The organism is Lutimaribacter marinistellae, from assembly GCF_042648365.1.
GTDB classification, from domain to species: domain Bacteria; phylum Pseudomonadota; class Alphaproteobacteria; order Rhodobacterales; family Rhodobacteraceae; genus Lutimaribacter_A; species Lutimaribacter_A marinistellae.
The window spans coordinates 226,641-284,311 of sequence record NZ_JBHRXI010000016.1 but is presented as its reverse complement, the minus strand read 5'-3'; the positions used below and the strand labels follow the sequence as shown (position 1 = coordinate 284,311).

At 57.7% G+C, this 57,671-nt stretch carries 44 protein-coding genes, 1 tRNA gene and 1 pseudogene (1 of these 46 only partly in view); 26 read left to right on the top strand and 20 right to left on the bottom strand.

Annotated features, from left to right (window positions below; translation table 11 throughout):
• On the bottom strand, positions 1-998 hold the 5' portion of the coding sequence (locus ACFORG_RS15425; RefSeq protein WP_386736419.1) for an acyl-CoA carboxylase subunit beta. 535 nt of this gene lie to the left of the window's left edge; 998 of the gene's 1,533 nt are visible here — the first part of the coding sequence; its start codon is at positions 996-998; its stop codon lies off the left edge, out of view.
• A 182-nt stretch (positions 999-1,180) separates the two neighbouring features.
• On the opposite strand from ACFORG_RS15425, the gene ACFORG_RS15420 reads away from it, so the two are divergent.
• The 6 genes from ACFORG_RS15420 to ACFORG_RS15395 all read left to right on the top strand — a co-directional run bounded on the left by ACFORG_RS15420 (position 1,181) and on the right by ACFORG_RS15395 (position 11,740).
• Positions 1,181-2,395 carry a multidrug effflux MFS transporter gene (locus ACFORG_RS15420; protein WP_386736418.1) on the top strand — a complete coding sequence of 405 codons (1,215 nt, stop codon included), beginning with the start codon at positions 1,181-1,183 and terminating at the stop codon, positions 2,393-2,395.
• 59 nt (positions 2,396-2,454) lie between these two features.
• Positions 2,455-3,855 carry a helix-turn-helix domain-containing protein gene (locus ACFORG_RS15415; RefSeq protein WP_386736417.1) on the top strand — a complete coding sequence of 467 codons (1,401 nt, stop codon included), beginning with the start codon at positions 2,455-2,457 and terminating at the stop codon, positions 3,853-3,855.
• Positions 3,856-3,968: 113 nt separating this feature from the next.
• Positions 3,969-6,242 carry an NADP-dependent malic enzyme gene (locus ACFORG_RS15410; protein WP_386736416.1) on the top strand — a complete coding sequence of 758 codons (2,274 nt, stop codon included), beginning with the start codon at positions 3,969-3,971 and terminating at the stop codon, positions 6,240-6,242.
• A gap of 518 nt (positions 6,243-6,760) precedes the next feature.
• Positions 6,761-8,653 carry a propionate-CoA ligase PrpE gene (prpE, locus tag ACFORG_RS15405; RefSeq protein WP_386736415.1) on the top strand — a complete coding sequence of 631 codons (1,893 nt, stop codon included), beginning with the start codon at positions 6,761-6,763 and terminating at the stop codon, positions 8,651-8,653.
• Between the two features lie 74 nt (positions 8,654-8,727).
• Positions 8,728-10,158: an amidase family protein gene (locus ACFORG_RS15400; RefSeq protein ID WP_386736414.1), complete on the top strand. Its 1,431-nt coding sequence runs from the start codon at positions 8,728-8,730 to the stop codon at positions 10,156-10,158.
• 22 nt (positions 10,159-10,180) lie between these two features.
• On the top strand, positions 10,181-11,740 hold the full coding sequence (locus ACFORG_RS15395; RefSeq protein WP_386736413.1) for an acyl-CoA synthetase: 1,560 nt from the start codon (positions 10,181-10,183) through the stop codon (positions 11,738-11,740).
• Positions 11,741-12,017: 277 nt separating this feature from the next.
• Here the strand turns inward: ACFORG_RS15395 and ACFORG_RS15390 are convergent, their stop codons facing one another.
• Entirely contained in the window at positions 12,018-12,779 is a 762-nt protein-coding gene (locus ACFORG_RS15390; protein ID WP_386736412.1) for an NAD kinase, read from the bottom strand.
• Positions 12,780-12,953: 174 nt separating this feature from the next.
• Here ACFORG_RS15390 and glyA point away from each other — a divergent pair, with 174 nt between their 5' ends.
• Entirely contained in the window at positions 12,954-14,249 is a 1,296-nt protein-coding gene (glyA, locus tag ACFORG_RS15385) for a serine hydroxymethyltransferase (RefSeq protein WP_386736411.1), read from the top strand.
• A 92-nt stretch (positions 14,250-14,341) separates the two neighbouring features.
• Here glyA and ACFORG_RS15380 read toward each other — a convergent pair whose 3' ends face one another.
• Positions 14,342-14,716, bottom strand: coding sequence for a hypothetical protein (locus tag ACFORG_RS15380; RefSeq protein ID WP_386736410.1), 375 nt, complete (start codon positions 14,714-14,716; stop codon positions 14,342-14,344).
• Between the two features lie 91 nt (positions 14,717-14,807).
• Between ACFORG_RS15380 and ACFORG_RS15375 the strand changes: the two genes are divergently transcribed.
• Positions 14,808-15,584, top strand: a complete 777-nt coding sequence (locus tag ACFORG_RS15375; protein WP_386736624.1) for an alpha/beta fold hydrolase — start codon at positions 14,808-14,810, stop codon at positions 15,582-15,584.
• On the opposite strand, the gene ACFORG_RS15370 is transcribed toward ACFORG_RS15375, so the two are convergent.
• The 4 genes from ACFORG_RS15370 to ACFORG_RS15355 all read right to left on the bottom strand — a co-directional run bounded on the left by ACFORG_RS15370 (position 15,572) and on the right by ACFORG_RS15355 (position 17,441).
• On the bottom strand, positions 15,572-15,754 hold the full coding sequence (locus ACFORG_RS15370; RefSeq protein WP_386736409.1) for a hypothetical protein: 183 nt from the start codon (positions 15,752-15,754) through the stop codon (positions 15,572-15,574). The genes ACFORG_RS15375 and ACFORG_RS15370 overlap by 13 nt on opposite strands.
• 514 nt (positions 15,755-16,268) lie before the next feature.
• Positions 16,269-16,490: a hypothetical protein gene (locus tag ACFORG_RS15365; protein WP_386736408.1), complete on the bottom strand. Its 222-nt coding sequence runs from the start codon at positions 16,488-16,490 to the stop codon at positions 16,269-16,271.
• On the bottom strand, positions 16,483-16,683 hold the full coding sequence (locus ACFORG_RS15360) for a hypothetical protein (protein ID WP_386736407.1): 201 nt from the start codon (positions 16,681-16,683) through the stop codon (positions 16,483-16,485). The genes ACFORG_RS15365 and ACFORG_RS15360 overlap by 8 nt, the downstream gene beginning before the upstream one ends.
• A gap of 443 nt (positions 16,684-17,126) precedes the next feature.
• Complete coding sequence (locus ACFORG_RS15355) at positions 17,127-17,441, bottom strand: helix-turn-helix transcriptional regulator (protein WP_386736406.1); 315 nt, start codon at positions 17,439-17,441, stop codon at positions 17,127-17,129.
• Positions 17,442-18,066: 625 nt separating this feature from the next.
• On the opposite strand from ACFORG_RS15355, the gene ACFORG_RS15350 reads away from it, so the two are divergent.
• Together ACFORG_RS15350 and ACFORG_RS15345 are read left to right on the top strand one after the other, a co-directional pair.
• Positions 18,067-18,930, top strand: a complete 864-nt coding sequence (locus ACFORG_RS15350) for a terminase small subunit (protein ID WP_386736405.1) — start codon at positions 18,067-18,069, stop codon at positions 18,928-18,930.
• A 2-nt stretch (positions 18,931-18,932) separates the two neighbouring features.
• Positions 18,933-19,169: a hypothetical protein gene (locus tag ACFORG_RS15345; protein ID WP_386736404.1), complete on the top strand. Its 237-nt coding sequence runs from the start codon at positions 18,933-18,935 to the stop codon at positions 19,167-19,169.
• A gap of 210 nt (positions 19,170-19,379) precedes the next feature.
• Here ACFORG_RS15345 and ACFORG_RS15340 read toward each other — a convergent pair.
• Positions 19,380-20,464 (bottom strand): IS3 family transposase gene (locus ACFORG_RS15340; protein WP_386736403.1). Its coding sequence is split into 2 segments (ribosomal slippage): positions 19,380-20,203 and positions 20,203-20,464, totalling 1,086 coding nucleotides; the frame shifts between segments, so codons are not numbered across the junction.
• A gap of 781 nt (positions 20,465-21,245) precedes the next feature.
• On the opposite strand from ACFORG_RS15340, the gene ACFORG_RS15335 reads away from it, so the two are divergent.
• From ACFORG_RS15335 to ACFORG_RS15320, 4 genes are all read left to right on the top strand, one after another.
• Positions 21,246-22,541, top strand: a complete 1,296-nt coding sequence (locus tag ACFORG_RS15335; RefSeq protein WP_386736402.1) for an efflux RND transporter periplasmic adaptor subunit — start codon at positions 21,246-21,248, stop codon at positions 22,539-22,541.
• Positions 22,542-22,544: 3 nt separating this feature from the next.
• Positions 22,545-25,607, top strand: coding sequence for an efflux RND transporter permease subunit (locus tag ACFORG_RS15330; protein WP_386736401.1), 3,063 nt, complete (start codon positions 22,545-22,547; stop codon positions 25,605-25,607).
• Positions 25,608-25,687: 80 nt separating this feature from the next.
• On the top strand, positions 25,688-26,980 hold the full coding sequence (locus tag ACFORG_RS15325; protein ID WP_386736400.1) for an MFS transporter: 1,293 nt from the start codon (positions 25,688-25,690) through the stop codon (positions 26,978-26,980).
• A gap of 161 nt (positions 26,981-27,141) precedes the next feature.
• Positions 27,142-28,311, top strand: a complete 1,170-nt coding sequence (locus ACFORG_RS15320) for a patatin-like phospholipase family protein (protein ID WP_386736399.1) — start codon at positions 27,142-27,144, stop codon at positions 28,309-28,311.
• A gap of 35 nt (positions 28,312-28,346) precedes the next feature.
• On the opposite strand, the gene gltS is transcribed toward ACFORG_RS15320, so the two are convergent.
• The 3 genes from gltS to ACFORG_RS15305 all read right to left on the bottom strand — a co-directional run bounded on the left by gltS (position 28,347) and on the right by ACFORG_RS15305 (position 33,722).
• Positions 28,347-29,591 (bottom strand): sodium/glutamate symporter, encoded by a 1,245-nt coding sequence (gltS, locus tag ACFORG_RS15315; protein WP_386736398.1) that lies wholly within the window; start codon positions 29,589-29,591, stop codon positions 28,347-28,349.
• A 316-nt stretch (positions 29,592-29,907) separates the two neighbouring features.
• Positions 29,908-30,585: a TorF family putative porin gene (locus ACFORG_RS15310; RefSeq protein WP_386736623.1), complete on the bottom strand. Its 678-nt coding sequence runs from the start codon at positions 30,583-30,585 to the stop codon at positions 29,908-29,910.
• Positions 30,586-30,713: 128 nt separating this feature from the next.
• Positions 30,714-33,722, bottom strand: coding sequence for a cation-translocating P-type ATPase (locus ACFORG_RS15305; protein WP_386736397.1), 3,009 nt, complete (start codon positions 33,720-33,722; stop codon positions 30,714-30,716).
• Between ACFORG_RS15305 and ACFORG_RS15300 the strand changes: the two genes are divergently transcribed.
• The 6 genes from ACFORG_RS15300 to ACFORG_RS15275 all read left to right on the top strand — a co-directional run bounded on the left by ACFORG_RS15300 (position 33,622) and on the right by ACFORG_RS15275 (position 40,315).
• A complete protein-coding gene (locus ACFORG_RS15300; protein WP_386736396.1) occupies positions 33,622-35,112 on the top strand; it encodes a YfcC family protein in 1,491 nt (496 codons plus the stop codon). The genes ACFORG_RS15305 and ACFORG_RS15300 overlap by 101 nt on opposite strands.
• A 9-nt stretch (positions 35,113-35,121) precedes the next feature.
• The gene (locus ACFORG_RS15295) at positions 35,122-36,513 is read left to right on the top strand and encodes an amino acid permease (protein WP_386736395.1); all 1,392 of its coding nucleotides are present in this window, start codon (positions 35,122-35,124) and stop codon (positions 36,511-36,513) included.
• Positions 36,510-37,733: an arginine deiminase gene (locus tag ACFORG_RS15290; RefSeq protein WP_386736394.1), complete on the top strand. Its 1,224-nt coding sequence runs from the start codon at positions 36,510-36,512 to the stop codon at positions 37,731-37,733. The genes ACFORG_RS15295 and ACFORG_RS15290 overlap by 4 nt, the downstream gene beginning before the upstream one ends.
• Positions 37,734-37,788: 55 nt before the next feature.
• Positions 37,789-38,787, top strand: a complete 999-nt coding sequence (gene argF / locus ACFORG_RS15285) for an ornithine carbamoyltransferase (RefSeq protein WP_386736393.1) — start codon at positions 37,789-37,791, stop codon at positions 38,785-38,787.
• Between the two features lie 3 nt (positions 38,788-38,790).
• Positions 38,791-39,729, top strand: a complete 939-nt coding sequence (gene arcC / locus ACFORG_RS15280) for a carbamate kinase (protein WP_386736392.1) — start codon at positions 38,791-38,793, stop codon at positions 39,727-39,729.
• Positions 39,730-39,874: 145 nt separating this feature from the next.
• A complete protein-coding gene (locus ACFORG_RS15275; RefSeq protein WP_386736391.1) occupies positions 39,875-40,315 on the top strand; it encodes a hypothetical protein in 441 nt (146 codons plus the stop codon).
• A 225-nt stretch (positions 40,316-40,540) separates the two neighbouring features.
• On the opposite strand, the pseudogene ACFORG_RS15270 reads toward ACFORG_RS15275, so the two are convergent.
• Positions 40,541-40,845: pseudogene (locus tag ACFORG_RS15270) on the bottom strand (ATP-binding protein); the annotation flags it as partial.
• A 189-nt stretch (positions 40,846-41,034) separates the two neighbouring features.
• Positions 41,035-42,669: a hypothetical protein gene (locus ACFORG_RS15265; protein ID WP_386736390.1), complete on the bottom strand. Its 1,635-nt coding sequence runs from the start codon at positions 42,667-42,669 to the stop codon at positions 41,035-41,037.
• A gap of 600 nt (positions 42,670-43,269) precedes the next feature.
• On the opposite strand from ACFORG_RS15265, the gene ACFORG_RS15260 reads away from it, so the two are divergent.
• The gene (locus tag ACFORG_RS15260) at positions 43,270-44,550 is read left to right on the top strand and encodes an adenylate/guanylate cyclase domain-containing protein (RefSeq protein ID WP_386736389.1); all 1,281 of its coding nucleotides are present in this window, start codon (positions 43,270-43,272) and stop codon (positions 44,548-44,550) included.
• Positions 44,551-45,064: 514 nt separating this feature from the next.
• On the top strand, positions 45,065-45,268 hold the full coding sequence (locus ACFORG_RS15255) for a hypothetical protein (protein WP_386736388.1): 204 nt from the start codon (positions 45,065-45,067) through the stop codon (positions 45,266-45,268).
• Here the strand turns inward: ACFORG_RS15255 and ACFORG_RS15250 are convergent.
• The 4 genes from ACFORG_RS15250 to ACFORG_RS15235 form a co-directional block, all read right to left on the bottom strand.
• On the bottom strand, positions 45,249-46,457 hold the full coding sequence (locus ACFORG_RS15250) for a tyrosine-type recombinase/integrase (RefSeq protein ID WP_386736387.1): 1,209 nt from the start codon (positions 46,455-46,457) through the stop codon (positions 45,249-45,251). The two genes, ACFORG_RS15255 and ACFORG_RS15250, sit on opposite strands and share 20 nt — an antisense overlap.
• 206 nt (positions 46,458-46,663) lie before the next feature.
• Positions 46,664-48,373, bottom strand: a complete 1,710-nt coding sequence (locus tag ACFORG_RS15245; RefSeq protein ID WP_386736386.1) for a calcium-binding protein — start codon at positions 48,371-48,373, stop codon at positions 46,664-46,666.
• A gap of 90 nt (positions 48,374-48,463) precedes the next feature.
• Positions 48,464-49,396 (bottom strand): calcium-binding protein, encoded by a 933-nt coding sequence (locus ACFORG_RS15240; protein ID WP_386736385.1) that lies wholly within the window; start codon positions 49,394-49,396, stop codon positions 48,464-48,466.
• 221 nt (positions 49,397-49,617) lie between these two features.
• Positions 49,618-49,704 (bottom strand) — tRNA-Leu (locus ACFORG_RS15235).
• A gap of 142 nt (positions 49,705-49,846) precedes the next feature.
• On the opposite strand from ACFORG_RS15235, the gene ACFORG_RS15230 reads away from it, so the two are divergent.
• Both ACFORG_RS15230 and lipB read left to right on the top strand, forming a co-directional pair.
• Positions 49,847-50,515, top strand: coding sequence for a DsbA family oxidoreductase (locus tag ACFORG_RS15230; protein WP_386736384.1), 669 nt, complete (start codon positions 49,847-49,849; stop codon positions 50,513-50,515).
• A gap of 38 nt (positions 50,516-50,553) precedes the next feature.
• Positions 50,554-51,207 (top strand): lipoyl(octanoyl) transferase LipB, encoded by a 654-nt coding sequence (gene lipB, locus ACFORG_RS15225; protein ID WP_386736383.1) that lies wholly within the window; start codon positions 50,554-50,556, stop codon positions 51,205-51,207.
• Between the two features lie 14 nt (positions 51,208-51,221).
• Here lipB and ACFORG_RS15220 read toward each other — a convergent pair whose 3' ends face one another.
• The 3 genes from ACFORG_RS15220 to ACFORG_RS15210 form a co-directional block, all read right to left on the bottom strand.
• Complete coding sequence (locus tag ACFORG_RS15220) at positions 51,222-53,054, bottom strand: alpha/beta fold hydrolase (protein WP_386736382.1); 1,833 nt, start codon at positions 53,052-53,054, stop codon at positions 51,222-51,224.
• 202 nt (positions 53,055-53,256) lie between these two features.
• Positions 53,257-53,676: an HIT family protein gene (locus ACFORG_RS15215; RefSeq protein WP_386736381.1), complete on the bottom strand. Its 420-nt coding sequence runs from the start codon at positions 53,674-53,676 to the stop codon at positions 53,257-53,259.
• A gap of 196 nt (positions 53,677-53,872) precedes the next feature.
• A complete protein-coding gene (locus ACFORG_RS15210) occupies positions 53,873-55,078 on the bottom strand; it encodes a TsoY family (seleno)protein (RefSeq protein WP_386736622.1) in 1,206 nt (401 codons plus the stop codon).
• 132 nt (positions 55,079-55,210) lie between these two features.
• Between ACFORG_RS15210 and ACFORG_RS15205 the strand changes: the two genes are divergently transcribed.
• Both ACFORG_RS15205 and ctaD read left to right on the top strand, forming a co-directional pair.
• Positions 55,211-55,870, top strand: coding sequence for a DUF2306 domain-containing protein (locus tag ACFORG_RS15205; protein WP_386736380.1), 660 nt, complete (start codon positions 55,211-55,213; stop codon positions 55,868-55,870).
• Positions 55,871-56,021: 151 nt separating this feature from the next.
• Positions 56,022-57,671, top strand: a 1,650-nt coding sequence (gene ctaD / locus ACFORG_RS15200; RefSeq protein ID WP_386736379.1) for a cytochrome c oxidase subunit I, incomplete at its 3' end; no start/stop codon positions are given.

Here is a 57,671-nt window from a genome sequence, read left to right as displayed (position 1 = left end):
AGAACGCCAGCGAGAACCATCGGCTGGTTTGCAACCACACCCACCGTCTGCCCCTCGAGCCGGATGAAGCCGGTGATGATGTTCTTGGCGAAATCGGCTTGAATCTCGTAGAAATCGCCCTCGTCAGCCACCTTGGTGATGAGCTCTTTCATGTCGTAAGGGGTGTTCGGGTTTTCCGGCACCAGCGTGTTCAGCGAATCCTCGATCCGGTCGGGCTCATCGAAGAAGGGGCGCACCGGCGGTTTTTCGCGGTTGTTCAGCGGCAGGAAATCGACGAGACGCCGCACCTCAGCCAGCGTTTCGACGTCGTTGTCAAAGGCCGCATCGGCGACCGAACTTTTCCGGGTGTGCGTCGAGGCACCACCAAGCTCCTCGGCGGTCACCTGCTCGTTGGTGACGGTTTTGACCACGTCAGGGCCAGTCACGAACATGTAGGACGTGTCCTTGACCATGAAGATAAAGTCCGTCATCGCCGGTGAGTAGACCGCGCCACCAGCACAGGGACCCATTATGACGCTGATCTGCGGCACAACGCCCGACGCCATGATGTTTCGCTGGAACACCTCGCCATAGCCGGCAAGGGAATCGACCCCCTCCTGGATACGCGCACCACCCGAATCGTTGATCCCGATCACCGGCGCGCCATTGGCAACCGCCATGTCCATGATCTTGCAGATCTTTCGGGCATGGGTTTCCGAAACCGACCCGCCCAGAACCGTGAAGTCCTGGCTGAAAACATAGACCATGCGCCCATTGATGGTGCCCCACCCGGTCACGACACCGTCGCTGTAGGGCCGGTTCTTCTCCATTCCGAAATCGATGCAGCGGTGCGCGACGAACATGTCGAACTCCTCGAAGCTGCCATCGTCGAGCAGCAACTCGATCCGCTCGCGGGCGGTCAGCTTGCCGCGTGCATGCTGGGCCTCGACACGTTTCGCGCCGCCGCCCTGCCGCGCTTCGGCGCGGCGGTTCTCGAGCTCGGAAAGGATGTCTTTCATCGCGGTAATCCCCTTGGAAATTTTGCCGGACCCTATATGCCGTCGCGGGGATTCCAAAGGTGATTTCGGCAAATTTGCAAACTATTGGCAAGGCGCACTTTGCTAAACGAAAAATTGCTAATTAACGCCTTAACCTCCAGATTCGATGGACAGCGTTTCAAGCTGATCCTAAATCAGAACACATGAGCGCAGACATCAACCCCGCGCCGTCGCGGCGCACCCCTCCAAGCATTGCGACGCTGATCCTGTTATCGGGCCTGTCGGCCCTCGGGATGAATGTGTTCCTGCCCAGTCTGCCGAACATGTCGGCGTATTTCGATGCCGATTACCGGCTCATGCAACTGTCGGTATCTCTTTATCTGCTGATGAATGCGATCTTGCAGATCATGATCGGGCCGATTGCGGACAAGGCCGGGCGTCGGCCCGTGATCCTTTGGGGGATCGCGCTTTTCCTTGTTGCCACGCTGGGATGCATATTTGCCCCAACGGCAGAGATCTTTCTGGCCTTTCGGATGTTCCAGGCCGTCATCGCTGTCGCGATCGTTCTCAGCCGCGCTGCCGTTCGAGACATGTACGATCAGGACAAGGCCGCCTCGATGATCGGGTATGTCACAATGGGGATGGCCGTCGTTCCGATGGTTGGCCCGGCAATCGGCGGCGCGCTGGACGAGCTTTTCGGCTGGCAGGCGAACTTCTGGCTTTTGCTCGGCCTTGGTGTCGCGACCCTTGCCCTGACGTGGCACGATTTCGGCGAAACCGCAATGAAGAGCGGCAAGACACTCCTTCAGCAATTCCGGGAGTATCCCGAGCTTCTGACCTCCCCGCGCTTTTGGGGATATTCGCTCTCCTGCGGGTTCAGTTCGGGCGCTTTCTTCGCCTATCTCGGCGGCGCACCGTTCGTGGGCTCAGAGGTGTTCGGCCTGACCCCGGCACAATTGGGCCTCTATTTCGGCGCACCGGCCATCGGCTATTTCCTCGGCAACTTCCTGTCCGGCCGGTTTTCCGTGCGGTTCGGCATCAACCGGATGGTCATGTGGGGATGCTGGCTCAACGCGATCGGCGTCGCGATCTCCATCGTTTTCATGGCAAGCGGGCTTGGCTCCGCCCTGAGCTTCTTTGGCTTCATGACCTTTGTGGGCGTCGGCAATGGCATGTCGATCCCAAATGCCACATCTGGCGCGCTTTCAGTGCGCCCCCACCTTGCGGGCACCGCATCGGGGCTGAGCGGGGCAATCATGCTTGGCGGTGGCGCTGGCCTCAGTGCACTTGCTGGCGCATTGCTGACCCCGGAAACAGGCGCCATGCCCCTGTTGTGGCTGATGTTCGTGACGGGCATTCTAGGCGTCGCTTCGATCATGGTGGTGATCCGGCGCGAGGTGCAACTGGGCCTTCGATGACTTGCCGACGCGGCTTTGCAATTATACCGTGACGCCAAACCGGTTTGCAAAGGCACCACATGCCGACTCAGAAGCTCTATGCAGGCGCGAAATTGCGGGAAATCCGTACGCGCCTTGCCCTTACGCAGAAGGACTTTGCCGCCAAGCTCGGCGTCTCCCTGCCCTATCTGAACCAGATGGAGAACAACAATCGCCCGGTCTCCACGACCGTCGTACTGGCTCTTGCACAGGAATTCGGTCTGGATGTCACCGAACTCAGCACCGGGGACAGCGAACGGCTCGTCTCGGACATGCGCGAGGCGCTGGCCGACCCGATCTTTGCCGAAACGGTCCCGCCACTTGCCGATCTGCGCCTAACCGCCTCGAACGCGCCGGGGCTGGCCCGCGCCTTTATCGAGTTGCACCGCGCTTATCGACAAACGCATGAGCGTCTCGCCTCGCTCGACGAGGCCCTGGGGCGAGAAGATGCCCGCATCCAGGCCAGCCCGTGGGAAGAGGTGCGCGACTTCTTCCACTATTGCGACAATTACATTGATGCCATGGACCGGGCGGCCGAGCACTTCGCGCAACGGGCCGAAGGACCCGAAGGCGTGCGCGAACGCGCGCTGGCTGCTTTCACCGGACAAGGAATCGTCGTCCGATACGCCGATCAACACGCATTGCGCCTGTTCGACCCGGGCGAAAGCACTCTGACCCTTTCAACACGCTCTTCGCCGCAAACGCAATTGTTCCAGATGCTCTTGCAACTCGCCCTCACGACGCAGAACAAATTGCTGGAGGCGACGCTCGATTTCGCTCGTTTTCAGAGCGACGAGGCGCGCGCCATCGCCAAGATCGGTCTTGCGAATTACTTCGCCGGGGCCGCGCTGATGCCATACGGCACCTTCCTCGCTGCGGCGCAAGAAACCAGGCACGACCTTGAACTTCTCGGCGCCCGCTTCGGGGCATCTATCGAACAGGTCGCGCATCGCCTGTCGACGCTCCAGCGCCCCGGAGCAAAGGGTATCCCGTTCTTCTTCGTTCGCGTGGACCAGGCCGGTACGATCACCAAGAGGCATTCTGCGACCCGACTTCAATTCGCCCGCTTCGGCGGTGCCTGCCCCCTTTGGAACGTACATCGTGCGTTCGAGACACCAGGGCACTTCCTGCGGCAACTGGCCGAAACACCTGATGGCGTTCGCTATATCTCCCTTGCGCGGGACGTGTCCAAGATGGGCGGTTCTTTCGGCGCGCCAGTACGGCGCTATGCCATTGCCCTAGGATGCGAAACGCGCCACGCCGATGCGCTGGTGTATGCCGACGGGCTGGATATCGACAATGCCGCCGCTTATGAACCGATCGGCATCTCCTGCCGGATCTGCGAGCGCACGAACTGCCACCAACGGTCGGTCCCCCCGTTAGAACGACGCCTTACGATCGATACGAATCTGCGCGGAACACTGCCTTACGAGGTAAGGTAGGCCTGACATGGAAATCCCCCTCCCCACGCCAGCAGGCTTGAACGAGGTCATGGTTTCCCGCACAATGTAAATTAGTTTAACGCTAAACTACAATTTCGAAAGAACAGCCCATCATGTCCGAAAACGAAACGCTCCGGCAGGCGGCCCTTTACTACCACGAGTTTCCCAAGCCCGGAAAACTCGAGGTCCGCGCGACCAAACCGATGGCGAACGGGCGCGATCTGGCCCGTGCCTACTCTCCCGGCGTTGCCGAGGCTTGCATTGAGATCAAGGACAATCCGGAGGATGCGGCACGCTACACCGCCCGCGGCAACCTTGTTGCGGTTGTCTCGAACGGAACGGCGGTTCTTGGTCTTGGTAACATCGGGGCGCTTGCCTCGAAGCCGGTGATGGAGGGCAAGGCAGTCCTGTTCAAGAAGTTCGCTGGCATCGACTGCTTCGACATCGAGGTGGACGAGCCCGACCCCGAGAAACTGGCCGAGATCGTCTGCGCGCTCGAACCGACCTTTGGCGCGGTCAATCTCGAAGACATCAAGGCGCCGGACTGCTTCATTGTCGAACGAATCTGCCGCGAGCGGATGAATATACCGGTGTTCCACGACGACCAGCACGGCACGGCAATCGTGGTTGGCGCCGCGGCCAAGAACGCCCTGCATGTCGCGAACAAGAGCTTTGACGAGATCAAGATCGTTTCGACCGGCGGTGGTGCGGCGGGCATCGCTTGCCTGAACATGCTCGTAAAACTGGGCGTCAAACGCGAGAACATCTGGCTTTGCGATATCCATGGCCTCGTTCATGACGGGCGCAAGGTCGACATGAACCCGGAAAAGGCCGCTTTTGCCCAGAAAAGCGAGTTGAGGACACTTGATGAAGTGATTGAAGGCGCAGACCTGTTTCTGGGTCTATCCGGGCCAAATGTGCTGAAACCCGAAATGGTGGAAAAGATGGCGCAGCGTCCGATCATATTCGCGCTGGCCAATCCGACACCCGAGATCTTGCCGGACGCCGCGCGGGCCGTGGCCCCTGATGCGATCATCGCGACCGGGCGCAGCGACTTTCCCAACCAGGTCAACAACGTCCTGTGTTTTCCCTTTATATTCCGCGGCGCTCTGGATGTCGGCGCGACCGAGATAAACGACGCAATGCAGATCGCCTGCGTCGACGGAATTGCCGAACTGGCCCGCGCCACCACGAGCGCCGAAGCCGCCGCAGCTTACAAGGGCGAGCAACTGACATTCGGTGCGGACTATCTCATTCCGAAACCGTTCGACCCGCGACTTGTCGGCGTTGTCTCCTCCTCGGTTGCGCGCGCCGCGATGGAAAGCGGCGTCGCTCGCCGCCCGATCGAGGATATCGAGGGATACAAGCAGCGCCTGAACCAGACGGTCTTCAAATCAGCGCTCTTGATGCGTCCGGTGTTCGAGGCCGCCGGCAAGGCGGCGCGCCGGATCGTGTTTGCAGAAGGCGAAGAGGAACGGGTGTTGCGCGCGGCGCAGGCCATTCTAGAGGAGACGACCGAAACGCCTATCCTGATCGGACGCCCCGAAGTCATCGAAATGCGCTGCGAACGGATCGGCCTCAACATCCGACCGAACCGCGAGTTCGAGATCGTGAACCCGGAAAACGATCCGCGCTATTTCGACTACTGGAATTCATACCATCAGTTGATGATGCGGCGCGGGGTGACCCCGGACCTCGCCAAGGCCATCATGCGAACCAATTCCACCGCGATCGGGGCAATCATGGTGCATCGCGGAGAAGCCGACAGCCTGATCTGCGGAACGTTCGGGGAATACAGCTGGCACCTGAATTACGTGACACAGGTTCTGGGCACCGGCGATCTGTCTCCGCACGGGGCCTTGTCCATGATGATCCTCGAAAGCGGCCCGCTGTTCATCGCGGACACGCAGGTGCATCAGCGTCCCAGTCCCGAACAGATCGCAGAGATCGTCGAAGGTGCTGCCCGCCATGTACGCCGTTTCGGGCTGGAGCCGAATATCGCGCTGTGCTCGCAGTCCCAGTTCGGCAATCAGTCCAGCGGATCGGGAGAGCGCATTCGCGCCGCGCTTGAGATCCTCGATTCGAGACCCTGCGATTTCATCTACGAAGGTGAAATGAACGTGGACACCGCCCTGGACCCGGAATTGCGACAGCGGATATTCCCCCACTCCCGCATGGAGGGCGAGGCGAATGTCCTCGTGTTTGCGCATGCCGATGCTGCAAGCGCGACCCGCAACATTCTAAAGGCACGCGCATCTGGACTCGAAGTTGGTCCGATCCTGATGGGAATGGGTAACCGGGCCCATATCGTGTCGCCTTCAATCACGGCGCGCGGGCTTTTGAACATGGCAGCCATCGCGGGCACGCCGGTTACGCATTACGGATGAACGTATCGCCACCGGGCGGTTTCGCGTCCGGTGGCCTTTTAGAAAACAGCGTGTTGGGACTGGCTGTGGGACGTCGGCGCCAGCAGCGCGAGGGATTACTTCTTGGTCGGTTTTGTACCGGCCGCAGCCGGTTTTTTCTTCGTCATGGCCATCGTGGCGTTTTCCCTGTGAGGGCGGCGGGATGCCGACCCGTAGCATCCTTTTGCCAGTTTGCTCAGACGAATTCCCGCCCGAATTCGACGCGACCCAGGTCGAATTCGGACCGTCCGGCACGACCTCGCGCCGCGCTCCCGAATCTCCTCGCCCGTCGATTTGCTGGATTTGCTTTACAAGTTTGCAAATTCTCGCCCAAGCAAATCCAAACAACCAGCAGCTCAAGTGTTTGCAAAAATATGCAGCCCAATTCCGGATCGATCTGCAAAATTTTTGCGATAATGTGACGCGGCGTCGGTTTACAGACTTGTTCCGACTGGCATCGCTTCACTAACACCTTCCCAATGACTTCGGAGGAGGACGTCATGACCTACAAGGATGTGTATGACAGCTGGAAAGCCGACCCCGAGGCCTTCTGGATGGAGGCTGCCAAGGGGATCGACTGGGTCGAGGCGCCCACCCGCGCGTTGGATGACAGCAACGCCCCGCTGTACGAATGGTTTAGCGACGCCAGGGTAAACACCTGCTGGAACGCGGTCGACCGACATGTCGAAGCCGGGCGCGGCGAGCAGGTCGCGATCATTCATGACAGTCCGATCACCCACGCAAAGCGTGAGATCACCTTTGTAGAGCTACGCAATCGTGTTGCCACGCTGGCCGGTGCCCTACGGGCAAAAGGTGTCGCAAAGGGCGACCGGGTCATCATCTACATGCCCATGATCCCCGAAGCGCTCGAAGCCATGCTTGCCTGTGCGCGCTTGGGGGCCATCCATTCTGTCGTCTTCGGAGGCTTCGCCTCGAATGAACTGGCGGTCCGGATCGATGACGCCAAGCCAAAAGCCATCATCGCTGCGTCCTGCGGATTGGAGCCGGGCCGGGTTGTGCATTACAAGCCGCTGCTCGACGGCGCCATCGAACAAGCCACCCACAAGCCCGAATTCTGCGTCATTTTCCAGCGGGAGCAGGAAGTTGCGAACCTTGAAGAAGGACGGGATTTCAACTGGCATGGCTTTCAGTACGGCGTTCAGCCCGCCGAGTGTGTGCCGGTAGAGGGTAACCACCCGGCCTATATCCTTTATACCTCCGGCACGACCGGCGCACCCAAGGGCGTCGTCCGCCCCACCGCCGGACATCTTGTAGCGCTCAACTGGTCGATGAAGAATATCTACAACGTCGACCCCGGCGACGTGTTCTGGGCCGCCTCGGACGTGGGCTGGGTCGTCGGACACAGTTACATCTGCTACGGCCCGCTAATCCACGGCAACACGACCATCGTCTTCGAGGGAAAACCTGTTGGTACGCCTGACGCGGGCACGTTCTGGCGGGTGATCTCGGAACACAAGGTCAAAAGCTTCTTCACCGCCCCCACTGCATTCCGGGCAGTGAAACGCGAAGATCCCAAAGGGGAACTGATCGGAAAATACGATCTCTCCTGCCTGCAGGCGATATTCCTCGCCGGGGAACGCGCCGACCCCGACACGATCGAATGGACGCAGGCCAAGACCGGCAAACCCGTCTACGATCACTGGTGGCAGACGGAAACAGGCTGGACGATTGCAGGAAACCCTGTCGGGGTCGAGCCGTTGCCGGTCAAACTGGGCAGTCCTACCGTGCCGATGCCCGGCTATGATATCCGCATTCTAGACGAGGGTGGGCATGAACTGCCCAGAGGCGAACTGGGCGCGATCGCGGTCAAACTGCCCCTTCCCCCCGGAACGCTGCCGACGCTCTGGAACGCCGAGGCGCGCTTCAAGAAGAGCTACCTCGAACACTTTCCCGGCTACTACGAAACGGGAGATGCGGGAATGGTGGACGAGGACGGATATGTCTACATCATGGCCCGTACCGATGACGTCATCAACGTAGCGGGTCACCGGCTTTCGACCGGCGGGATGGAAGAGGTTCTGGCCGCTCATCCCGATGTCGCGGAATGTGCCGTGATAGGCGTGAGCGACGATCTGAAGGGTCAGATGCCACTTGGCTTTCTGTGTCTGAATTCCGGATGTAACCGCCCCCATGAAGAGATTGCACGGGAGGTCGTGCAAATGGTGCGGGATCGGATCGGCCCCGTGGCGGCCTTCAAACTGGCGGTGGTGGTGGATCGTCTGCCCAAGACGCGCTCCGGCAAGATCCTGCGTGCCACGATGGTCGCGATCGCCGACGGCAAGGACTACAAGATGCCAGCCACGATCGACGACCCCGTGATCCTTGACGAGATCCGGGAAGCGCTGCGGGAAGTGGGTTTCGCTGCCGCTTAGGCTGGAAACAGATTCCCTAGCGTCACTCTTGTCATATCTCCCGCTGCAGATACGCTCTGCGCGGGAGATTTTTTATGACTGACAAAGATATCTGGCGCCTTGACGCGCATGAAATTGCCGCCCGCACCCGCACCGGCGACGTTACCGTCGAAGAGGTCATCGGCGATGCGGTTCAGCGCATGAACGCGGTGAACCCCGATCTGAATGCCGTGGTTCAAAGCTGCGCGGATACAGCGATCGAACGGGCCCGCGCCCTCGACAAGGCGCGCGCAGGCGGGGCGGAACCCGGGCCGTTGCACGGCGTACCCGTCACCATCAAGGTCAACGTCGATCAGACGGGATTTGCCACCACGAACGGTGTTCCCGCCTTCAAGGATTTGATCGCACCCGACGATGCGCCGGTTGTCGCCAACCTGCTTAAGGCTGGCGCGGTGGTAATCGGACGGACCAACACGCCCGAGTTCTCGTTTCGCGCGGATACCGACAACCCCTTGCACGGGCGCACGCACAATCCTTGGGGAAGACATGTTTCCCCCGGCGGCTCTTCCGGCGGCGCGGGTGCGGCTGTCATGGCGGGCATCGGCGCGCTTGCTCACGGCAATGACATTGGCGGCTCGCTGCGCTTTCCGGCTGCGGCCAACGGCGCGGTGACTGTCAAACCCGGACTTGGCCGTGTCCCGGCCTGGAATCCCAGCCAGAAGGCAGAGCGCGGAATGCTGGCTCAATCCATGTCGGTTCAAGGGCTGATCACCCGCTCCGCTGCCGACTTGCACCTTGCGATGCCGAGCCTGATCGCGCCCGATCCACGCGATCCGTTCCACGTTCCCCTGCCGTGGCAGGGCGAAGCGCTGGACGGTCCGATCAAGGTGGCCTTTTCCCGTGAGATGTATGGCTACGATCTGCACCCCGAGGTCGATGCCGCGCTGACGGCCGCGCACGACGCGCTGCGCGATGCCGGTTACGACGTGCAGGAGGTCGAGCTGCCCGACGTATTCGACGCAGGGCGAACCGGCTACCGCGCGCTGATGGGCGAAGTCCATACCCTCATGAAAACCGATATCGACACCTATGGCTCGAACACGATACGCGAGATCTTTGGCACCTATTTCTCCGAGTTTCCGCCATTCGAGGGCGACGAGCTGCTGGCGATGATGGCAAAGCGTAGCCACTATGCCCGGCAGTGGTCCCTGTTCCTCGAAGAGTATCCGTTGGTGCTGACGCCCTTCCAGCCACGACCGTTCTTCGGACCCGACCGCGACACCCAAGGGCCTGAAGGCGTCGACGAGGTACTGGGTTGCGCGGTTTATTCCTATGCGTTCAACTTCATGGGCCTGCCCGCCGCATGCGTGCCCGCCCGACTGGCAAATCTGGACGCCGGGCCTCAACCGATCCCGGTTCAGATCGTGGCCAGACGCTGGCGCGAGGATCTGGCAGTCGATGCAGCCGCAGCCGTGGAGGCGCGGGCAGGACGAATGTGCGAGGAGCTCTGGCAAAGAATGGACTAAACCGCGAAGGGAGGAGACCGACATGCAGATTGCATCCGTCTTGCGACGCGCCGTGCAGACGAACCCGAATGGTCTGGCGACCATCTATGGCGAACGCAGGCAAACCTGGCTTCAATTGCAGGACCGTGTCGCGCGGCTCGCTTCGGGTTTGCGGTCTCTGGGTATGGAAACGGGCGACCGTGTCGCCTTGCTGTCTTTGAACTCCGACAGGTTCATCGAGTATTTCTTTGGCTCCGTCTGGGCGGGCGGTGCGATGATGCCGATGAACATCCGATGGGCAGCGGCTGAATGCGCCTATGCGCTCAATGACGCGGGCGCGCATATCCTTATCGTGGATGACACTTTCATGGACGCGGTACCAGCCATCTCGGCCGAGGTGCCCGACCTTCGCACCGTAGTCTATTGCGGTGACGGAGAGGTGCCCGCCGGCATGATCGGCTATGAGGACCTGATCGCCCGAGCGGACCCGATGGAAGCCGTGGAACGCGGCGGTAACGATCTGGCCGGCATCTTCTATACCGGCGGCACCACGGGTTTTCCCAAAGGCGTGATGCTGTCGCATCAAAACTTCTATGTCGGCGCCTTGTCGAACGCGCAGGAACTCAAGGTCGAAGACGGAACCATTTACCTGCATGCGGCGCCGATGTTTCATATCGCCGATCTGCTGTGGTTCATGGCGATCACGGTGGTATCGGGCACGCATGTGGTCATTCCCGCCTTCACGCCCGAAGCAACGCTTGACGCGATCGAAACGCATCGGCCCAGCCATGTATTGCTGGTTCCGGTGATGATCCAGATGGTTCTCGCCTCGCCCAAGCTGGGGAACACGGACATCTCTTCGCTCGAACTGATCGCCTACGGGGCCTCGCCCATCACCGAGGCGACACTCAAGCTCGCCTTCGAAAAGTTTCCCGGGGTCAGGTTCCTTCAAGCGTACGGACAGACCGAGTTGAGCCCTGTCGCGACCGTTCTCGATACCAGGTATCACACGATTGACGGGCCCTATGCCGGCAAACTGCGTTCGGCCGGGCGGGCAACAAGAGCGTGCGAATTGAGGATCGTGGACGAGGACCTGCGCGATGTCCCGCAGGGCGATATCGGGGAAATTGCGGTCAAGGGTCCGATCACGATGCTGGGCTACTGGAACAAGCCCGATGTCACCGCCAAGACCATGCGCGACGGCTGGGTTCTGACAGGCGATGCGGGGTACATGGATGACCAGGGTTTCGTCTACCTGATGGACCGGGTGAAAGACATGATCATTTCGGGCGGCGAGAATGTGTATTCGGCCGAAGTAGAGAATGCATTGGCCCAACACCCGGCCGTCGCAACCTGCGCAGTGATCGGCATACCCTCCGAGAAGTGGGGCGAAAGCGTTCATGCAATCGTGATTCTCAAGGACGGATCGCACGCGTCGCCCGAGGAACTGATGGCGCATTGCCGTGACCTGATCGCCGGCTACAAATGCCCGCGCAGCGTGGAATTCAGGACCGAGCCATTCCCCCTGTCCGGTGCCAACAAGGTATTGAAGACGGAACTGCGCAAACCATTTTGGGAAGGCCACGACCGACAGATCATCTGAGGATGCTGAGACGAAATAGACCCCGGAGGCGATGGGGAACAACGCCGCCCGGGGCCGAGACTTCTAAAATGCTCCCGGTTGATCCGTGCGGCGGGCGCAGGGTTGCCACACCCGCCGCTGCGAACCATGCATACTCGTCCCGAACACATCGCGTCTGGCCACTCACATCCAGGATCGGACATCTTCGGCCGGGATAATCCAAGGCTAGCCAGAGCGGATCGACGCTGCTGTGACCTTTGTCACAGATCCGCGTAAAATGTGTTAACCGGCTCGGAAATCAGGTGAATTGTTCCGAAATCAAGCGTTCTTCCAAACCGTGGCCGGGATCGAACAGGATGCGGTGCCTGATGTTGGTGGCTGATCGGATTTCGACCCAATCGATATCCGGAAATGAAACGGAGTCGGCATCCGCCATCACCGGCCGCTTGTCAGCTTCCAATACGTCGATGCGGACCTTTGCCGTTTTCGGCAGCAGTGCGCCGCGCCACCGACGCGGGCGAAAGGCCGCGATGGCCGTCAGCGCCAGAACGTCCGATCCGATTGGAAGGATCGGGCCGTGAGCCGAGTAATTGTAAGCTGTCGATCCCGCAGGCGTCGAAACCAGCGCGCCGTCGCAAACCAGCTCCGCAAGACGCAGGCGGCCGTCCACCGTAATGCGTAGCTTGGCGGCCTGTGGCCCCGCGCGCAGCATGGACACCTCGTTGATCGCCAGCGCTTCGTGCAACTGCCCTGACTGATCCATTGCGCGCATGGCCAGTGGGTTGATGACCTCTTCCTGAGCATCGGCAAGACGTTCCGGCAGGTCGGCCTCGCCATACTCGTTCATCAGGAAGCCGATCGTTCCACGGTTCATGCCGTAGACCGGCACATCAAGGTGCTGGGTTCCATGCAGCGTACGCAGCATGAACCCGTCGCCACCCAATGCCACGATCGTATCCGCATCGCGCGGCGCGCAGTTTCCATATCGCGCAACCAATGCGGAACGTGCGGTTTGGGCCACCGGAACATCACTGGCCAGGAAGGCGATTCTCTTGTTCATGAAACTGGGTTTCCGGTGCTGCGCATTCGGTTCCGAAACAAGCACAGCTTTCCCGGCGGGGCCAGCCTTGACGTCGCAGTTGGCCGAAAGGTCGCTTGCGGGTCTTTTCCATTTGTAGGGTTTCCGATAGGAAATCCGGCAAATTGAACCCCTCTGACCTCAGGGAGCGCGCACATGAACGCCAATCTCCGCGACAGCGGCTTTTTCACCGAATCCCTCTCCAGCCGCGACCCCGAGCTGTACGCGTCGATCACCGGCGAGTTAGGTCGGCAACGTGACGAGATCGAACTGATCGCCAGCGAGAACATCGTTTCGGCCGCCGTGATGGAGGCGCAGGGCTCGGTGATGACCAACAAGTACGCCGAAGGTTATCCCGGCCGACGGTATTATGGCGGCTGTCAGTTCGTGGATGTTGCCGAGAACCTCGCCATCGAGCGTGCCAAGGACCTGTTCGGATGCGGTTTCGCGAACGTGCAGCCCAACTCCGGCAGCCAGGCCAACCAGGGTGTCTTCACTGCCCTGCTGAAACCCGGCGACACCATCCTTGGCATGAGCCTCGATGCCGGCGGTCACCTGACTCACGGCGCCGCCCCCAACCAGTCGGGCAAATGGTTCAACGCGGTCCAGTACGGCGTGCGCAAGCAGGACAACATGCTCGACTACGACCAGGTCGAGGCGCTGGCCAAGGAACACCAGCCCAAGCTTATCATCGCGGGCGGTTCGGCCATCCCGCGGCAGATCGACTTTGCCCGCATGCGCGAAATTGCGGACATGGTCGGCGCTTACCTGCATGTCGACATGGCGCATTTCGCCGGCCTCGTGGCAGCAGGCGAACACCCCTCGCCCTTCCCGCACGCCCATGTCGCGACAACGACCACGCACAAGACCCTGCGCGGCCCGCGCGGCGGCATGATCCTGACCGATGACGAGGCGCTGGCCAAGAAGTTCAACTCTGCCATTTTCCCCGGCATTCAGGGCGGACCCCTCATGCATGTCATCGCGGCCAAGGCCGTCGCCTTTGGCGAAGCGCTGCGCCCGGAGTTCAAGAGTTACATCCAGCAGGTCGTGAAGAACGCGCAGGCGTTGAGCGATCAGCTGATCAAGGGCGGACTCGACACCGTGACACATGGCACCGACACGCATGTCGTGTTGGTCGATCTGCGCCCCAAAGGCGTGAAAGGCAACGCCACGGAAAAAGCGCTTGGCCGCGCGCACATCACCTGCAACAAGAACGGCGTGCCATTTGACCCTGAGAAACCAACCGTGACGAGCGGCATCCGTCTCGGCTCTCCGGCGGGCACGACACGCGGCTTTGGCGAGCAGGAGTTCCGCCAGATCGCTGACTGGATCATCGAAGTCGTAGATGGACTTGCCGCCAATGGTGAAGACGGAAACTCGGCTGTCGAAGAAAAGGTCAAGGCCGAGGTAGCCGAGCTTTGCGCCCGCTTCCCGATTTATCAAAACCTCTGACGTTTCGAGACATCGTCGACAAATTGCAACGCCGCCGGTCCTGCCGGCGGCGATATTGCTTCTTCATGCGAGAAAAACCCGCGGAAAACCGGTCAGAGTGACTGCCGCCACAAAACGAACAGGATGATCAGCACGCCAAAGAGCAGGATGTTGAAAGCAAGACCGCCGAGAACGCCGAGCCACCAGGTCTTGCGTGCCTCGCCCGGGTCGAAATCGGTCAGGTGCGCCGTGACCACGCGGGCCGCTCCGTCAAGACGGCCCTGATCGATGGTGCAGGCCAGCCGCGGGTGCGCGGACAAGGCCTCGGCCCTCGCCAGCACCATGCCTTCACGATAGACACGGCGCGGCAGCCTGTGCTTGGCCCGGCGCAACGCAAGGTCAAAGCTCTGGCCCTTTACGCCAAGCTTCTCCCGCAACAGCGTTGCAACCTCGTCGATCTGTCGTTTGGGTTGAAAGATATCGGTCATGTACAGCCCCTTGAACGCCGCAACATACCGGGCGCCCGACCGGGGCTCAATAGGGCTGGCGGCGCTCTGATGTCAGGAGTATCAGTTGAGCATGTTGAACACGATTTGCCATGGATCGCCAGGCGACAAGCCACCACTCGTGATCGTTCACGGGCTCTTCGGGTCGGCCCGAAACTGGGGCGTGATAGCCAAGCGCCTGTCGAATGATCGACGAGTGATCGCCGTGGATTTGCCCAACCACGGCGAAAGCGCCTGGAGCGCGCCGCACGACTATCCGGCGATGGCCGCTGCACTGGCCGAACTGCTGGAAAGTTTCGATGGGCCCGTCGACCTGCTCGGTCACTCGATGGGCGGCAAGGCGGCAATGATGCTGGCGCTGACGCGCGGCGAGTTGGTGCACAAGCTCGTCGTCGCGGATATTGCGCCGGTCCCCTATTCGCATACCCAAGAGCCATTCATCGAAGCGATGAAAGCGGTCGACCTGTCACGGGTCACCCGCCGCTCGGAAGCAGAGCTGCAGTTGGCCGAACACGGCGTAGAGCGCGCATTGCAGAGCTTCTTTACCCAGTCGCTGGATATCGCAAACGGTCGCTGGCGCCTCAACCTCGATCAGTTGCAGGCGGACATGGACAAGATCATAGGCTTTCCGCAGATCGAACGGGCTTGGACCGGGCCGACCCTTTTCCTGTCAGGCGGCGAGTCGGATTATGTGCGGCCGGAACATCGCGCAACGATCCGTGCACTCTTTCCCAAGGCGCGATTCATGAAGATCCCCGGAGCGGGTCACTGGCTTCACGCCGAGAAACCGCGAGAATTCGAAGCGACAGTGCGGGCCTGGGTCGACCTGTCGGAAGATCAGGCCTCGTAGAGGCGCTTGGCAAGCAACCAGGAAACCGGGGCCGCGAGAACGGCACCGGCAATGGCCGCCCCCAAGATGGCTGGCAGGCTGACGAAACCTGCAACCAGAACCACGATCACTCCGGTTCCGGCAAGGGCCGTGGAAATCAGCGAAAACAGCAGTCCTGCAAGGCGGATCATGGTGCTGCGCTCCTTCAATCATGTTTCCATGAAACATATTAAACCGCGAAAATTGTCACCTTGATATGGATCAGCCCGATCCACGATTGCCCCCGGTCGCTGGCACTTATATAGACGGGCGCGTGCGGGCGTGGCGGAATGGTAGACGCATCGGACTTGAATACTTGAGTGCACCGATGGGAAACCGCGGTGTAGAACTGCTCAAATTCGGGGAACCCTGTGAAATGGCAATCCCGAGCCAAGCCCCGCTCAGGGGAAGGTGTAGAGACTAGACGGGCAGCGCCTAAAGCCGAACTGGCTAAGGCGAAGGGATAGTCCAGACCACAAACGCGGTTTGATCCGCGGCGGCGAAAGCCGTAGTTGGTAAGAAAATCCGTGGGGCGAAAGCCCGTGTGGGTTCGAGTCCCACCGCCCGCACCAACTAACTGACTTATCCACCTGATTTTACGACATAAAAAAAGAGGCCGGGTTTCCCCGGCCCCCATTCTGGCCCCCACTTGATCTGCGCTAGGCTTCAAACCCGCATCGGGCCGCGCTCGATCATGATGCGGGCAAATTCGTCGGGCGATACCCTGCGGCCCGTAGCTGCCTCGATGATGATTTCACCGCTGCCGATTGTCCCATCGCCTCGCAATCCGCCTTTTCCGCGACCGCCACAGGATCGGCAGTTATTGCCGTTGTCACGGACGCCATAGCCGCCGCAATCAGGGCAGCGCCTAAAATCGAACTCACTCACGCCGCCCGCCCTCTGGTGTTTTGGATTTCCAATCAAGTGCGGTCTTAATTGCCTCGTCACACGCCTCGTCTTTTGTCAGAAGCCCGAGGTTTACAGCTTCATAAAGGTCTTGGCGGACCATTCGGTGAAGGGTTTCGATTGTCAGCTCGCGCATCTGGCCGGTTGCGGTCATTCTGGTCATTTCGTCAGGCATATGTTCCTCCGTCGCTATCTGGACAGGGCCGCGCGGCCCGCGTCGGTGATGTTCCCGTCAGCGTCGATCCATCCACGTTTGGCTAGGACGATGATCGTCGCCATGAAACCGCCCGCTTGTGATCTTCCTCTTACATGAGCGTCTATCTTGCGGCCTTCGCTGAGGTTGCGCAGTCCTGCCCTTTGGGCAGATGACGGTTTCGAGGTCATGTCTGGCAGTTTCTCAAGTCTTTTCACTCCGCTCGGTCCTCAATCATCGCCTCTAGGTCCGCGAACTCCACCACGCGCGAGCCGAAGTCGCGTTGGCTCGTGATCCCGCCTTCTTCTTCGTGGCGAAACACCAAGGACTGAGAAATACCACAAAGTTCCGCGTTTTCGCGTAGCTCGAGACAGATGCAAATCGCATGCCTCACTCGGGCGTCCATCCAATTCGATCAGAGCATGTCAGCCATCCTGCTTGTCCGCACCTGCGGACAATACATCGGCCATTTGGAGCCATGCCCTGCGTTGATCCGGAGATGCCGCTCGGAAAGCTTCAATCAGGCGACGCTCGTCCGCAGGATCAGGAGCGTCGAAGTCAATGAGTTCGGTTGGATCCACTCCCAAGGCGTCAGCAATGGTTTTCTGTTTTCGAGGAGACAACTGCCGGGTTCCGATTTCAATGTGGGCGACGAATGCACGGGACATCCCGATCGCCTGGGCAAGATCGTCCTGCGTCATCCCACGCTCTTTTCGGAGCTCTGCTATTCGCACTCTCATACAGCACCTCCCAGGCAGCGCAGCGCCTCTCTACCAAGCGGTGCCACGCCGGACGCTTCCCGCCCTAATGTTGCACCGAACAACCGCAAGTCACACAGGATCATCAACGGTTCGCCCCTCGCTGCCGTCAGCAAGCCTCTCGGTGAATATCACAATGTTCCAACTTGGAACCCATAAAACGCACAGCCATAGATTTTAATGGTGGAAAAACGAGGATCAGCGCCGGGGTCAGGAATATATATTAAAATCAACAGCTTGCGCGAAACTCGGGGTCAAGCCGGGGTCAGGATTATCGTTTATTAACAGTTACTTAGGCAATGGTCGGGGTCACAGGTCGCGCAAACTGGCGATCCGGGGTCAGGATCGGGGTCAGAAAAAAAGCAAGAATATTGTTTAATATCATGTGCTTATCAAAAGGTCGGGGTCAAGCCGGGGTCAAACTTGGGGTCAGGAATATCCTGCAATATCAATGCGCTACAGCAAGGTCGGGGTCAGGATCGGGGTCACTAAAGTAACAATGGTTATTGGTGGTGGTGGTGGGTGGCGAAATGGAATTTGTTGCTTGATCGGAAAATTGCGCGCACCTTCCCGGCAACCCAGAAGGCGCAAGACGCACCCGAGCAGCATGACCGACAACCCCGCCCTCGCAGATACCGCTTGGCTCGATCAGCACACGCTGAACGACCGGCAGCGCCGTTTCGTGCTGGCCTATCTCGAAACCTCAGTCGCCGCCCAGGCCGCCGAGAAGGCAGGCTACAAGCAGCCCCATGTGCAGGGGCCGAGGTTGTTGTCGAATGTTGTGGTCAAAGCCGCCATCGCGGACGGACGCAGCCAGATCGAGCAGAAGGCAATGCTGGACGCCACCAAGGTCGCAGAGCTATGGGCCGAGATTGCCACAGCCGACCCCAACGAGCTGACGCAGCACATCCACGCCCCCTGCCGGTACTGCCACGGCATCGACCATGCCTATCAGTGGAAAACCAAGCGGGAGTTCACAGAGGCGAAGGCAGCAGCCGTGTTCGACCTCTACAGCGACGACGCATTGCGGGAAGCCGCGATGGCAGGCCAGATCGAGGATGCACGTATCCCCGACGACGCAGGCGGCTACGGCTACCGCCTCACAGACGATCCGAACCCAGACTGCCCCGAGTGTTCCGGCTTCGGCATCGAAATCACGCGCATGGCCGATACCCGCAAGCTCAAGGGCGGCGCGCGCATCCTGTTCGATGGCGTGAAGGAAACGAAGCAGGGCATCGAGATTAAGATGCAGGATCGCGGCAAGGCGCTGGAAAACCTCGCCAAGCACTTCGGCATGTTCGCAGGCAAGGTGGACGCCGAGGAAGTCAGCCCGCTTGAACGCCTCGTCAGCCGCCTTGTCAGCAACGAGAACGCCGTTCCGGTACGTCCAGACCCGGAACCGCAAGACGCCTCCACAGCGCCCGCACACCCGCTGGACGGCGGCGCAGACGATCACCCTGCTAACGACTGAAGGTGGAACAACACGGGCGCCGAACGTATCCAACTCGTGAAGACTCAAGCCAGGACCTCTTCGAATTCATAGAGTTATTTTGCAACTTGAAGCGCCAGCAAACGAACAACGGAACGCAGTCGCCCGTTGACTTCGAAATAATAGAGCAGAAACTGATCAAACCAGGTATCTGTAAAACTAGGGCCACCTCAGCTTCTGCACGTCCTGACCTAAGAAAAGATCTCGAATGCCCCAAGTAATTCTCGTTTCGGCAAACAGGCTGGTGACCGAGAACCTCTCTGCTCGCCGCGAACAAATTGGGTTTACGCTACCTGCGAGAGCCGTGCTGGGCCTCTTTGTCGATAACCATCCTCACGGCCTACACACGCACTTCAACTGAAAAGTTCGTGGTGACCTGAGACCCGACTTCCCTCCAGTTCACGGGAGAATCCGTCGGTTGATTTCTGGCCTCATGCGGCCCTGGTTTCCAGTCTCGATTTCATTGCAAATTCCTGCGGCGTGAGATTGCCGAGGGATGAGTGGGGTCTGTGTCGGTTGTAGTCGTCCTGCCATGCGCCGATCTTCTCGCGGGCTTCAGCCAGCGATGAGAATAGGGTTTCGTTCAAAAGCTCGTCCCGGAAACTGCCGTTGAACGACTCGATGAAGGCGTTCTGCATCGGCTTTCCCGGCGCGATGTAGTGCCAGTCGATCTGTGTGTCCTGGCACCATCTGAGCACCGCCATGCTGGTCAGTTCCGTCCCGTTGTCGCTCACAATGGTTCGCGGACTTCCGCGCCGTGTCATGATCGCTGTCAGTTCACGGGTGACCCGCAGCCCGGAGAGCGACGTGTCTGCCACCAGCGCCAGGCATTCGCGGCTGAAGTCGTCCACTATGGCCAGAACCCGGAACCTACGCCCATCAGTGAAGGCATCCGAGACGCAGTCCAGGCTCCAGCGTTCATTGGGCCGTTCCGGCACCAGCATCGGCCTGCGCGTCCCGAGGGCCCGCTTGCGGCCGCCGCGCTTCCTCACCTGTAGCTTCTCTTCGCGATAGAGCCGCCTGAGCTTCTTCTGGTTCACTTGCCAGCCCTGCCGTTCCAGCATCACATGCACCCGCCGATAGCCGAACCGACGGCGCTCTGCTGCTACGGCCTTCATCGCCTTGCGTAACGCCGCATCGTTCGGGCGCACACTCGACCGATCAACACCGAGAACAGAACACGCCCGCCGCTGACTCACCTGATGCGCCGTGCACACATGAGCCACAGCTTCCCGCTTCACGCCGGGCGTCACCACTTTCGCGAGGCGACATCCTTCAACATGGCGTTGTCCAACATCTGCTCGGCCAAGAGCTTCTTCAGCTTTGTGTTCTCGTCCTCGAGCGCTTTCAGCCTGCGGGCATCAGATACCTCCAGGCCGCCGAACTTCGCCTTCCATTTGTAGAACGTCGCCGAGCTGATCCCGTGCTCGCGGCACACGTCTGCCGTCGCAACGCCGCTCTCCTGCTGTTTCAGGATCGCTATGATCTGCTCTTCGCTGAACCGTGATCTCTTCATTCTGTCCGTCTCCTTCGTTGGGACGGACTCTACCTCAAATTGGAGGAGGAAACGGGTCTCAGGTCAGTGGCCCTGCTCATGATGCTCCAAAGTACTCAGGGGCTGGAGCCTGCGGGAAACCCAGCACGATTAACTTACCTGAGACTAGCGCACTCCGTGCTTTGTGGTCATCAGTTCAACTTTCGCTTGATCCATGGAGACTGATCGACACCGAGTGAGCCGAGCCCCGACAGTAGCGATTATGAGTGGCTCGCCATACATGTCTGGTCACTCATCATCACGACTCCGGAAAACGTCGATACGAAGGTGAGCCAAATCCGCTCAGCCAGCTGTTGACCGCTTAGAAGCACCGCTAATAGAGCTAACGTAAGTGCACGCGAAAATGTTAGAAAAAGCAGATCCCGGTCGTCCTCCGGGTCCGTTTAAATTGCCGAAACCAACCGGTCAAATCGGGTCTTTTGGCCCGGGATTCAGAAGCTTGACGCCTGCACGGAAGGTCATCGCGCTCAACAAGGAGGACCTCGAGCCGCTGAAATTCCTTGGTTGCAAGACGCTCAGTCTGGTCTTTGGTGTCATCCACTAGATGCTTTCTCGCGAAACAAAGGAATTACCGGAGAGCAAGAAGTGAACCGCCACAGAGCGCAAACTCATGACTGCGCCATACGGATCATCCGGGAACTGATCGTTCTCGGCCTCTTTCGGAACTCACGGCAACCCAAAATAAGCGAAAGATTCTAATGCCACATACACGAGGCAAATTGGCCGACAGGAGAACGGTAAAGTGTTGAAAACTACCTTTCAGACCCTCAAGAATTTCTCTCTGCCAACTCAATTTGCCATACTCGTTTTAATTTCGGTAGTTCTTGGACCTTCGCCGATAACAGCACAGGAAGAAGTCGTTGGGGCGCGTCCTGCAAAGGTTCTGACCATTTCAACTGGTCAGCAAATCATCGAACGAACGTATCCGGCGATTGCATTAGCGTCACTGGAAACGGAGATCTCTTTTCGAGTAAGCGGGCAGATTATTGAACTACCGATACGCGCGTCCCAAACTGTGGCTGAAGGCGATGTTGTGGCGCAATTGGACAGGCGGGATTTCGAAGCTGAAGTTCGGCGGCTCGAAAGCCAGAGGGATCAAGCGATTGCGGAATTGTCGGCTTTGCGCACTGGTGCGCGTCCAGAAGAAATCTCGCGCCTCGAGGCCGCAGTGGATGCGTCTCAGGCCGAGGTGGACCAAGCTCGCCTGCAGTTCGAGCGGACACAGGAGTTGGTTAACCGAGGTGTAGCCCCTGCCTCTCAACTCGAACAACAGGACGCCGCCTTAAGGGTTGCAGAGGCGCAGCTTACGTCTCAACTTGAACAGCTCGCAATTGGAATGGTCGGCGGGCGACCCGAAGAAATCCTCGCCGCTGAAGCGGCTCTGCGTGGGCTGGAAGTGCAAATCGAGGGCGCGCGGGATGACTTGGAGGATGCAACTCTTCGCGCGCCCTTTGACGGCGTCATCGCGCGGCGAGATATTGAGAACTTCACCAACATTAACCCAGGCCAGAGTGTTGCGCTGATTCAAAATTTGAGCACCGTACATGTCGAATTTGACATTCCCGGTGCCGACATAGTCGCCTTATTGGCACAAGGTGCCGAGAATGTAACCAGCAAGGTCGAGTTCGACGCCCTCCCTGATCAAAGGTTCGATGCCGAACTGGTCGAGTTCTCAACTCAGGCAGATGCGGCGACACAAACCTATCGCGGCCGTGTTTCCGTAGCACTTCCCGACGGTGCCATCATCCTGCCCGGAATGGTCGCCCGCGTCGTTTCGACGACCCCGAAAACGGACGTGTCCGCGGTCTCGGTTCCAATCACGGCTCTTGGCGCAGACGCAGGGTCAGCGCCCTTCGTTTGGATCGTCAACCCAGAAGTAAATACCGTTTCTGAACGGCGGGTGACGCTTGGAGAAGCAACAGGCGACAGCGTATTTGTCGTCGATGGTCTTCAGGATGGCGACACGGTGGTAACAGCAGGTGTGAGCCAATTGATAGACGGGATGACGATCCGACCAATCACCGAGATGGGTGAGTGATCCATGGATTTCGCAAGATTTGCTCTCGATAAGCGTCTGATTTCAGCGCTATGCACCGTCCTTATCCTTGGATTGGGTTATCTCGCCTACATCTCCCTTCCGCGGTTTGAAGACCCGGAATTCATCATCCGCCAAGCGCAAATCATTACACCCTATCCCGGAGCGTCAGCAGAAGAAGTCGCTGAGGAGGTCACGGAAGTCGTTGAGAACGCTCTACAGCAACTTCAGGGGGTAAAAGAGGTTGAGTCCGTCTCTGCTCCCGGATTGAGCACGGTTACGGTGGAATTCACGATTCAGTCTGCCCCAGACTACCCAACGCTATATCAGCGCTTTTCTCAGATGCGTTCGAAAATCCTCGACATTCAAGGCGAGCTACCGCCCAACGCTATAGAAAGCCGAGTTTACGACGACTTTGGTGATGTCTACGCTCTCTACTTCGCCATCGTGGGCGATGGCTACTCAATGGCCGAACTCCGCGACTTCGCAAAAGGGTTACAGCGCGAGTTGGTCACTGTGGATGGTGTCTCAAAAGTCATTCTGACCGGTGAGCAGGATGAGGTGATCTTTGTCGAATATACGCCCGCCCGGCTGATAGAATTGGGATTGTCGCCGGCGCAGATCTCCCAAGTGCTTGAGGGCCAGAACCTTGTTGTACCCAACGGCTCCATTGTAGCCGGCGAGCGCCGCATCGCGGTGCGACCGAACGCTGCCGTGGATTCTGTCTCGGCCGTGGAGAACCTAGTGATTTCGGACCCGATGAGCGGGGCTTCTTTCCGATTGTCCGACATCGCCACGGTTCGTCGTGGTTACGCGGATCCCCCTCAGTTTCAACTCTACAGGGATGGACGTCAGGCCATCGGCATGGGGGTTTCCAATACACTCGGCGGCAATGTCGTGACCATGGGCGAAGCCGTGAAGGCCAAGATCCAAGCATTGACCTCCGAGCGCCCAATCGGCATCGACATTCTGACGATCTCGGACCAGTCGGCCAGCGTCAAGGACTCGGTCAACGATTTCGTAATGAACGTTGTCCTTGCCTTGGTTATCGTTGTCGGTGTGCTCTTGATCTTCATGGGCTTGCGGTCCGGTATTCTGATGGGCGGTATCCTTTTGGTCACCGTCGCTGGCACTCTATTCGGGATGTACATCTTCGGGCTGGATATGCAGCGGATTTCGCTGGGGGCTCTGATCATTGCCCTGGGCATGCTCGTCGATAACGCCATCGTCGTAGTGGAGGGAACGTTGGTGCGCGTCCAGCGTGGCGAGAGCGCGCGTGAGGCTTCCATCACGACGGTTGCTCAAACCAAGTGGCCACTTCTTGGCGGAACAATCGTTGGCCTGCTGGCGTTTTCTCCAATTGGTCTATCGCCGGACAACACCGGTGAATATGCAGGGAGCCTTTTCTGGACAATCTCGATCTCGCTCCTTTTTTCTTGGCTCGTTGCTGTATGGCTGACTCCATATTTTTGTACACTGATGCTGAAGCCAGGGTCGCAGAATGAAGAGACGGCGGAGAACAGGATACTTGCCGGGTACCGCTTGGTTCTGAAAAAGGCGCTTAAGTTCCGTTACATCACCGTCGGCATCGTTGTCGCTCTATTCTTGTCAGCACTTGCCAGTTTTTCCCTTGTACCGCCGGGCTTCTTCCCGGCGAGCACACGAGCGCAGTTCGTAATCGACTACACACTGCCACAAGGCACGGACATTTCTCAGACAATGGCGGACATGCTTACGATCGAAGAACATGTTCGTGATCTGGAAGGTGTTACCTCAACCAATCTTGCCGTTGGCGGCGGACATGCCCGCTTCATGCTGATTTATTCGAGCGAGGACCGAAACTCGGCATATGGCCAAATCCTTGTCGATGTGGATGACTACCGGCGTATCGACCACTTACAGCCCCAGTTGCAGGATTGGCTCATCGAGCATTTTCCGGCCGCGCATTCGAAAGTTTGGAAATTCGTACTCGGGCCTGGAGGCGGCTCCAAGATCGAGGCGAGGTTCTTTGGCTCTGATCCGGTGATCTTGCGCCAGTTGGCGGGACAGGCCGCTCAAGTTCTGCAAGACGCTGGCGCTGTTGCGATCAAGGACGATTGGGGCGAACAGATCAACGTAATTCGACCGGTCATCAATACCGATAACGTTCGTCGTCTCGGCCTGACCCAAGGCGAGATTTCGAGCGCGATTTATGCACATCTCGATGGAGCTGGGATCGGCATCCTAAGGGAAGGCGACGATCTCTTGAATATCGTGATGCGCCCGTTCGAAGGCGACCGGGATGACATTGCCGACCTCTCAAATATCCGTGTTTTCAGCAACCTTACCGGCGGCTACGTCCCGATCACCCAAGTTGTGGATAGCTTTAACCTCGTCTTTGAGACTCGCAACATGCGGCGCGTCGATCGCCAACTAGCCATCACTGCCCAGGCAGATCCGGCACCGGAGGTGCTTTCCGGTGACCTGTTCGATGCTATCCGTGGCCCCATCGAGGAAATCGAGCTACCGCCGGGTTACAGCCTTGAATGGGCGGGAGAGTTTGGAGATTCTCAGGAAGCGAATGCCGGTCTCGCCTCTACGATGCCTATGGGTTTCGGGGCCATGGTGCTGGTCGTCTTCTTCCTATTTAACGCCGTCCGTCAACCCGTTGTGATCTGGCTGACGGTTCCGCTTGCTCTGATCGGAGTCGTCTGGGGACTGGCAATAACGCAGACACCACTGGAGTTCATGGCTATTTTGGGTGTGCTCTCCTTGACGGGAATGCTGATAAAGAATGCGATCGTGTTGATTGACGAAACGGACACACAGATCTCAACCGGGAAAGACGCGTTCCAGAGCGTGATCGACTCGGCGGTGAGCCGTGTGCGGCCGGTCTCTCTTGGCGTGCTGACAACCGTACTCGGGGTCATGCCTCTGCTATGGGATCCGTTCTTTAAGTCACTCGCCGTAGTGATCATCTGCGGGCTTAGCTTTGCGACGATCCTTACACTTGTGATCGTACCTACACTCTACGCTATCTTCTTCCGTATTCCCTCCGATCCAGAGACCGAGGAGCTTAAACCTAGTTAGCCCAAGATCAGGTGACTTTGACCGCGGCTAAACTGGCCCGACGCCATATTCTCCAGTTTCGGTGCACCAAGGGAGGCATTGTGCTTAATTCGGAAGCGATACAAGACGTGAGTCTTAACACCAATCTGCTTTCACTCCGCGCCGTTATGATTTCCATGGCGGCAGTTCAGTTCGCCACTGCAACCCTCGGGACGCTGGTCGCTGTCTTCTTCGCCGAAATTGGTTCCTCCCAAGAAATCGTCTCACTGGCAGCAGCAGCCTATTCCCTCGGCTTCATGATCGGTTGCTTCGTTATCGCGGGATCTATCGCCGCTTTCGGACATATCCGAGCCTATTCCGCCTCTGCCGCTATATGTTCGATCGTCGCTCTACTCTTTTTCCTGAGCGAAAATGTCTGGATGCTTGTGGTGTCACGGTTCGCAGTTGGCCTCGCAACCGCCAGCCTTTTTGCGATAGGCGATGCCTGGATTAGCGCAAAGGCCCTGCCCGAACTTCGTGGTCGCGTTCTTTCCATCTACGCAGCCATGATGGGACTGATGTCCGTCGGGAGCCAGTTGCTTCTGATCTTCGGGCCCAAAGATCTTGATCGGCTTTTCGTTCTCCTATCCGTCGTCTACTCGATTTCGGTCATCGTGATCGATACCACGCGAACAAATCCGCCGGACTCGAAATCCAAGACCAGTGTCCGACCGCGTGCCTTGCTCAAAGATGCCCCGACGGCATTTTGGGGCGCGCTTGCAATTGGCATGGTCTCGGCGGCAGTCCTGAATGTTGCACCATTCGGCGCATCGGTACAGGGTGTCAGTACCGAGGACATCGCGCTTATGATCGCTGCGATTTATGCCGGCCGCGTGATCTTTCAGTTTCCCCTGGGAAAGGCGTCCGACCGAATGGACCGACGGATCGTCATCTTCGGCATGGCACTGGTGGCCACTATTGTTTTCCTCGGGTTTGCGGTCTTGGATAATCCGAACGCCGAGGCACCCGAAGTCCGCACGGGATCGCTCACGCATATCGCGTTTCTTGGGGCGCTGACAGTGTTGGGGGGTAGTTTGCTGACAATGTACTCCGTGCTCATTGCACACGCGAGCGACCGCACCGTGCCCGTCTATGTCGCCTCAAGCGCCGTCACTATGCTATTCGTCTGGACGTCGGGCAGCGTCGTAGGCCCTCTTGTGATAAGCGCTTTGTCTGCGTTCTTCGGAGATCAGGCTCTCGTCTGGACGATCACAGCGATCATGGCCAGCTTCACCCTTTTCGTCGCGTATCAACTCCGGGCTGTCCAACCTCCCGCAATGGCTGAGCGGACCACGCACCAGAATGTGGTGACAACCAGTGTCAAAGTGGCACCGATCGAGAAGGCGAAAAGCTAGGCGCATGAACGTCACGGGAAAACAGTCTGCACGGAAACAGGATACATCAGCTGTCACGACAAGACGTCAAATTTGCTACCTAATTGGCAGGAAGAGAAACGAACGCGATCTTTGTCACTGAGAGAAATCCCTTGGGCAAGTGGAAATCAGAAGGAGGGCTAATGAAACGGTTTGTGGCTATATTCCTGATGTTCGGGCTCGCATGTTGTGGCGGAGTTCCCAGGAACGCGGTCGACATCAACGATCTTCAAACCGTTGGCATCCGCGGCATCGAAGGCGCGCGATACTGGGGCGATACCGCCCCGGACAACTACGGCGAGTTGCTTGCGGAAGTCGAAGAGCAGAGGCGAGCGTCAGGCCTGACTGGCAACTACACCACACTTTCTCTCTCTGGTGGCGGAGAGGACGGCGCGTTCGCGGCGGGCATCTTGACAGCTTGGTCCGAAAGCGGCACGCGCCCTGAATTCCTGAGTGTGACCGGTGTCTCCACCGGCGCGCTCGCTGCACCCTTCGCTTTTCTCGGGTCTGACTACGACGACGAACTGCGCCGCCTGTATGGCGGCCTACCTCCTGAACGCATCTTCGAGAAGCGTGCGCTTACGGGAATTCTTCCCAATGCGTCTGCGCTTAGTTCCGGGCCATTGGAACGTTTGATCGCAGAATACGTCACGCCTGAGTTCCTCGCGAAAATTGCAGCAGAACATCTTCGTGGGCGGCGATTGATCGTACAGTCAACCAGCCTTGATGCACAACGTCCGGTTAGCTGGGATTTGGGCGCAATTGCAGCAAGCGGTGCACCCAATTCTGTAGATGTTTTCCGGAAAGCACTACTGGCCTCAGCATCTATTCCTGTCGTGTTTCCACCTGTCCTTATCGAAGTTGAAACTCCGTTGGGACAGCGTGACGAACTCCACGTAGATGGCGGCGTCGTCTCCCAAGCCTTCTTTTTTTTGGGCTGGAGAGAAGGGGCCGGCCTCACGGGCAGACCGACGGTGTACTTCATCCGGAACGGTTCGGGATCTCCCGAACCTAAAGTAACAAATGCAAGCATCCCGGGAATAGCAGCGCGCTCGATTTCGACGCTTACGAAGGCTCAGGGGACGAACGATCTACTTGTAGGTTACAAGCTAACAAGCGCGGCCGGAGGGACGTACAGAGCTACGTGGATCGGGGACGATTTCACAACGGAACGTCCTGAGCAACGCTTCGACCCGGAGTACATGCAAGCTCTCTTCGAATACGGCTACCTTCGATTCAAGTTGGGTAACCTTTGGCACAGACGACCACCATTGATCGACAACATCGAAAACGTTGAGATTGCACGTTACTGACACTAAGCCGCTGGGCTTTGGTTCCAGAACTGATCCTACCAGATAGTCAGAAAAAACTTGATAATAAACGCATTTGCGATGTCAACGAAGAATGCCGACACTAGCGGCAGCACGATGAAGGCTAACGGCGACGGGCCATAGCGCTGCGTAACGGCTGTCATGTTCGCAATAGCAGTGGGGGTCGCACCGAGAGCGAAACCAGTGAAACCCGACGACATAACGCTCGCAAAATAGTCCTGCCCCATAGCGCGGAACACGACAATAGTAATGAACAAGGTTGCGACAAGGGCCTGCATAAGCATGGTGACAGCAAGAAGCGCAGCGCTGGATGCAAGCGCCCAGAGCTCCATGCTCATTAGCGACATGGACAGGAAAACCGATAGGCTGAACTCCGAAATAAGATTTGTGGTATTGCCGCGCGGGGAGAGGTTTCGGTGTGAAAACAACGGAGGAACAAGATTGGCGAGAAGAATTGCACTGAGAAGGCAAGGAACGAAGAGCGGAAGCTTTATGCCGTTTGCCCCGAGAATATCAAAAACTATGTAGCCCAGTGCAATCGAGATGTGGATCCACAGGATACTTTGCATGATTGTCACTTGCGTTATCTCGCCACTCGGTGCAATCGCCGTGTCGTCTTGTTCCGGTGCTGCTGCGGTCCCAATATGTCCCTCAGGTAATGGGTCTGAAGCTAGACCCTTGCGTTCAATAAGAAACTTGGCGATCGGCCCGCCCAAGAGGCTCGCCAAAATCAGACCAATGGTAGCAGCAGCGATACCCAGCTCGGCGGCACCGGAGATGCCATACTCAGTCTCGATTGTTGGCCCCCAGGCAATCGCCGTACCGTGACCACCAGTTAACGAAGCCGTACCCAACAAGACTCCCGACTGTGGCGGCAAGCCGAATAGAGTGGCACCCGCCACTCCAACGAGATTCTGCACGAGCATGTAGGCTATCGTGAGAACAAGCAGAATTGCAAGAATGGGTCCGCCCTTTACAAGGTCGGATAGCCGAGCGTTTAGGCCAACTGTGGTGAAGAAATAGACGAGCAGGAAATCTCGAGCAACGAGATCGTATTCAATTTCTCGGCCTGTAAGGGACACTGTGGCAAGAGCAATCAACGCTGCAACCATTCCGCCACTGACAGGCTCAGGAATACTGTAGCGCTGCAGGATAGGGTATCTTGCAGTCATCCGGGCGCCAAGGAAATACACCAAGATACCAAGGTTAAATGCCTCGAAGGCTGTTATCTGAAATGGCTGCAGAATTTCTGTATTGTCCATGACGCGGACCCGATTCCCGTTTTTTTGTGAGGCATTGTCAAGATCCCGCAGGTTTGTAGCCCCTTCTCGCTTGCGACGGTAGATGCCGACAACGGCTAGTTCCACATGGGATCTGATAGAGGGCAACTTTGCTCACACGCACCAATTGATGCCCCCCTACCAATCCGAAAAAAAGAAGGGTCCTCCCGTAGACTGATCTTTAAAACCTACAGAGCCCAGAAAACTCCGATAATAATGAATGTTCCAGCTCAGCGCCTAATTTTCGACTGCAGGACGAAGGCTCTGTTACACAAATCTAAGGACGTGTCTCCAGAGACTAGTTGTAGAATGAGAGTGTTGCGATCAAACGGGTATCCTCTATGGCACTGTGGTTTACCCTCAGATCAAAAGCAACATGGTCATTGAACTCTTTTGTTAGGCCGACATCAGCGTAGAACGCATCCTCGGCTAGGTTTCTCGATCCAAAGTCAGATCCAATTCCACCCGACAACGAAAGATCCCAAGGAAGCCCCTTGTAAGCGCCACTTAAATATAAAGTATCATAATCGAAGTATACTTCACGCCAATATTTTAGTCCTATTTCTGAGTTCTCATTTATGTTGTATTTTGCACCCAAATAAAACTCTCCGTAATCACTGCCGTCATCTCTATAAAAGTACTGCACAAAGCCAATATCCAAACTCCAATCACCAATTTGTGGCGCATATCCAACCGCAACATCAAATTCTATGTCGCTGGCACCTCCGAAACGAGCGTTGGATGCCCAGAGTTCGAGATAAGCGTCGCCAAAACCGAACTCGATGTAAGGCTGAACTGCAGGGCGATCTTCGGTCTGGGTGAAACCTTTCGAAATATAGTTAGAGGTAAAGTCGACGCCGTAGCTAATGTCGATTTGTTGCGACATCGCAGGCGAGGCGATGATCAATGGTATAATCTTTACGAAACAAGAGGATGCAGAAACTAGCTTTTTCGATAGCTTTTCACAGGACTTCATAAACATAAGAATATCTCCAGCTTCTTCATGATTCCTTTAGATCCAAGTTGATCTGCTCAACTGGCGCCCCAAAACATTAAACTGACAGTACCGATTGCGGTGCTTCGAAAATTTGCCCAGTTGGCGGATCAGAGGTATTTGAGATTGAACATCTCCTTTAGCGCGGACAACAGGAACGTCGGCAGAGCCGCGATGCAAAATGTGCCCAAGAGATGCGACATTGGCAGAGGAACAGTCCCAAGGACGATTTGGCCAGGCAGAGAGTAGATCGCCAAGAGAGACAGCACGATGGCCGTCCCTACCGCCCCAAGAAGAATGCGATTGCTTAGGGGGGACTTCCTAAAAATGGTCGTCGTGCTTCGTGCGTCGAAAACATGCCAAGCCTGCGCAAAAATCAGCGTCATGAATGCAGCTGTTTGCGCATGCTCCACCGAGGCGCCACGATGCAAAAACTCCTGGAAGACGTAAAAAGTCAGTAGACCTAAAACGAGTCCGCGGATGAGGATCCTTTCTTTCATACCCTCACCGAACATGTGTTGCTCTCGTGGCCGTGGCGGCCTGTTCATGAGGTCTGGTTCGGCCTCCTCGAAGCCAAGAGCGAGAGCGGGCAAGCCGTCTGAGATGAGGTTAACCCAAAGGATCATCAACGGCGTAATGGGCAGTAGTGGATCTTGTCCCATCAGTAGAAAGGCAAAGAGGATGGTTGACACTTCAGCAACGTTCGCGGTCAGCGCTTGGCGTATGAATTTCAGAAGATTATCAAAGATGCGCCTGCCTTCTCGGACAGCTTTCACGATCGTCGAGAAATTATCGTCAAGCAGTACAAGAGCGGAACTGTCTTTTGCAACCTGAGTGCCAGTGATCCCCATCGCGACGCCGATGTCGGCCGCCCGCAGTGCTGGGGCGTCGTTTACGCCGTCACCTGTCATGGCGGCTACTTCACCATTCGCTTGGAGCGCTTTTACGATCCGGAGTTTGTGCTGGGGCGTTACGCGTGCAAAGACAGCTGCGTGTTTCACAACACCAGTCAAGTCTTCGTCGCTCATGCCATCGAGTTCCCTGCCAGTGTGTACGGTCTGATCTGGATGGGAGAGTATGCCGATCTGTTTAGCGATAGCTTTCGCCGTCACCGCATGGTCGCCGGTGATCATGACCGTGCGCACCCCTGCGCTGGTTGCCTCAGCCACAGCGTCTGGGACTTCTTGCCGGGGCGGGTCCATGATCCCATGGATGCCGAGCAGCACGATGTCTTGTTCGGGCTCATCATGGTCAAGGTCTTCTGGCGATACCTGACGATAAGCGATTGCGAGGGTCCTGAGAGCAATTTCGCCGAAACTGTCGATAACTGCTTCTATCTCGTCGCGTAGTTCTGGTGTGATGTCACGCGCCTCGTCCCCGATCCGGATCTTGACGGCTCTGGAGAGGATTACGTCCGGCGCTCCCTTTGCCACCAAAACAGTGGTGTCGTCCGGCAGCTTAGCGAAAACCGACATCATCTTGCGTGTCGAGTCAAAAGGAAACTGTTGCAGTGCGTCGCCGCGTGCACGCCGCAGCGCCTCAACATCGATGCCTGCCTTCGACGCGGCGACAAGGAGTGCGCCTTCGGTCGGATTGCCCTGTATGGTGGTGTCGGTTTCCGATCCGATCAACCTTGCATCATTGCAGTAGGCAGAGATCAAAAGCGTTTGCCAGAGTTCGGGTTCACTGTCTTCGGTGACGGTGACCGACCTACCATCCGGGTCGAGAAACTCACCTCTCGTGTCAAATCCGGAGCCGGACACCTCCCAAGATTTGCCGCCGGCCCATATCCGCATGACCTGCATCTGGTTCTGCGTCAGAGTTCCGGTCTTGTCGGAACAAATGACAGACGTCGCCCCGAGAGTCTCCACTGATGACAGCTTTCGAGCGAGTGCCTTGTTTGATGCCATGTTTTGCGACCCAAGCGTGAGAAGGATCGTGACAACAGTCGGAAGGCCTTCTGGGATGGCTGCAACCGAGAGCGAGATTGCTGTATTGAGCATCTCAGTCAGGTCTAGGCCGTTGACGACCCCAATGCCGACGACGACCGAAACCACAATTAACGCCGCAATTATCAGCACCTTGGACAGTCCCTCGATCCGAAGCTGAAGCGGCGTTTTGGGTTCCTTGGCCGACGACATCAGTTCAGCGATGTGGCCGACTTCGGTCTGCATGCCAGTGCTGACAACAACGCCCTCACCCGTACCCCCTGTAACAAGCGTGCTCATGAAGCCCATGTTCAGCCTGTCACCGAGTGCGACATCTGCATCGTCGATCATGCGTTCATGCTTGTCCACAGGCTCTGATTCACCAGTGAGCGCCGCCTCGTCGACCTGCACCCGGCTTGCCTTCAGGAACCTGATGTCGGCAGCCAGAATGTCACCGGTTTTCACCAGCAAGACATCGCCCGGTACGAGTTCCGTGGCTGCGACATTTAATTCTTCACCGCCGCGCCGCACAAGAGCTTGAGGGGCCGACATTTCCCTAAGTGCAGCAAGGGATTGCTCCGCCTTAAATTCCTGCCAGAAAGAGATCAGTGCGTTGAAGACGGCAATGACAAAGATTGCAACGGCATCGATCCAATGCCCTGTGAAACCCGAGATCGCAGCCCCAGCCGTCAGAATGATGAGCAGTGGACTGGAAAATTGGACGAGTAGCATTCTCCACGCCGGCTCGACATTCGACTCAGATAGTCGATTGTGACCATACAGAGAGAGACGCTCCCTGACCTCCTCGGCGTCGAGACCCTTTGCCGGATCGACATCAAGCGTCTCCGTGACCGCTGTTCGTTCCATCATCCAAGGCGAAGAAATCGTGGCATTGAATTTCGCTAAAGGCTTTGCCACATCCAGCATCTTTTGGCTCCTGTCGAAGCAGCGAACACGCTTTTGACTGTACAAAGTACCGGGATCGAAGCTGTTTTCCAGTTTGGGTGGGCCATAGTGGCTCACCCAAATCTTGTCGTAATTGCCCCATGCGTTTCTCTTGTAATAAGCGTGGTTATCGTAGGAGGAAGCGGTGTCAGGCTTCAGGTTCCCATCAGCTTTTACAATATTGTTTCTTCTGATCGCGATCGTCGCAGTACTCACGTGGATCGTACCAGCTGGCTTGTACGACATGGCTTTCAATGAAGCCCTCGGACGGGACGCTCCGGTGCCTGGCACATTCCACGCTGTAGAACAGTCGCCACAAGGTTGGACAGATGTCCTGCTCGCTCCGATACGCGGCCTTTACGATCCCATCGAATACACCGCCAACGCAATCGACATCTCGCTGTTCGTCCTGGTGATCGGAGGTTTCCTAATGGTGGTCACCCGGACTGGGGCCATCGACGCCGGCATCGGCGGCCTCCTCAAGGCACTCCAGGGGCGCGAGATCCTGATGATACCGATCCTGATGACGGCTTTCGCCCTTGGCGGAACGACCTATGGCATGGCAGAGGAGACGCTCGCGTTCTATACTATCCTCATTCCGGTAATGATCCGCGCCGGCTACGACTCCCCAACCGCCGTTGCGACAATCCTCCTAGGCGCAGGGATCGGCACGATGGGATCTACATTCAATGCTTTCGCTACCGTCATCGCATCGAACGCGGCCGGCACGACGATCCAAGACGGACTATTCCTGCGCGTCGTTATACTTTTCGCCTCCCTCGCCGCCGGCATCGCTTACGTCATGCGCTATGCGAGCCGAGTAAAGGCCGATCCATCAAAGTCGCTCGTCGCGGACAATTTGGAAGAACATCGCGCGCATTTCCTGAAGGGCGGGGCCGACGCCGAACTCCCCGAGTTCACGCGGGTCCGTTCGATCATCCTGTCGCTGTTTGGCTTGACGTTTCTCATCATGCTGTGGGGGGTCATCTGGCAGGATTGGTGGATGGGCGAGATGACGGCCCTGTTTCTCGGAATGTCGATCGTCATCTGGGCTGTTGGCAAGTTTAGCGCAGAGACCGCAATGAATGAGCAGGAGTTTGCAGATGCCTTCGTCGACGGCGCCCGCGACCTCCTTGGTGTTGCGCTGATCATCGGGGTCGCGCGCGGAATTGTCGTGGTGATGGACGATGGACAGATCACGCACACGATTCTGAACTCTCTGGAAGGGATGCTTGGCGGCCTAAGCGAAATTAGCTTCATCAACACAATGTTCGGAGTGAATATCGTCCTTTCTTTCCTAGTCCCTTCGTCTTCGGGACTGGCCGTACTGACGATGCCAATCCTCGCGCCGCTCTCGGATTTCGCGGGCGTCAGCCGCGATCTAACCGTCACGGCATATCAATCGGCCTCTGGTTGGGTGAACCTCTTCAATCCGACCTTCGCCGTCGTGATGGGCGCGCTGGCCATCGGAAAGGTGTCCTATGACAAGTGGTTGCGCTTCGTCTTTCCGCTTCTTGTCGTACTTGCGATCATCGTTGCGGTCGTCTTGAGCATAGGCGCCCTCAGCACGGATTCTGCGGCGCCCGAGCCAGCCAAGACAACGGCGATCGATGAGTCCGGGACCTCGGGCAATTAGGGGCGCGAGGTGGGCGCGAAAGACAACGCACCGGCAAAGCAGGCCGCACTTGGGCTGGGCGCCTGTACGGCGCTCGTGATTGGCAACATGATCGGTAGCGGAATCTTTCTGTTGCCGGCCTCTCTGGCTGCCTTCGGTCCGATCTCGCTTCTGGGCTGGATATTGACATCGGCAGGCGCGATCGTCCTGGCAATCATCTTTGGGAGGCTCGCGCAACTCGTCACAAAACCCGGGGGGCCCTACGCCTACTGCGAGGTCGGCTATGGCGAGTTTGCGGGGTTCATAATCGCATGGGGTTACTGGATTGCTCTTTGGACCGGAAACGCTGCCGTTGCCGTCGCGCTCGTGGGTTATCTAGGTTTTCTTGTCCCGGCAGTCGACGAAAGTCAGACGCTTAGCCTCGCGGTCGCGCTCATCTCGATCTGGTTTTTGACACTTATCAACATCCGGGGCGTTGCGGAGGCAGGTCTTGTGCAAACGATAACAACCATCGGTAAACTGGTGCCATTAGTCGCGATTGGGCTACTCGGGCTATTTTGGGTCGAGTCTCAGAACTTCGCGCCGTTCAACACTAGCGGCCAGTCATCCATGGCAGCAGTCTCGGCGGCGGCGGCTTTGACACTTTGGGCTTATCTGGGGTTGGAATCCGCAACTGTCCCATCGGGCGATGTCGTCGATCCGAAAAAGACGATTCCGCGTGCAACGATCATCGGCGTGTTGATCACCGCCGCCGTCTATATCTTGGTGACATTCGTGGCGATCGGGGTCGTGCCGAGCGGTGAACTCGCCACCTCCTCTGCGCCGCTCGCTCTGGTTGCCACGACTATGTGGGGTGCGGTCGGCGGGTTCTTGGTTGCCTTGGGTGCCGTGGTTTCTACCTTTGGGACGTTAAATGGTTTTACGCTTCTGACTGGCCAAGTGCCCTACGGAGCGGCAATGGATCGCGTATTTCCTCGTGCTCTCGGCAATCTGAGCAACTATGGCACGCCTGCAAATGCACTAATCCTCTCGAACTTACTCGCTTCGGTTCTGATCGTGATGAACTTTTCCAAGGGGCTCGTGGGGGCGTTCGAGACCATTATTCTTCTGGCCGTAATGTCCAGTCTACTGCCGTACGCACTGTGCGCTCTGGCGGAACTGATGATTCTCGTTCGGCGGAATAAGAGCGCGGCACAGCCCCTGGGGCGTCTCAAAATTGCGATTTTGGGAATGCTGGGCTTCGTTTATTCGATTTGGGCCCTCTATGGATCAGGTTCCGAGACCGTGTTCCTAGGCTTTCTTCTGATTATTGCAGGAATACCGATCCACGTATGGATCAAATCTACCCAAAAGCAACCGGGCCCAGCGGCTGACCGGATGATACAGGCTGCGCCAGATCCGCAAAATAGAGGTAATTCATGAAGTATGGTGTCCATTCAGAGATCGGAAAGCTGCGCAAGGTAATCGTTTCGCGACCTTCATTGGCCCATGACAGGCTGACGCCTCGCAATTGTGAGGAGCTTCTCTTCGATGATGTGATCTGGGTCGAGCAAGCCCGCCGGGATCATGCCGAGTTTGTCTCTCTAATGCGGGAGCGTGGCGTCGAGGTCTTCGATATTCAAGATCTTCTGGCCGATGTCATGGCGGATGGTACCGCTCGCGCGTTTATGCTGGATCGTCTGATAACGCCGAAGATCGTCGGCCTTGGCCCCGCAACGGAAATGCGTTCTTGGCTCGACGAGATGGATGCCAAGAACATCGCGCGCCATATGCTTGGCGGCATCATCTTTTCCGAGTTGCCGAAAGGAACCATCAATCCGCAGTTCGACAATCTCATCGTGCAGAGCGATTTTCTTTTGCCTGCCGTTCCCAACGCATTGTTCCAGCGCGACCCCTCTTGCTGGATCTTCAATGGCGTCACCATTAACCCAATGTTTTGGCCCGCGCGCAAACCGGAAACTTTGATCATGCGAACGGTCTACAAGTTTCACCCCATGTTCAAGGATGCTGATTTTCAGATTTGGTGGGGCGATAGCGACGAGGACTTCGCCAAAGCATCGGTCGAAGGTGGCGATGTCCAACCCATGGGCAAAGGCACTGTGTTCATAGGAATGGGCGAAAGGACGACCAGCCAAGCTGTTGCACTGTTGGCCAAGGCCTTGTTCGAGAAAGGCGGGGCGGAGAGGGTCGTCGCTTGCGTGATGCCCAAGAGCCGGGCTGCGATGCACTTGGACACTGTATTCACCTGCCTGGATCATGACAAAGTGACATCGTTCAACGAGGTTGCCGATAAGATCACATGCATTTCGCTGCGCCCCGACGATAAGAAAGGCATTGATGCGCGCCTTGAGAAAGGTCACCTCTTCGACGTTTACAAAGAAGCTCTCGGACTGAATTCACTTCAAGTTATTGGCACCGGCGGTAACGATTTCCAAGCCGAACGCGAACAGTGGGATGACGGTAACAATGTTGTGGCTTTGGAACCAGGCGTCGTAGTTGGATACCGCCGCAACACTCACACAAACAAGTTGATGCGCGAGGCGGGGATCGAGGTGATCGAGATCTCCGGACAGGAACTCGGCAGAGGGCGCGGTGGCGGTCATTGCATGACCTGCCCGATCCTGCGCGATCCCGCTTACTGAACCCAAACACAGAGCGAACCAAGACGAAGTCCACCATTTTTTTGGAGAGACCAAAATGGCATTCAACCTCAGGGGCCGCAGTTACCTCAAGATCTCGGACTTCTCGCAGCGCGAGATGCTCTATCTCTTGGATCTAGCCCGAGATCTGAAGCGGGCGAAATATGCTCGCTCGGAACAACAAGCGCTCAAAGGAAAAAACATCTGCCTGATTTTTGAGAAAACTTCGACCCGTACGCGCTGCGCGTTCGAGGTTGCGGCTTACGATCAAGGAGCGAACATCACCTATCTCGATCCATCGGGCAGCCAAATCGGCCACAAGGAGTCCATGAAGGACACTGCTCGTGTATTGGGCCGGATGTTTGACGCGATCGAGTTTCGTGGCGCTGGCCAGGAAATGGTCGAAGAACTGTCGGAATATTCGGGCGTACCAGTCTATAACGGCTTGACCGACGATTGGCACCCGACGCAGATGCTGGCCGACATGCTGACGATGGTTGAGCACGCAGATAAACCACGCAGCGAGATCGTCTTTGCGTATTGTGGCGATTGCCGTTCGAACATGGGAAATTCCCTTTTGATGCTGGGTGCTATCATGGGATGCGATGTGCGTATGATCTCACCTAAGGAAACGCAGCCAAGCGCAGAGATCCAATTGATGGCACGCGTCCGCGCGGAACAAACCGGGGCACGTATCACCGTTACAGACAACACGTCGGCCGTGGAGGGTGCCGACTTCGTGCACACCGACGTTTGGGTGTCAATGGGCGAAGCCAAGGAGGTTTGGACCGAACGGATCAAATTGCTTTCTCCGTATCAGGTGAACGTGGACCTGATGAAGAAGACCGGCAATCCGCACGTGAAGTTCATGCATTGCCTGCCAGCCTTCCACAACCTTGATACGAAGGTCGCCAAAGACATCAATGAGCAGTTTGGAATTTCTGAGATGGAAGTAACCGAAGAAGTCTTTGAGAGCCCTATGAATGTTGCGTTCGAGCAGGCCGAGAACCGGCTGCATACCATCAAGGCCATCCTTGTCGCTACCTTGGGAGCCTGAGCCATGGGCCGAATCGTCGTCGCATTAGGCGGAAATGCCCTGCTGAAACGCGGTCAAGATATGACCGTGGAAAATCAACGCGAGAACGCCCGTATTGCTGCAGAAGCCTTGGCACCGTTGTGCCGTTCGCATGAGACTGTGATAACGCACGGAAACGGCCCGCAAGTTGGGATGCTGGCCTTGCAGGAAATCGCCTATACCGACGTCGAGGAATATCCCCTGGACGTGTTGGTCGGGGAAACAATGGGCATGATCGGTTACATGATTGAACAGGAACTGGGGAACATCTTGCCAACAGAGCACCACATCGCGACCCTGCTCACGATGATTGAGGTTGATCCCGAAGATCCGGCGTTTTTGGACCCGACGAAGTTCATCGGTCCGCAATACAGCAGGGATGAGGCTAAAGTCCAAGCTGCTGAAAAAGCATGGACCATGAAGCCTGACGGAGAAATGTGGCGTCGCGTTGTGCCCTCACCGAAACCTAAGCGTATATTCCAGATTGAGCCGATCAAGTGGCTGCTTGAAAAGGGCGCGGTCGTCATAGCAGCTGGCGGCGGTGGCATCCCCACGATGTACGCCTCTGACGCAGAGCGCAAACTTGTCGGCGTCGAGGCGGTTATCGACAAGGATTTCTCGTCCTGCCTGCTGGCAGAAAACATCGGCGCGGATGTCCTCGTGATCGCGACCGATGCCCCGGCGGTTTTTGTGGATTTCGGAAAGCCGCAACAAAAAGCCATTAAGTCTGCCGCTCCGGATGCGCTTGATGCGTTTGAGTTTCCGGCAGGTTCGATGGGCCCCAAAGTAGAATCTGCCCAGAGATTTGCCCGCAATACCGGCGGGCGTGCTATCATCTGTTCGCTTGTCGATGTCGCACGGGCGATCCGCGGCGAAGCAGGAACTACTGTTGCCAAGGATACCAGAGCAATGGCCTATCATTGAAAAGAATACATGTCATCATTGGCATCTGCGGAATTGTATCCAACCCGCTTAGCACTCTGTTCAAGATCAGTCAGGCTGATCAGTGGCGGGGTCTGACGCTAAGACGGATGGACTCGCGCTGAAGAACAAGGAAGCCATAGCACACATGCAGATTGACCCAACTCATCGAAATCGATTGCGTCTCTGGCGGCGCTGGCAGATCACATTCGACTGGTTCAACTACACCCCTCCGATACAGCGCGTACACCAAGCCTTGATGATACATCAGGGTCCTTGGTCAACTTGGGGGCTCAGCGCATACACCAACATACCGCAGACGTCCGTGCGACGAGTCTTGAGAGAACTCGATAAAGGCAAATCCATTGTCCATGAAAAGAATGGGGTGATGTTGAATGAACTAGGCCTAGCATACGCCATCAACTTCACTAATATTTTGATCCCTTACGTCCGCGGGGGCTGCCATCTAGACAAAAATCTTCTTACTCTGCTGAAACAAGGCCCTAATAACGAAGCAATGAACTGGGAAATGCTCGAGAACCATGTCTGGTTGCCAGTCATAGACGCTTCAGGAATATTTGACGCGTAGCCTTTTGCTTCACTCCCCCTGAAATTTGCACCGCTGAAAGCTGGAAATCCTGTCAAGGCCGATCTTGTGGTCGATTCCGAGCCAAAATTGACCAAGTTCCCGTTGTAAAATTGAACACTATGGTTAGTAGATCTTCGCGCCTTGGCGCGCGGGCTCTCCAAAAAACTAACGCGCGCCAAGGCACGCTGGCAAAGGGCCAGCACTTCTCGCCGTTCTGTGTGGATTTCAGCTTTTGGCTTTTCGACTTTCGCGCAGCCGGAAGCTTTCGACGTTCACCTTCAGGATATGACCATGACGGGCCGGCCGGTCGAGAATGGCACCCGCGAGGCGTTCCGAGCCGAACACCTCGGTCCATTCATCGAACGGCGGGTGGAGTTGACGATGATCGTGCCGCGCTCGTATCGCCTGAAGATAACCTCGAAGAGCAGCTCGGCACCGGTCTTGCTGAGCGACACGAAGCCCAGTTCATCGATGATCAGCAGGTCCTCGCTGACCAGTAGCTTTTGCAAGTGCCGCAGACGTCGTTCATCACTGCGCCTACCTCAATCTCCTTCAGCACGCCGATGATCTGCTCATTTGTTAAACGCTTTCGCTTCTTGAAACCCCCGCCTACGTTCATTCAAGGGTGGGAACTCTGGCTGCCAATAGCCCGGAACGCGGGGGGATGGTCAACTGAGATTGAATCCGAACAGCCCCTAGATTTATGCGATTACACGGTTTCAGAAGCGATAGCCGAGCATTACGGTTGCACCCTTTCTGGTATCTCCGTATGTGCCGGTTAGAGTTAGCTCCATGTTATTTCCAATCTGTTTGTAGATCCCAAACCGACTAGCCCATTCCTCGTGCTCCAACCCGATGTTAAAGTCTAGGTTGGTTCCATCGGGCAGCGGTATGCTTCCCACCATCTTGTTATCCAGCTTCACGTAATCAGCTCCCACCATCACTCTGAGACGGTATCTGGGAAAATAATATCCAACTTGTGGCGTCACTGTGTAAGCTGTTGATCTTGTTCCCGCATCTTCGGTTACAGTAGTCATGGCAGTTCCAGTCAATGAAGCGAAATAATTGCGCCAGCCACCGGCGAGCGTCAGCCCGCCGCCAAGTACGCTCGAGTTGATTGTGATCTGTTCTTCGATAACTGGAGGTAAACCGACAAGTTGCCCAAGTCCTGTTGTTCGAATTTTCAAGTTTCCTTTGGCCTCCAATTCACCTATCAAACCCATGACGTTAAGAAAGGGAAACGGAAACCAGTCCACTCGGAGCTGTGGAGTCTTGGCGCGAATGTCGATACCCGACCCGTTCGGACTAAAAATTGCTTCGATCGGCTCTCGGACGCCGTTGATCTCAAAACTCGTGAAGTTCAACATAGTCGTTAAGTCGGTATACATTAGGCTAACGCCAAAAGGCTTGGGGAACTCATAGCCAGCTGCACGGGCCTGTTTACCAAAAATTGGGAATTTCCGATCAATATTTACCCGAACCGGATTATTGAATTTACTCAAATCGACACCCTGAAGAGCTGCTGAGCTCCGTGGTGTCACATCTTTTCCATCCTCATCTTCATAGCTGACTGCAGTCGACCGAACTGTTGTGACGAATTTCTGATTATTTGGTACTACGCCCAGGAAAAGGTCTCTAGCTACAATAACATTAACCGAGTTCTGGATGACGTCGGTACCGTTGCTCGCACGAGCGAAGCTGACATCTAACCTGTAGTCCGAAACAAGAGTGCCATCATGAAAAAAGGTTCGACCTTCATCAAGAGTCAAAAGGATCCTAGTTACCCTATCATCATTTACCCAAATGCGTCCCTGGAGGAAACGGATCCATGCAATATCTTGAGCAAGACCAAACGGACTATAGCGAAATTGATAAATGTCAATCGGTCCACTGCTAGACAACAGCAAAATGCTATCTGGATCATATGTAACATTTAGCGATCTAATCTCATGCTGCAATCGCATCCGGCTTTCCAAAACGCGACGAAATCGTCGTGTTGAAGCGGTAGTCGGTGTCTGCTTATCGAACTTCAGGGTCAGATCGATGCCTGCTGGGGTCTTGGGATCGAAGTCGATCAAAACACGGTCGGTGAGAGTCTCTTCTGCAGTGCGGACTTCTATTTCTGCAAACCGGGTATAACGTAAATCCGTCGATAACTCAGAAACCATCAATTCGATCGTCTTGGGATCTATCCCACGTTCGGTCAGCGGATCTGCTTGAGAAGCTTTCGTAGCCCCAACAACAAGGCAGAAGAGAATGGCCTTCGAAATCCAGATCAGCAAACCAATTTTCTCAATTGGCTTTAGAGCCAATGATAAGGAAGCCTTTTGCTCGCAAACATCGTGTTCAGACATTTTCACTATATTGCCTCAACCCATTTTTGTGAAAGGAGGTCGTATGGTTCGACCAAGCCCTTCATACTTGGCCAAGCTAGCGTTGCCGAACGAGAGTACTCTTGTCCAACGCGAGAGAGCCATATTGGCTCAAGCGCGTTGACTTGATCTAGGCGATAGTGGCCAGCTTGTAGGACCAAGACGTCCCGCCAGGAAGTGCTTCCGATGATGCCGTGATCGGACCCGTCGCAGACATCCCCAAGCTCGCCTTATGAGTTGGCAGATCGGCTTGCATCTACCAGAGAAACTGCTGGCAGCCTATGTGCTAACCACTTGGTACCATTCATGTACTCCGGCGAACTCATGAAAGAGTCCTCTGCAGGCAGACAAATTTACGGAGCCAGTACAGACCTTCCGACCGATCAATACGCATGGCCGTAATCTCCTGCCAAAGAACGATCGTTTACCAAGCTCCTGCCCCTACAATACTGTCTGGCTTCACAGCGCCCTGAAATATTGGCCACCAGCATCGAAAGCGCCATCCCAATAGACCAAAGTCTGGCCATGTACTAACTTTCAAGACGGTCACCCGAAGGGGTAATTTCAAGTGAGTTGGAGTAAATGAAATCCTTTGCTGACTCAGCTATGTGCCGTGCCGATACTGAAGCTGAACAATTAATCGGCTTCATTCGAATTGTTGTATCCGTAATGCTTGGTGTTTCGATTATAATTTTGGCGAAAAATCCTAGCGATCAAAATATTGGAAGCATGCCCAGCGTTACCCTGGCCTTGATCGTTGTTTCAACTTACTTTGCTCTCGGTTGCTTATCGATCGTTGTCGCTCAAACTCAATTGATGAGAACATGGATACCGTGGATTTTCGGCTTTCTAGATGTAGTTCTTGTTCTTTCTAACCTATACTACAGTGCAAGGCTGCATGATTCGGGTGCTCACGTGATCCTGTCATCACCAGCATCGCTTTTTGCGGTTCTAGTCTTCGTCTCGCAACTTTTTCGCTTTAGAATCTTTCTTCAAGCTTCCCTTACGGTTTCGTTGGTTGCCGGGCTTGGGATAATGATCTTCAGTACGCCGTATGCCGTATTGAAACCCGCTGAGATTGATTTTTTGGTTGGCAACTTTGACCTCGCATCCAATTTCATTCGCTTAGTGATATTTTCTGCTATTGGCTGCGTTTGCATTGTCGCTGTATGGCGCACGCGTAAACTGGTTTGGAGCGTTTCTTGGCAATCTGAGATTGAACGCAATACAGCGCCCTTCCTTCCACAAGAGCTTCGGCAAAACCTAAGCGATGAACGTCTCGCTTTGTTGAAGCATGGTCGTTCTGTCACCGTTGTTATAGCGTTCGTAGACATCCGAAATTTTACGGCCATAAGCGATCGGATTGGCCCCGAAAGAACCACCCAACTGTTGTCGGCATTCAGAGAGCGCGTCGTCGAAATTGTTCAGGAACATGGCGGTGTAATCGAAAAGTTCATTGGCGACGGTGTCTTGATTGTTTTTGGGCTGAGTGGACCAATCAATCTTGCCGCACGACGAGCTCTTGCGGCTGCAGAACACCTCAGCAATGTGCTGTCTTCGGGTCGCATTCATGGACTCGAGCCTGATCATTCTACCGCCGACACTGTCGTTGCGCTGCATACTGGAAATGCCATTGCGGGTGTAGTTGGAGATTCACGTCATCTAGAGTTCGGCGTCTTTGGCGCTGTAGTGAACGAAGCCGCCCGAATCGAAGGTATCGCAAAATCCTTAGACATGCGAATTGTAGCATCTGAAGCAGTCTTTGAGACTAGCGAAACAAATCCAGAAGACTGGCTGGATTTGGGGGCAACCAAGCTCAGAGGGAGACCAGAACAAATAAGGCTGTATGGAGTATCCTCTTGAGGTTCGGGTGCCAGCTAAGACTAAACAGTCTGATATGATTGGTCGAAGTCGATTGTTAATGCATGATTGGTCTGGTTTCCAATGCGAGGATGCTTAAAAAAGCTGGCAGCCGTCAACTAAACTGCCCCAACCGAGTGGTTCGTTTTAGTCCTTGTGCAAATGAGAATTAGCTGCTCCCGCCGTCTGGACTACCCCGCTGGAGATTCTGCGGGAATTATGGCTCAGGGAGGTGATGCCGTTCTTTGAGGCCATATCTGCTATCCTGATCGGCATCGAGACTTGTACGACTGCCCACAATTGACGCTCCAGCTACAACGACTATGGCATGATGCGCGTCTCAGTCGGGCGAGAAAGTTGCCGAGCCAGAGATGAGGAGTCGTACCTTTCATCTTCGCGGTGACGATCAGCGACTACATGAAGGCGACACGCACACTAGCACTCGGAACCATCAAAAAACAATGACTTCCGGCCAAAGTCCACGCCGCCAAACGCTCGCTCGGCTGCTTTGTTCATCATGCAGGTCCGGTCATCGTCCTGGAAGCGCGTTCAGGTTTTCATCAGAGGGCAGGAAGCGTATCGGGCCGGGAAGCCCGAGACATTCAACCCGCATCCCGAGGGGATCATCGAGGGCGACGATTATCTCGGCCCGTGGGCCAACTGGCGCGACGGTTGGCGCCATGCGAAGGCCGTGGCCGAGTTCACCGCCCGCGAAGGCTGACCACCTTCGACTCCGCCTGCGTCACGTAATCAGCCCATTTCTGCATCAGGACACGCCGCCTATCGAGCAAATCGGAGCGCGCATAGGACCGCTCGACCTTCGACCCGATTATGTGCGCCAGGGCGGTTTCCGTGACTTCGTAGCTTCCCGCTTCGGTATCCTGCACCCACGTTCGGAAGGACGTGCGGAAGCCGTGTGTGCGCCCCGTTTCCCTGAGCCTATCCAGCACCTTCTTCATCGCCACGTCTGACACCCCCGCATTTACACGCGGGGCCGGGAAAAGGAAATCGTTGCGACGCTGCGCACGGCATTCATCGACTACGGCGAGAGCGGCCATCGAAAGCGGTATGCGGAAATCTGTGACCTTCCCCTTGTTCCCTTTCATGCGGTCGGCAGGCACCGTCCATACGTCGCCCTCTATCTCATCGAACCGCGCGCCCCTGACCGGCGTTCCCCGCGCGGCGGTAAGGATCGTGAAGCGCAGCGCCAGATAGGAGGGATGCGGCTTCTCGGATAGGCGAGCGTACAGGTCCGGGATCTCCTGCCACGGCGTTGCGGGAATCGGCGTTTCGACGGCATCGACATGGCCGAGCATGTGGCGGGCCGCGTCACAGATGAACGGATCGACCTCGTAGCCCGACAGGCGGGCGTGATGCAGTACCTTGCGCGTTCGGTACAGCGCCTTGTCGGCAGTTTCGTGCTTTGTGTGCCAGATCGGCTTGAGAGCGTCGTGTATGTCGCGCTGGTGAAGATCCGTGATGCGCCGCTTGCCGATCTTAGGCACCACATGATGCGTGAGGGGCGACAGCCAGCGCCCCGCCCCGCCATCGCCGCGCAGCCGCGCCTTGTAGCTGTCAAAGAACAGATCGAGCATATCGGCAAAGGTCGGATCGGCCCGGTTGGCGGCTTCGGCTTCCTCGTCGCGTTCGCGCTGCCGCTCTACCACCGGATCGCGGCCCGCCTTAGCGACAGCCTCCCATTTCGCCCGCTCTTTCCGGGCATCCGCCAGGGACAAAGCCGGGTAAGAGCCGAGGCCCATTTCCCGCCGCCGCCCGTTCATCTGGAATCGGTATTTCCATCGCCCGCCGTTGGCCCCGGCGATGAACAGCAAGCCGCCGCCGTCTTGGAGCTTCGTCCCTGCGGGCGCGTTCTTCACTTCTGCGGTCTTGAGCTTGTTCAGTCCTGCCATCCAGCCCCCACTTGGTGGGCATCATGTTACGACAATTCTGGACAGCCTCATACACCGCAGATGTTCAAAAACGCAACGGGCATTGAGATTTTGGACAATTTAGCACAAGTTACAATACGGATCAGGTTCCCACCGCCCGCACCATCCTCATGAAGAAACAGACGATCACCCGAGGGTTCAGCCCCCGAGGACCGTCCGCATCGCCATCAGGCCAACAGATCGAAGGTTTCTGCACCGATCTGAAGGTTGATCTCATCCTGCCCCTCGCCGTCGACGAGCGCCCACATGATCTGACCCGTCGGGCGATAAATCACGAACGCCTCTTGCACGTCGTCATCGCCCGAGCGTTCACCGTCCGGCGTTGCCGTGTGGGCAAGGTTGATCTGGAACTGGTCCACGGTTGCGGCCTGGCCGAAGACCAGCACATCCCCGTCGGCGGCGGTGTAGTCCTGTACCCAGTCGGAGCCATGGTCGAAAACCCCGAGGTGGAAGAACCGGTCAGCGCCGTCACCACCATTGATGCGGTCATAACCGAAGCCGCCATTGACGAAATCGTTGCCGTCACCGCCGAACACGAGATCGGACAACGCGCTGCCCGTAACGACGTCATCGCCCTCCTGACCTTGCAACTCGTCCGCGCCGAATCCACCGGCCAGCGTATCGTTGCCCGCCTGTCCATAGATCAGATCGTTGCCATAGCCGCCGTCCAGACTGTCATTACCGTCTCCGCCGAGGATCACGTCGCGCAAGTCGGCATCTGTTTCGCCGCCATTGATCACATCGTCCCCGTCACCGCCATTCAGCGTGTCGTTCCCGTCGCCGCCCTCGATCGTGTCGTCGCCGAGCTCGCCAAGTACCCGGTCGTCGCCGTCCATCCCGCGCAGCAGGTCATCGCCATCACCGCCCAGGATCGTGTCCAGACCGTCGAGGCCAATGGCCGTGTCGTTTCCAAGGCCACCAGTCAGCGCGTCCTGACCATTCGTACCCATGAGGAAGGCCGCTTCGTCACCTGCTGTCAGCACGACATCCGAACCGCCCATTTCCCACAAAAGATCGGTGTCCTGGGCAACCGGAATTCCATCGATGGACAGTTCGAGCGATCCAAGGTCGTCAATAGCACCATCGATCACCAGCAGATCCGTCCCTGCCCCATCCGCGAGGCGGATTCCTGTGACGTCGAGCGCCTGGAACAGACCGGTCAGAATGTCCGCACCACCATCAAGCGCCGTCAACAGCTCAGAGACCAGCCCGCCAACGCTGGACGGCATCGTGCCGGCAAGCTCGACGAGAAATGCGCTGGTGGTCAAAGTGACACCCGTGGGCATGATGTCGAAGGCCAGAACCTCCGTACCGCCGTTGGTCAGCGTCAAACCTTCCATGGTTACCGCAGACAGCGCGGTAACGAGATCGTTGCGTTCCTGCTCCGTCAGGTCGGCCAGCGAGTCGGGGTCGAGAATACTGGTCAATGCCAGAACACTGGAAAGGCCGGCAAGCTGATTGGGAAACGTCCCGGTAAGCTGGATGGCCTGCGCGCCCGACTCGAGGGTCAGCCCTGTCGGCGTGAAGGCCAACGCCAGTACGTCCGTTCCATCTTGCGCAATCGAAATGCCATCGAGCGTTCCGGTTGCGGTTCCATTCGAAATGGCCGCGAGGAACTGTTCCGAACTGGTCAGCGGCCCCATGCCTGCACCGTTGATGGTCGCGACGAAGTCACTGCCCGCACTATTCGGTATCGAAACGACAATTTGCGACGGGCTTGCCGAAATCGCGGATATCCCGTCCCCGGAAAGGTCCAGTTCGTTCAGCAGGTCCGCGTTGTCGAACGAAAAGCCAAAGATGTCACCAAGAGGATCGGACGAGTTCAGAAGCTGGTTCAGAAACCCGAAGAATTCAGACGAGATATTTGCGGTAGCCATTGTGCTCCCTCCATAACATATCAAACAGCGAATATATTATTTGCGATGCCCTGACCTTGATCCGTATCAATATCTCGGGATCGATGGCACTCAGATGACAAGGTCGAACTCGGACCCTTCGGCGCGAATCGTGATCATCTCCAGCTCCGCACCATCTGTGAGGGCCCACAGGATCTGCCCAGTCGGCTTCCAGATGACAAAAGCCTCGGCAACCTCGGCATCGCCCATACCGGCGGTGTTCGCGATGTTTACCTGGAAGTGATCGGCAGAAGCGACTGAGCCAAAAACAAGCCGGTCCCCTTCGGAAAAGTCCGCATCCAATATCCAGTCCGTGCCATGACCGGCATGTCCCGCATGGAAAAACCGATCCGCACCGTTGCCACCGGTCAGCTGGTCATGACTTCCCCATCCCCCGTTCAGGAAATCGGCGCCATCTCCACCCATAAGGTGATCGCGTCCGGCCTGTCCGCTTAACGAGTCGTCGTCCGCACCGCCGGAAAGCGTGTCGTTCTGGCTCCCGCCCCAGATCACGTCATTGTCATCCGCACCGGACAGAACGAAATCGAATACATCCAGGATGGAATCGATCCCCGGAAAGGAATCTTCGCGGTCGGGCTGGTCCGGCAGATTATCGGCTATCCGCAATCCAACCGTATGCAACATCGAGGCGACAGCCGAATTGGAGTTCATGGAAAAGACATCATAAGCAATCTCTGCTGCCTCGATGGCGCGCGTTTGCTGTCGCATGATGTCCCAAACGGCCAGTGGATCGCGCCCCTCGAGATCAAGAACTCGGCTGCCGACGCGTTCGCGATCCTCGATCGGCCGATAGTCCCTGCTGTCAGCGATCGGAACCGAGTCTTCGACAATGATCGGGCCAACATTGAAGATACCCGAAGGATACCCCCGCAACACCCATTCATCCTGCTCTGGCGAAACAAGGACGAGGTACAGATGATCATTCCCGGTATCACCGAACAGGTATACCGGTTGCGCCTCGATACGGATTTCCCATTCGCTCATGGCAGCATTCCCTGCGAAACCCGTGTGAGAGCCATTCTGGCAGCGGGTGGTTTTACCATAGCATAACCCGCAGGCGGTGTTCACCGAAGGCCAACCAGCCGCGGCAAGTCAGCGCTGCGCGCGGTTTCGGCGCCGGAACGAACCCAGAGTCGAAAATCAAATGAAAACAGAAACTTGAAGGAAATCGAGCGGTAGAGGCAAAGCCCTCAGGCTCTTGAGTTTGGTGCGGTCGAGAAGACTCGAACTTCCACGGGTGTTACCCCACAGCGACCTCAACGCTGCGCGTCTACCAATTCCGCCACGACCGCACTGCCCTGACTTGGTGTGAGGGGCGTATAGACGAGCGTCCGGGGGATGTGAAGAGGCAAAAGCAGGTTTTCGATTGATTTCCTTTGCCGCATCACCAAGTGGTGGCGTAACCAATTCAGACGCCCCGAAAGGTAAGCCAGAATGACCGAACAAATACCGCCGCAGGACCGTCCTGTACTTCAGGTCGACATCGTCTCGGACGTGGTTTGCCCGTGGTGCATCATCGGCTTTCTGCAACTCGACAGGGCGTTGGCCGCAGAAGGCATGATCGCGAATCTGAGATGGCATCCTTTCGAGTTGAACCCCGACATGCCGCTGGAGGGGCAAAACCTGCGCGAACATATCACCGAGAAATACGGCTCTTCGCCCGCCGATAGCGCGGCGGCCCGAGCCCGGTTGACGGAACTCGGTGCCGAACTAGGCTTTGCCTTTCGTTTCAATGACGACAGTCGGATCTGGAACACGTTTCGCGCTCACCAGCTTCTTGACTGGGCGGAAGGCCAGGGCCGTCAGCACCCGCTGAAACTTGCACTGTTCGAGGCCTGCTTTTCCAAGGGTCAGGATGTTTCGGATATCGACGTCCTTTGCGAGGCCGCCGCGCGCGCGGGGCTCGACGCGGATGCGGCGCGGGACGCTCTTTTGTCGGGCGATCACGAAGCACCCACCCGTGAAAAGCAGGCGTTCTGGACCAACCGAGGAATTACCGGCGTGCCGGGGATGGTCTTTGCCGGTCGCTACCTCGTGACAGGGGCGCAGGGTGTCGACACCTATCGGCAGATCCTGCAACGCTGCCTGGCCGAGGCGGCCTGACCCTTCCCCCTGCCCCGGCACTGGTTTATGCACCTGCCATGGAATGGAAGATTACCGACGGCCTGACCGACTATGACGAGGCGCTCGCCTTCATGGAGGCGCGCGTCGCCGATATTTCCGAGGGCCGCGCCGACGAATGCATCTGGTTGCTCGAGCATCCGCCCCTTTACACCGCCGGAACATCGGCCCGGGTCGAAGACCTGAGAGACCCCGATCGCTTCCCCGTCCATGAAAGCCGACGTGGTGGTCAGTACACCTATCACGGACCCGGACAGCGCGTGGTCTATGTCATGCTCGATCTCAACCGCAGGGGGCGCGACATACGGAAGTTCGTTCAAGATCTCGAAGCATGGGTGATCGCGACACTGGCCGAGTTCAACCTGCGCGGCGAGATACGTGAAGGGCGTGTCGGCGTCTGGGTGACACGACCGGACAAGCCGGCCACACCAGGCGGCACCCCGGCCGAGGACAAGATCGCGGCGATCGGCATCCGCCTGCGCAAATGGGTCAGCTTTCACGGTATCTCGATCAACGTCGATCCGGATCTGGAGCATTTCTCGGGGATCGTTCCCTGCGGCATCAGCGATCACGGCGTAACGTCGCTTGTCGATCTGGGCCTCCCGGTGACGATGGATGACTTGGATGTTGCTTTACGCCGCGCCTTTGACGCGACCATGCAAACGCAAAGCTGAACGTCCCTGCACGCTCAGGACTTACCGTTCAGTTCGTCTATCGCATCGAGAACACGATGCGGCTCCTCGTAAAGCAGGAACTGGCCCGCCTCGGGCCGCAGTCTGAATTCCACATGCGCATGCACTTCGGCAAAGGCACGAGTGGCCTCGGCCGGGATCACCGGATCGCGTGCGCCGTGCAGATGGATGACCGACGCGCCGCCGCCGCGGATCTGGGGAGTCCAGTCACGGACCATAAGATGACCGTCCGACACGAAGCCGCCAGCGCCGGACTGCACCGCAAAGCGATACCCTGCATGCATCAACTCCTCGACCCCGAGCCTGTCAATGACCCGACGCTCGTGACTGCCGGGCAGGTACAACGTATCCATCAGCTTGCCGATCCGGTCGCTGTCGATCAGCGCCATGCCCGCACGCACAAAGAAAGGCAGAAGCGCCGGCGCATAGCGGGCGGTATAGGACATCACGCGCTGGCGCGGCGCCATTTGCGAGATCTGCTTCATCCGCAGGATCGGTCCGCCACCGGAAACGGCCACCATTCCTGCCACTTGGTTACGCAGCCGTGCGCACAGGACGTGGCCGAACAAGGCACCGGCCATGTGCCCAAGGATCACCGGTTGCTCCAGCTCTTCCCGGTCCATGAGTTCGCGAACATGTGCGACGATGGCATCCACCGCAGCATCGGGAGAGGGCACGCCGCTGGACAGGCCGTAACCGGGTCGCACCGGGGCAAGAACCCTCATGTTGCGTTGGCGAAACCGTGACTGCAGGTATTGGAGCGGCGCCATCCCGTCGAGCATGCCGTGCAGGTAGATCACCGGTCGTCCGCGCGGATCACCGCAGCGGTACAGCTGCATGTCCAGCCCGGTACCCATCCGCAGGTTTTCCGACGGTAGTACCACCTTGCCGGGATGCCCGACCCGCCCCCGGACCTCGGTGTCGACGAGGTAGGCAACAAGGCGGATCAGCTCGACCTGCCCCGGCGCACCTGTTTTGGCCAGGACAGACTTGGCCTGATTGCGAACAGTGTGTTCGGATTTCCCCGAAAGCGCCGCGATGGCCCGCAGGCTTTCCCCGGCCATCAGGTTGCGAACCACGTCGACCTCGGCCCTCGACAGGCCGAACGACGTCACCAGCATCTGCTCAGCCTCGTCGGTCCATTGGTAATCGAGCCCTTCGATCACCACCTGGACGGGTGCACCTTCGTCTATGGCGATCCGTGCAATGAGGTGGCGCGGGCGAATATCAGTCGTCAGAACAATGGGATGGGCGGCCGCGTCGCCATCGCGCGCAGCCTTGAGGAGGCTTTGCAGCATCTGGGCGCCATGGCCGGTAAGATGGGTACACAGATCATCGAGCGTACCGCCCTCTCCCATCGCCGAGCGCGCTTCGTTTCCGGCGGCGAGGATGCGGCCATCAGGTGCGGCGAGAATCGCGAAACCTTGTGTCTGCGCGACACGGCTGCGCAATTCCGCGCGGGGAACCTTGCGGCCGATCTGTTCCAGGATGTCATGGGCACGGGCGAAATGGGCCTGTAATTCGGGGTCGATCTCCATCCCGCCTTGTGTGTCTTGCGCGTCGAGGCGAGCGGCGACAGAGGGTTCACGGAGAATCGCACCGATATGCTCCTCCCAGGCTTCCATGAACATCTCGTAGAGCTCAGGGCGCAGCACAGTTTCGTAAATCGCGGCGATCACCTCGTCGCGGGATACGGTCGTGCGGTCTGACGTCTCGTCTCGAATCTCGGAGCCTCCGATGTCCTCTGACCAAAGGATATTGGTCGTTCCCGGCCAAAGAAAAGCCCCGGAGATCCAGCGTGTTGTACCGTTTTGATCCATTTGGATCATGCGGGACCGGATCCTGCGGTGCTACCTCCTTTGAACCGCCTGTGAGTGAGGGGCGGGCCGGGTGGTTGGCTCGGGTGTTGCATTAATGCGTGATCTGCCGCTCCGGTTCCACGGAGCGGCAATTTCATGTCGGAGGCGCACTGGCACTAATACGCAGAAGTGCGCTGTAATTCCATGTTTTCAAAAGAAGAAAATGACTTCATCAACCTGCGAGCGCCGCGCGGATCGCCTCGGCATGGGCAGCGATGGCGTCCTTGTCACCCATCTGGCCAGGGGCACGGGGCTTCACGCCCTCATGCCGGGGAAGGACGTGGAAATGCAGGTGGAAAACCTCCTGCCCGCCGGCGGCCTCGTTGAATTGCTGGATCGTAACCCCTTGCGCTTCCATGGCTTTCTGGGCGGCCTTGGCCAGTTTCTGGGTGGTCGCAATCACCGCCGACAACTGCTCGGGCGTGGCGTCGAGGAGGTTGCGGCACGGTGTCTTGGGAATCACCAGCAGATGCCCGTCGACGCGGGGCATGATGTCCATGAAAGCAAGGGTTTCATCATCCTCGTAGACGCGGGTCGAGGGGATTTCGTCGCGCAGGATCTTGGCGAAGATGTTGTCGGGATCATAAGTCATTGCAGCAGCCCTTGTTGCGAAACGGCGGTTGCCAGAGGTGTGGCCGAGCCCGGCTGCTGCGTCAAGCGACCCGGCCCGGTTTCGGACCGGGCCGGGTTTGGTACCCCCGTTTTGACCGTTTTGTACCGGTGTCAGAGGAGGGATTGACCATTTTGTACATGGCGGTACCCCCCTTGCATGGCTCGCGGCCCGGCGCTTATTGGGCCGGCACCAGCGTCTCGGCAGGGCGGCGGAAATGCTGGCGGTTGAGACGCAGGACCAGCGCGATCATCGAGACCTGGAAGAGCAGCGCGATCGCGGTGACCGACCAATAGGCGGGGCCGAATTTCTCGATCAGTCCGGCGCCGACCAGACCCTTGTTGGTGAAGAAGTGCAGCATCACCGAAAGGGCAACGCCGGGACACACGAGCGCGTAGGAGCCGGGCGACAGTTTCGAGCCGAAAACGAAGTCACGGAAGTAGTGTTGCCGGCGCAGGACGAGCAGGCCGAGCATCAGGAACAGGATCTGCACCGTCAGAAGGCGGGCGAGAAAGACCATGGTTTCAGCGGCTGTGCCATGCGTGTCGAAGGCGGCGTGAAGGCCGTGATTCTGGCGCAGGAAGAGAATGCCCAGAACGGTCAGGATCGGAACGATGACCATGAGGGTCGGACCGGCCTCGCGCGCGGTGCCGAAGCGCAACATCGAGCTGAAAGCCGTGACGGAGGCAACCACGGTATAGGTGATGGCGGCGATCCCGAAGAAGGTCGACAGGATCAGCGATGCGCCGACGGTCAGGGAGTTCGTGCTCATCGCGGCGGGAGCAGCAAGGCCCACGCCGACCATGGACAACGCGAAGGCCGGAAGCAGCTGCGCAAAGGAGTTATGAGCGGTCATGTCGAACACGCCGCCCTCGGTCAGGACGCGACCCAGGAAATCGCCGATCAGGCGAAAGGCCCAGATGCCGAGACCAAGGAAGGCGACCAGCGCCAGCGGGAAGAGGTATTCGACCAAACCCCAGAGCCCCGGCACGAAGACGAGGCCCACGATGAACATCGCGTTGATCGTCATCGCCGAGGCCAGCGGCGCGGCCAGCAGGGTGGTTTCAGCGTTTGAGCTGCGCAGCGCCTGGTATGACGGGCTGCGGCGGAATCGCGACAGCGCCGAGAGGTTCCAGAGCAGCGAGCGGACGTTGAGAAAGGCGAAGACCGCGATGCCGATCATCGCCAGCAATGCCGCCGATTTGAGCGCGACAGAGCCGGTCGCAAAAACGGTTTGAAGGTCTTCGAACACGGGCACCGGCTGACCGGGATGCGGTACCCAGAACATCAAGTACATGAAAAAGGTGACGGCAAGCCCCCCTGCCCCGAGCGAGGCAAGGAAGTAGAGCGGCGAGTAAGTCTCGGCCGGTTTTTCGGTGGTCATGGCGGTCATGGCGTGGGTCCTCTCGATACATGCCGGATTTCGCATAGATTAAATTCTGATTTTTGAATGTGTATTGATCTGGATCAAGCCACCGCACTGGCCGGTGGGCGCTGCGCGGCCTAACCTTGGCGTATGCGACGCCGCCTGCCCTCGATCCTGCTGACGATTCTCGCGCTGAACGTGATGTGGTTCGTGCTCTACTCGGCCGGGCTGGGCCTGCAGGCGCTGGTGGCGGATGCTCCGGCCGCTTTGAGCCGGGTTTTTGCCGAGGTGCCGGGCGTCACCGACTGGCTGCTGGCGCTGCACATGATCGCCGGGGCGGTGTTGACGCTGGGCGCGCCGGTGCAGGCGCTGCCCGTGCTGCGGCGCAGGTGGCCGGGACTGCACAGGCGCTGGGGGTATGCCCTGCTGGCGCTTGCGCTGGTGACCGGCTGCGCGGGGCTGGCCTATATCGCCGGGCGCGGCACGGTGGGCGGATGGTGGATGAGCCTGTGGTTCGCCATCTATGGCGGGCTGATCATGGTGGCGGCGGCCAATACGGTCTATCACGCGCTCAACAAGGACATGCGCCGCCATTTCGAATGGGCCACGCGTTTCGTCATCCTTGCCGTGGGGTCGTGGATCTTTCGGATGCACTATGTCCTGTGGTTCGCGCTGACTGGCGGGGCGGGGTCAACACCCGGTCTGACGGGGCCGTTCGACCGGATTCAGGTGGTTGCGTTCTTCGTGCCTTACCTGCTGCTGGCCGAGATCCTGCTGCGCCGGGGGCGCCGCCGCCGGGGCGTGGCGTGAGCGCGGCCGCCACCGCAAGGGGGTGCGGCCATTTATCTTGATCCAGATCAAACTCCGGACTTGAGGGCGGAGCGGACAAATTCTAAAACCGGCAGGAATCCGCGTGCCCGTATCCCCGGGTGCGCGTGGCATTGCAACAGGAGGCACCTTAATGGCGGACGCAGCCATTCATGGTCACGAGCATGAAGACCAGCGCGGTTTCTTTACCCGCTGGTTCATGTCGACGAACCACAAGGACATCGGGATCCTTTACCTGATCTTCTCGGCCCTTGCGGGCTTCATCTCGGTCGCGCTGACCGTGTTCATGCGCCTAGAGCTCATGGAGCCGGGCGTGCAGCACATGTGCCTCGAGGGCTTCCGCCTGTTCGCGGGCGACGGTGAGTGTACGCCGAACGGCCATCTGTGGAACGTGATGATCACCTATCACGGCATCCTGATGATGTTCTTCGTTGTCATCCCGGCGCTGTTCGGCGGTTTTGGCAACTATTTCATGCCGTTGCAGATCGGCGCGCCGGACATGGCGTTCCCGCGGATGAATAACCTGTCCTTCTGGCTGTATGTGGCCGGCACCTCGCTGGGTGTCGCCTCCATGCTGGCACCGGGCGGAAACGACCAGGCCGGTTCGGGCGTGGGCTGGGTGCTTTACGCGCCGCTGTCGACGACCGAGGGCGGCATGTCGATGGACCTGGCGATCTTTGCCGTGCACGTGTCGGGCGCAAGCTCGATCCTGGGCGCGATCAACATGATCACCACCTTCCTGAACATGCGCGCGCCGGGCATGACGCTGTTCAAGGTGCCGCTGTTCAGCTGGTCGATCTTCGTCACCTCGTGGCTGATCCTGCTGTCGCTGCCGGTTCTGGCGGGCGCGATCACCATGCTGCTGATGGACCGCAATTTCGGCTTTACCTTCTTTGATCCTGCGGGCGGCGGCGATCCGGTCCTGTACCAGCACATCCTGTGGTTCTTCGGCCACCCGGAAGTGTACATCGTGATCCTGCCCGGGTTCGGCATCATCAGCCACGTCATCGCCACCTTCTCGCGGAAGCCGATCTTCGGCTACCTGCCGATGGTCTGGGCGATCATCGCGATCGGTGTGCTGGGCTTTGTCGTGTGGGCGCACCACATGTACACGGTCGGCATGTCGCTGAACCAGCAGGCCTACTTCATGCTGGCGACGATGGTCATCGCGGTTCCGACCGGCGTGAAGGTGTTCAGCTGGATCGCGACGATGTGGGGCGGCTCGATCGAGTTCAAGACGCCGATGCTGTTCGCCTTCGGCTTCCTGTTCCTGTTCACCGTCGGCGGTGTGACCGGCGTGGTGCTGAGCCAGGCGGGCGTCGACCGGGCCTATCACGACACCTACTACGTCGTGGCGCATTTCCACTACGTGATGAGCCTGGGTGCGGTGTTCGCGATCTTTGCCGGCGTCTACTTCTACTTCGGCAAGATCACCGGGCGCCAGTATTCCGAGTTCTGGGGCAAGATCCACTTCTGGCTCTTCTTCATCGGGGCGAACGTGACCTTCTTCCCGCAGCACTTCCTGGGCCGCCAGGGCATGCCGCGCCGGTACATCGACTACCCCGAGGCGTTCGCCTACTGGAACTACATCTCGTCCTGGGGTGCGTTCATCTCCTTCGCCTCGTTCCTGCTGTTCTTCGGTATCGTCTTCTATGCGCTGTTCCGTGGCGCGCGGGTGACCCAGAACAACTACTGGAACGAGTACGCGGATACGCTGGAATGGACCCTGCCCTCGCCGCCGCCCGAGCATACGTTCGAGCAGCTTCCCAAGCGTGAGGACTGG

Bases quoted from the DNA above. Each gene is read 5' to 3' on its own strand.
- ACFORG_RS15420 (WP_386736418.1), top strand. From the start codon at position 1,181: ATGAGCGCAGACATCAACCCCGCGCCGTCGCGGCGCACCCCTCCAAGC.
- ACFORG_RS15415 (WP_386736417.1), top strand. From the start codon at position 2,455: ATGCCGACTCAGAAGCTCTATGCAGGCGCGAAATTGCGGGAAATCCGT.
- ACFORG_RS15410 (WP_386736416.1), top strand. From the start codon at position 3,969: ATGTCCGAAAACGAAACGCTCCGGCAGGCGGCCCTTTACTACCACGAG.
- prpE (WP_386736415.1), top strand. From the start codon at position 6,761: ATGACCTACAAGGATGTGTATGACAGCTGGAAAGCCGACCCCGAGGCC.
- ACFORG_RS15400 (WP_386736414.1), top strand. From the start codon at position 8,728: ATGACTGACAAAGATATCTGGCGCCTTGACGCGCATGAAATTGCCGCC.
- ACFORG_RS15395 (WP_386736413.1), top strand. From the start codon at position 10,181: ATGCAGATTGCATCCGTCTTGCGACGCGCCGTGCAGACGAACCCGAAT.
- ACFORG_RS15390 (WP_386736412.1), bottom strand. From the start codon at position 12,779: ATGAACAAGAGAATCGCCTTCCTGGCCAGTGATGTTCCGGTGGCCCAA.
- glyA (WP_386736411.1), top strand. From the start codon at position 12,954: ATGAACGCCAATCTCCGCGACAGCGGCTTTTTCACCGAATCCCTCTCC.
- ACFORG_RS15380 (WP_386736410.1), bottom strand. From the start codon at position 14,716: ATGACCGATATCTTTCAACCCAAACGACAGATCGACGAGGTTGCAACG.
- ACFORG_RS15375 (WP_386736624.1), top strand. From the start codon at position 14,808: ATGTTGAACACGATTTGCCATGGATCGCCAGGCGACAAGCCACCACTC.
- ACFORG_RS15370 (WP_386736409.1), bottom strand. From the start codon at position 15,754: ATGATCCGCCTTGCAGGACTGCTGTTTTCGCTGATTTCCACGGCCCTT.
- ACFORG_RS15360 (WP_386736407.1), bottom strand. From the start codon at position 16,683: ATGCCTGACGAAATGACCAGAATGACCGCAACCGGCCAGATGCGCGAG.
- ACFORG_RS15355 (WP_386736406.1), bottom strand. From the start codon at position 17,441: ATGAGAGTGCGAATAGCAGAGCTCCGAAAAGAGCGTGGGATGACGCAG.
- ACFORG_RS15350 (WP_386736405.1), top strand. From the start codon at position 18,067: ATGACCGACAACCCCGCCCTCGCAGATACCGCTTGGCTCGATCAGCAC.
- ACFORG_RS15330 (WP_386736401.1), top strand. From the start codon at position 22,545: ATGGATTTCGCAAGATTTGCTCTCGATAAGCGTCTGATTTCAGCGCTA.
- ACFORG_RS15320 (WP_386736399.1), top strand. From the start codon at position 27,142: ATGAAACGGTTTGTGGCTATATTCCTGATGTTCGGGCTCGCATGTTGT.
- gltS (WP_386736398.1), bottom strand. From the start codon at position 29,591: ATGGACAATACAGAAATTCTGCAGCCATTTCAGATAACAGCCTTCGAG.
- ACFORG_RS15310 (WP_386736623.1), bottom strand. From the start codon at position 30,585: ATGAAGTCCTGTGAAAAGCTATCGAAAAAGCTAGTTTCTGCATCCTCT.
- ACFORG_RS15305 (WP_386736397.1), bottom strand. From the start codon at position 33,722: ATGTCGTACAAGCCAGCTGGTACGATCCACGTGAGTACTGCGACGATC.
- ACFORG_RS15290 (WP_386736394.1), top strand. From the start codon at position 36,510: ATGAAGTATGGTGTCCATTCAGAGATCGGAAAGCTGCGCAAGGTAATC.
- argF (WP_386736393.1), top strand. From the start codon at position 37,789: ATGGCATTCAACCTCAGGGGCCGCAGTTACCTCAAGATCTCGGACTTC.
- arcC (WP_386736392.1), top strand. From the start codon at position 38,791: ATGGGCCGAATCGTCGTCGCATTAGGCGGAAATGCCCTGCTGAAACGC.
- ACFORG_RS15275 (WP_386736391.1), top strand. From the start codon at position 39,875: ATGCAGATTGACCCAACTCATCGAAATCGATTGCGTCTCTGGCGGCGC.
- ACFORG_RS15265 (WP_386736390.1), bottom strand. From the start codon at position 42,669: ATGTCTGAACACGATGTTTGCGAGCAAAAGGCTTCCTTATCATTGGCT.
- ACFORG_RS15260 (WP_386736389.1), top strand. From the start codon at position 43,270: ATGAAATCCTTTGCTGACTCAGCTATGTGCCGTGCCGATACTGAAGCT.
- ACFORG_RS15255 (WP_386736388.1), top strand. From the start codon at position 45,065: ATGCAGGTCCGGTCATCGTCCTGGAAGCGCGTTCAGGTTTTCATCAGA.
- ACFORG_RS15250 (WP_386736387.1), bottom strand. From the start codon at position 46,457: ATGGCAGGACTGAACAAGCTCAAGACCGCAGAAGTGAAGAACGCGCCC.
- ACFORG_RS15245 (WP_386736386.1), bottom strand. From the start codon at position 48,373: ATGGCTACCGCAAATATCTCGTCTGAATTCTTCGGGTTTCTGAACCAG.
- ACFORG_RS15240 (WP_386736385.1), bottom strand. From the start codon at position 49,396: ATGAGCGAATGGGAAATCCGTATCGAGGCGCAACCGGTATACCTGTTC.
- ACFORG_RS15230 (WP_386736384.1), top strand. From the start codon at position 49,847: ATGACCGAACAAATACCGCCGCAGGACCGTCCTGTACTTCAGGTCGAC.
- lipB (WP_386736383.1), top strand. From the start codon at position 50,554: ATGGAATGGAAGATTACCGACGGCCTGACCGACTATGACGAGGCGCTC.
- ACFORG_RS15220 (WP_386736382.1), bottom strand. From the start codon at position 53,054: ATGATCCAAATGGATCAAAACGGTACAACACGCTGGATCTCCGGGGCT.
- ACFORG_RS15215 (WP_386736381.1), bottom strand. From the start codon at position 53,676: ATGACTTATGATCCCGACAACATCTTCGCCAAGATCCTGCGCGACGAA.
- ACFORG_RS15210 (WP_386736622.1), bottom strand. From the start codon at position 55,078: ATGACCACCGAAAAACCGGCCGAGACTTACTCGCCGCTCTACTTCCTT.
- ACFORG_RS15205 (WP_386736380.1), top strand. From the start codon at position 55,211: ATGCGACGCCGCCTGCCCTCGATCCTGCTGACGATTCTCGCGCTGAAC.